Genomic DNA, 56,855 nt, shown 5'->3' on the forward strand with positions numbered 1-56,855 from the left:
CCAGCGGCTTGAAGAGCCTGGTCGGTGACACCGTGGAGCGGGTGGTCTCCAGCAAGGCCTTCGACGCCGTCTGGGTGGACGCGAACCGCCGGGCCCACGCCGCCCTGGACAAGGCCCTGACGGGCGAGTCCGGAGGCGCGGTGTCCGTCGAGAACGGCCAGGTCGCCATCGACGTGGCGCCCCTCGTGAAGCAGGTGAAGGACCGGCTGGTCAGCGCCGGTCTGCAGCCGGCCGCCCTGATCCCGGCCGTGCACACGGACTTCGTGGTGTTCGCGTCGAAGGACATCGGCAGGGTCAGGACGTATCTGAGGGTGCTGGAGATCATCGGCAACTGGGTGCCGGTCGTCGCCGTGCTGATCGCCGCCCTGGGGGTGTACCTGGCCGTCAACCGCCGCCGGGCCCTCATCGGGGCCGCCCTCGGGGTGCTCGCCGCCATGGTGGTGCTCGGTGTCGCGCTCACGGTCATGCGGGCGATCTACCTCGACCATCTGCCCGTGGGGGCGTCGGAGGCCGCCGCCGCCGCTGTGTTCGACGCGCTGGTCAGGTTCCTGCGGGCGAGCGTACGGGCGGTCGGCGCGCTCGCTCTGGTGACGGCCGCCGGTGCCTTCCTCGTCGGTCCGTCCCCCGTGGCCGTCCGCGTCCGTACGGGCTGCGGCCGGGGGATCGGGGCCGTCCGCGACGTCGCCGAGTCGGCGGGACTCCCACTGGGCGCGGTCGGCCGGTTCGTGCACCGCTTCAAGCGGTGGATCGGCGCCGTGATCCTGGCGGTCGCCGCGATCGTCCTGTTCACCTGGAGCTACCCGACCACGGCGGTCGTGGTGTGGACACTGGTGATCGTGCTGGCGGCCTTCGCGATCCGCGAGTTCCTCGACACCGTTCCCGTCTCCACCCCGTCCGCCGGCCCCCACCTCCATTGACACGGTGACCACGGGGCCCGGCAACTCGGCGTGCCGGACTCCGGCAGCTGTCGGATGGTGGGGACATGCGGACGTCCGACGAGCTCAGCGAGGCCGAATTCCGGTCGCTCCACCGACACCTGCGCGCCGTCGCCCCCGGCGCCTCCACACCCCGGGGCGCACTGGACACGATCACCGAGGAGCAGGTACTGGCGGCGGTCGCCGAGGTGCGGTCGGGACGTACCGTCTCGCTCGCCGCCCCCGTGGAGACCCGTACCGAACCCGACGACGCCGATCCGGCCGAGCACCGGCTCACCGCTCCGCCCGACGGCAAACCGGCGCCGAGCGGCCTGGACTTCGCGCGCGACCGCTTCGCCATGAACGTCCACGGCGATGTGGACAGCCACCTCGACGCGCTGTGCCACGTCATCTACGACGGCACCCTGCACGGCGGCATACCCGCGACGGACGCGCTGTCGCCGGACGGATCGAGCGCCCTGTCCGTGGAACTGGCCCGCGACGGCATCGTCGGACGCGGTGTGCTGCTGGACATCCCCCGGCTGTACGGCCTCTCCTGGCTCGAACCCGGAGCGAACGTGACCTGCGACGACCTCATCGCCGCCGAGGCACGACAGGGGATACGGGTGCGCCGGGGCGACATCGTCCTCGTACGGGTCGGCCACCGCAGGCGCCGTGAGGAGCTGGGCCCGTGGGACGTGGCCCGTGCCCGTGCCGGACTGCACCCGACGGCCCTGGAGTTCCTGGCCTCGCGGCAGGTTGCCGTCCTCGGCAGCGACGGAAACAACGACACCGCCCCCAGCGCGGTCCAGGGGGTCGCGTTCCCGGTGCATGTGCTCGCCGTCCACGCGATGGGGCTGCATCTCCTCGACTATCTGCGGTTCGAGGACCTCGCGCCGATCTGCGCGCGGGAGGGCCGCTGGACGTTCCTCTGCGTGATCGCCCCCCTCCGGCTGCCCGAGGCGACCGGTTCACCCGTCAATCCGCTCGCCATCCTTTGACGGGGCGACCGCGCGCACCTCACCCGTACGGCGCAACGGTGCTCGCGCCGTGGGGACGCCGGACGGCGAGATCGACCACGACGGCAGTGTGAGAACGGCGCGCGACGGGGCGGTGATCGCCCGGGAACCCGCCGTGTCCCGGCACCTCGCCTCACCCGAGTAGCCCAACTCGCCGGGACCATCACCCAGGGATACCTTGGTCGTCGAGGAAGTCGTCGAGGAAGTCGTCGAGGAACGTGTCGGGTAATCCTCCCCTCTCGAGCCGCCCGGCAGGACCGGACCATGTTCCGAGGACGGTGGCCTGCATGACCGATACGCACTACGACGTCATTGTTGTCGGAACCGGCGCGGGCGGAGGCACCCTCGCCCACCGATTGGCGCCCACCGGGAAAAGCATCCTCCTTCTCGAAAGGGGCGGCTATCTTCCCCGCGAACGCGACAACTGGAATTCCACCGCGGTCTTCGTCAAAGGGAAATACCGGGCTCCGGAGTTCTGGTTCGACAAACACGGGGACCCGTTCCCGCCCGAGGTCAACTACTACGTGGGCGGCAACACCAAGTTCTTCGGCGCCGCTCTCTTCCGGCTGCGCCCCGAGGACTTCGGAGAACTCCGCCACCACGACGGCATCTCGCCCGCCTGGCCCCTGCGCTACGACGAGCTCGAGCCGTACTACACCCAGGCGGAACACCTCTATCGCGTGCACGGCCGGCACGGCGAGGACCCCACGGAGGGCCCGGCCGGCGCCCAGTACGCGTACCCGCCCGTCCAGCACGAGCCGCGGATCCAGCGGCTCAGCGACGACCTGGAGAAGCAGGGACTGCACCCCTTCCACCTCCCCATCGGGGTCGACCTCACCCAGGACGAACGGGGCGGCGCCGCGCACGGCAGCGCATGTATCCGCTGCGACCGGGTCGACGGATTTCCCTGCCTGCTCGGCGCGAAGTCCGACGCGCAGGTCATCTGCGTCGATCCCGCCCTCGCCCACGCCAACGTCGAGCTGGTCACCCACGCGGACGTGCGGCGCCTCGAGACCGACCCCGGCGGCCGGAGCGTCACCAAGGTCGTCACGGCGATGGGTGACGGATCCACCGCGGAGTTCAGCGCCGACATCGTGGTCGTCGCCTGCGGGGCGGTCAACTCGGCCGTTCTGCTGTTGCGTTCGGCCGGGGACCGGCATCCGCGGGGCCTGGCCAACAGCTCCGACGTGGTCGGCCGGCACTACATGCGGCACAACAACCTGGCCCTGATGGCCATATCCAGGGAACCGAACGACACCACGTTCCAGAAGACCCTGGCGCTGAACGACTGGTACCTGGGATCCGACGACTGGGACCACCCGCTCGGCGGCATCCAGATGCTCGGCAAGTCCGACTCCGCGCAGATCCACGGCGAGGCACCCCGCTGGGCCGGTGCCGTCACCCCCGACATGCCGTTCGAGGTGATCGCGCATCACTCCGTCGACTTCTGGTTGTGCGGCGAGGACCTGCCCACCGCCGCCAACCGCGTCACCCTGGACCGGGACGGCGGCATCCACCTCGCCCTCGACGAGAAGAACAACATCGCGGGGCTCCAGCGGCTGCGGCACAAACTCCAGGGCATGCTGGGTCACCTGGGCATGTACGAGCACCACCTGCTGTCCCACAGCATCTACCTGCACAAGGGCATGCCCATCGGTGCCACCGCGCACCAGGCGGGCACCGTCCGCTTCGGCACCGACCCCCGCGCCTCGGCCCTCGACGTGCACTGCAAGGCCCACGACCTCGACAACCTCTACGTCGTCGACACGAGCTTCTTCCCGAGCATCGGAGCGGTCAATCCCTCACTGACCGCCATCGCCAACGCCCTGCGCGTCGGCGACCACATCGCGGAGCGACTGCGGTGAATTCCCGTTTCACGGCCGACAGCGGCACCCGGCACCGCACACCGCGGGAACGAGCGGCACTCGGCAAGGACGCCCGCTCCCGCGTGCCCCGCTCCAGCCACGCGGAGTTCGCGCCCACGGCGAAGCGGCCCGACCCCGTGGACGTCATCGAGGCCCAGTCGGCGACGAGGGTGCCCGAGCTCGTACCGATCCGCTACGGCAGGATGACCGAGTCGCCGTTCCGCTTCTACCGGGGGGCGGCCGCCGTCATGGCAGGGGACCTCGCCGACACCCCCCGGACCGGGATCAGAACCCAACTCTGCGGCGACGCACACCTGTTGAACTTCCGACTGCTGGCCTCGCCCGAGCGCCGCCTGATGTTCGACATCAACGACTTCGACGAGACGCTGCCCGGCCCCTGGGAATGGGACGTCAAAAGACTCTCGGCCAGCTTCGTCATCGCCGGCCGGGCCAACGGCTTCAGCGCCAAGGAACGGGCCGGCATCGTACGGTCGACGGTGCGGTCCTACCGCGAGTGGATGCGGCACTTCGCCGAGATGGGCAATCTCCCCGTCTGGTATGCCCAGTTCGACGAGAACTGGGTGTGGACGCACTTCATCCAGGACGTGGGCGCACGAGCCCGCGACCGCTGGGCGCGGTCGGTGGCCAAGGCCCGCACCCGTGACAGCCTCCAGGCCTTCGGCAAACTCACCCACCTCGTCGACGGGAAAACGCGCATAGCCGCCGGCCCGCCGCTGATCACACCGTTCGAGGACCTGCTCGCGGACGTGGAACGCGGCGCGCTGGAGAAGCAGATCCGCCGGATGATCGAACGGTACGGCCACAGCCTCCAGTCGGACCGGCGGTTCCTGATGGAGCAGTACCGCCTCGTCGACATGGCCCGCAAGGTGGTCGGGGTCGGCAGCGTGGGCACCCGCTGCTGGATCGTGCTCCTGCTCGGCCGTGACGACAGGGATCCGCTGCTCCTGCAGGCCAAGGAGGCGGGCGAGTCCGTCCTCGCGCCCTTCGTCGGCGCCGGCGGCCACCGGACGCAGGGTGAGCGCGTGATCTCCGGCCAGCGGCTGATGCAGGCCACCAGCGACATCTTCCTCGGCTGGGAACGGACCGAGGGCGTCGACGGCAGCCGACGGGACTTCTACATAAGGCAGTTGCGTGACTGGAAGGGCATCGCCGAGCCCGGGACGATGGTGCCGGCCGGGATGCGTGCCTTCGGTGAACTGTGCGGCGCCACGCTGGCCCGCGCGCACGCGAGGTCGGGCGACCGGATCGCCATCGCCGCGTATCTGGGCGCGGGCGACGTCTTCGACCGGGCGCTGGTGACGTTCGCCGAGCGGTACGCCGACCAGAACGAGAGGGACCACCAGGCACTCGTGGACGCCGTCCGTACGGGGCGGGTGACGGCCGAAGCGGCCTGACAAGGAGACCAGCATGGATCGTTACCCGCCCATCGCCGACCACGGGCTCATCGGGGACCTCCAGACCGCGGCGCTGGTGTCCTCCCACGGTGTGATCGACTGGTTCGCGGCGCCGCGCTTCGACTCGCCCAGCGTCTTCGCGGCCCTGCTGGACCACGACGACGGCGGTCACTTCCTGCTCGCCCCCGAGAGCCCCGAGGGGACCTGGAAGCAGCTCTACTACCCGGACAGCGCCGTCGTGGTGACCCGCTTCATGTCACCCGACGGGGTCGGCGAGATCATCGACCACATGCCGGTCCTGCCGGGCCCGACACCGACCGACCGGCACAGTATCGTCCGCGTCGTCCGCGCGGTGCGCGGCACCGTGCGCTTCACCCTCGAATGCCGGCCGCGGTTCGACTACGCGCGGCTTCGGCACGAACTCGACCTGACCGCCGACAGGGCGACGTTCCGCGCCCCGGGCGTGACCGCCCATCTGCAGGCCACCGTGCCGCTCGAACGGGACGGCCACGACGTCCGCGGCGGCGTCACCCTCAGCGACGGGGAGACGGCGGCCGTGGTGTTCAGCACGTGCGACCCCGGCGGGGAGGCGCCGCCGCCCCCGACCGACGAGGGGATCACCGAAGGACTGTGGGAGAACGTCGACTTCTGGCAGAAATGGGTGCGCACCTCGCGCTACCGCGGCCGCTGGACGGAGATGGTCCACCGTTCCGCGATCACTCTCAAGCTCCTCACGTACGCCCCCACGGGCGCGCCGGTCGCCGCCGCCACCATGGGACTGCCCGAACAGATCGGCGGGGAGCGCAACTGGGACTACCGGTACACCTGGGTACGGGACGGTTCCCTGTCGGTGCGGGCCCTGCTCGACCTCGGCTTCGTGGAGGAGGCGACCCACTTCACCCGCTGGCTCGGTGACCGGCTGGGCGCCTGGGAAGGACCGGACGGCGAACCCCTCCAGATCATGTACCGGGTCGACGGCGACCCCCGCCTGACGGAGGAGATCCTGGGACACTTCGAGGGCTACCGCGGCTCCTACCCGGTCCGGGCCGGCAACGCGGCCTGCGGTCAACTGCAGCTCGACATCTACGGCGAGGCCCTGTACGCGCTGGCCGAGAGCCGCTCGGTCGGCGAACAGGCCGGGTACCACGGGTGGAAGGGTCTGGCCCGCACCCTGGACTGGCTGGCCGACTCCTGGGACCGGCCCGACGAGGGAATCTGGGAGACCCGCGGCGGACGCAAGGACTTCACCTACAGCCGGGTGATGTGCTGGGCCGCCTTCGACCGCGGTCTGAAACTGGCGGCCGAGTTCAGCAGGCCGGCCGACACCGTCCGCTGGACCCGGGCCCGGGACGAGATCCTCGAACAGGTCATGGAGCGCGGCTGGAACGAGAGGGAACAGGCCCTGGTCCAGCACTACGGCGGCGACGTCCTGGACGCCTCACTGCTGCTCGCCCCCCGCGTCGGGTTCCTGGCCCCGCGCAGTCCCGCCTGGCTCAACACGCTCGACGCCATGGACCGCGTCCTCGTCTCCGACAGCCTCGTCTACCGCTACGACCCCGAGGCATCCCCGGACGGACTGCGCGGCTGCGAGGGGACGTTCAGCCTGTGCACGTTCCTGTACGTCGACGCCCTCGTCCGCGCGGGACGCCTCCCCCAGGCCCGCTACGCCTTCGAGAAGATGCTGACGTACGCCAACCACGTCGGCCTGTTCGCCGAGGAGATCGGCCCCAGCGGGGAGCAACTCGGCAACTTCCCCCAGGCCTTCACCCACCTCTCGCTCATCATGGCCGCGACGACGCTGGACGAGGCGCTCGACGCCCTCCACCTCAGCCGCTGAAGGGTCCGGGCACGCCGCGGGCCACGGCCGCGGCGATGCCGTCGTGACCGGCGTTGTCAGTGGTCGCCAGTAGGTTCGTCCGTGTCCCCGCCGTGGTGGCGCGGACGTCCCCCTGGCACAGAGGAGATGGTGAGTTGTCGGACTGGGAGAGGTCGAGCACGGCCCGGGTGACGGCACCCGCGCGGCCGCGCAAGCTCGCCAAGGTCCCGTTCGTCGAGCTGGCCGACGGACGCCTGCAGGGTGTGGTGTCCAGCGGCTCCGACATCGAACGGGTCTATGTCTCGTCGGTCGCGGCGGGCACGTACACGTTCGCCTGCAGCACCAACAACAACCGGCCCTGCGGCGGGGCGCGCGGCGGGTTCTGCAACCACATCAAGGCCCTGATCGGCGAGGCGGTGCTGCAGTACGGGCCCGAGCGCGTCGCCCGCTACCTGCGGGCCGAGAGCGCGGACGGGGAACCGACCGCGCAGACCATCACCGACGGCATGAGCGCCACCCGCCCCGCGCAGGGGGACACCAAGGCCGCCGCGCCCGTCTTCAGCCGGTTCCTGCGTCACCTGGCGTATCTCGAACTCGCGCCGACCACCGCGCCGTTGCCGGAGATGCAGTGGTTCCCGCCGACCAGGACGGTGGCGTGATGCGTGCCGACCTGCTCGCCGAAACCGTCGCCGGGCTCGACGAGGTCCTGACGGCCGTCGACGCCTTCGACCGGGCGCTCGCCGGCGGCCTGCTGCGCCCCCGGCCCGCCCAGGCCGCGGGCCTGACGGAACTCGCGGACGCCGTCGCGGGAACTCCCCTCGCCACCAGGGCCGCCGAGGCGGCCGGCAGGGCGGCGGCCGGAGCCGCGAGCGAGGACGACCTCGTCGCCCTGGCCGCCGCCCGCGTCGCCCTGCTCGGCTCCGTCCACGACGCCCTCATGAGCCGTATCGACGAGGCGACGGGCCGCGGCCGCGGCCGGGAGACGGCCCCGCCGGCCGCCGACCGGCAGCCCGCGAACCTCTCCGCCGCCGCCCGGTCCTGGCTCTCCGACCTGGCACGCTGCGGGTGGCAGGGCATCGACCACGAGGTGGTGTCCGGGGCGGCGCCCGTCGTCTCCGCGATGCTTCCGGACCCGGCGCTGCGCCGGCAGGCGACGCTCCTCGACGGCTTCGCCGCCGAACTCGCCGCGTCCTGTCCGGGCGCGTCCCTGGAGCGTGTCCCGGTACGCCGCTGGGGCGACCTGTGGTCACGCGCGATGCTGCTGACGGTGCCCGGCGCCGCGATGGCGCCGCCGACCGGCACGGCCACCGGCCGCCTGCTGCCCCTCGGCGTCGACGTGCAGGAACACGCGACCGCCGTGCAGGCGCAGGTGCACGCGGTCCTCGAGCCCGCGGACGGCACCGCGCCCCGGCTGGTGCGGGCCGCCGTGTCCGTGCCCAAGCCGGACACGGTCGTCGGAGCGGGCCTGTGGCAGTTGCTCCGCCCGCACATGTCGCTGCTGACGGCCGTCGGCGAAGGCCGCGCGATGAACCTCGCCGAGATGCCGGTGACCGCCGAGGGCGACCTGCTCTGGAGCGACGCGCGGGCACGTCCGGGCGAGCCCGCCGACGCGTTCGCCACCGCCCGGGTCGTCCTGCCCACCGCGACCGACGCGGCGACCGCACCACTGGACCGGCATCCGGCGCGTATCGCCGTGCCCGTGTTCCTGGAGGGCTATACGGTGCGGAAGGCCGACGACATGCTGCCGTTCACCGTCGCCGGGCACCCCCTCACCGTCGACACCGACCGCGTCCTCGCCGCCGGGCCGCTCACCCCCGAGGCCGTCGCGTCGTCCGGGGCGTGCGTCGGGCTGCTGCGCTGGGACGCCGGGACGTTCGGTGTCCAGCCGCTGGCGGTCGAGACGACCGTCCGGAAGAAGGCCGTCGCGATCCACGCGGGGGGATGGGCCGCAGGCACCACCGACAAGGCCGGCGTCCGGGCCGAGAAGGCCGCCACCGATGCCGTGGCGGTGCTGCGGGAGCGCGCGGGAAGGCTGCTGCGGAAGTGACCGAGCACATGACCGGGCACATGACCGAGCACAACGTGACCGGGCGCACGGCCGACCACATGACGGATCAGCCGGCCGGCCGGACGGCCGAATCGGGGATCACGGGCGGCACCCCGCCCGGAGCGGACCCTCACGACAACCGCCGTCAGGTTCTGTACTGGCGGCTCCTCGCCCGGCTCTTCGACCACGAGGAGCACGCCGCGCTCGAATCGGCGAGCCTCGCCGTCGTCGAGGACATCGGTCTTCCGCCCGCGCTGCTGGACCCGCAGGTCTCCGTCGACTCGATCGTGCAGCGCCACCCGGAGCTGGCCGCCGAGTTCGACGGTCTGATGACACCCGAGTCAGGATCCGGCACCGGGTCCGGACCGGGTTCGGAGGACGACGACCCTCAAGCCGCCCCTCAAGCCGAAGCCGCCCCTCAAGCCGAAGCCGCCCCTCAAGCCGAAGCCGAAGCCGAAGCCGAAGCCGAAGCCGAAGGTGACGGCGAAGGTGACGGCGACCGCGACCGGGCCGCCGAAGTACGCCGTGCCGCGCTGGTGTCGAAGGTGCTCCTGAACGTCTTCGCCTCCGGGTCCGGCACGGTCACGGCCGGGCAGCTGGCGCGCTGGCAGTCCGACGCGGGCTGGCTGGAGCGAGCGCTCGGCTGCAGGCCGGGGGACCTGCGCGGCGGCCGCGCGGCCGGTGGCGCCGGGACGGTCGCCGCCGGGCCCGGTGTCGGCCCGACCGGCACCGGCGGCCGCGGCACGACGCCCGACCTCAGCCGGCTGATCCCGGCGATCGGCCCCGAACTCGGTGCCATCGAGGCCGACCTCGTCAAGCGGATGCGTCTGCGCGAGGTACTGGCAGACCCCCGGCTCGCCGCGCGACTGACCCCGAGCATGTCGCTGATCGAGCAGCTGCTGCGGGACAAGGACAATCTCTCGGGCGTGGCCCTGGCCAATGCCAAGGCCCTGATCCGCCGCTTCGTCGACGAGGTCGCCCAAGTACTGCGCACCCAGGTCGAGAAGACCTCGGTCGGCGCCCTGGACCGCTCCGTCCCGCCCAAGCGGGTGTTCCGCAACCTCGACCTCGACCGCACCATCTGGAAGAACCTCACCAACTGGAGCCCGGAGGAGGAGCGGTTGTACGTCGACCGCCTCTACTACCGACACACCGCCCGCAGGACGACACCCCAGCGGCTGATCGTCGTCGTGGACCAGTCGGGTTCGATGGTCGACTCGATGGTGAACTGCACCATCCTGGCGTCGATCTTCGCCGGGCTGCCGAAGGTCGACGTCCACCTGATCGCGTACGACACCCAGGCGCTCGACCTCACCCCGTGGGTGCACGACCCCTTCGAGACCCTGCTGCGCACCAACCTCGGGGGCGGCACCGACGGCACGGCCGCCATGACACTGGCCCAGCCGAAGATCGCCGAACCGCGCAACACCGTCGTCGTGTGGATCTCCGACTTCTACGAGTGGCGGACCGAGGAGTTGTTCCAGAGCATGGCCGCCGTGCACCGCTCGGGTGCCAGGTTCATCCCGGTCGGCTCCGTGACCAGCTCCGGGCGCGGCAGCGTCAACCCGTGGTTCCGGGAGCGCTTCAAGGACCTCGGCACGCCGGTGCTCTCCGGACACATCCGCAAGCTCGTCCACGAACTCAAGACGTTCTTCTCCTAGTGCCGCGGCACTGGTCACCTGCTCAGCAGACTTTGAGAAAGGCCCTCACATGTCCGACCTGTTGCGCGCACCCGCCGAGATCAAGTACGCCGAGGAACTCGACTGGCTGGAGTCCGTCGACGACAACCCCAAGCCCTTCTCCTGGCGGCTGTCCCCGAAGATGGTCCGCCTGTTCGTCCTGGGCTCCGAGCGTTCCGACGGGCTGGACCGGGAGATCTCCCCGAAGTGGTTCGGCGACCGCAGCTTCGTCGAGCGCTCGATCGTCACCCTGGCCTCCGACCGCGGACTGCTGCTCATCGGCGACCCCGGCACCGGCAAGAGCTGGCTGGCCGAGCTGCTGTCCGCCGCGATATGCCGCAGCTCCACCCTGGTCGTCCAGGGAACGGCCGGCACCACAGAGGACCACATCAAGTACTCCTGGAACGTGTCCATGGTCATCGCCAAGGGCCAGTCACGGGAGTCGATGATCCCCTCACCGATCATGACCGCGATGGAGACCGGCGCGATCGGCCGTTTCGAGGAACTCACCCGCTCCACCAGCGACGTCCAGGACGCGTTGATCTCCATCCTGTCCGAGAAGTACATCTCGGTGCCCGAACTCGACAGCGACGGCATCGTCTTCGCCAAGCCCGGCTTCTCGATCATCGCGACCGCCAACAGCCGTGACCGGGGCGTCAACGACCTGTCCTCGGCCCTCAAGCGCCGCTTCAACTTCGTCCGCATCCCGGTGGTGACCAACAAGAAGAGCGAGGCGGAGATCGTGCGCTTCCGCACCGAGGAGCTGCTGCGCCGCCACCGGATCGAACTGGACGTGCCGCCCACGCTGCTCGACGTGCTGCTGCAGAGCTTCGCCGACCTGCGCGCCTCGGCGGCCGCGGCCGGCAGCGACGACGAGAAACTGGAGTCCGCGCTGTCCACCGCCGAACAGATCGGCGTGCTGGAGGACGCGATCCTGCACGGCAATTTCTTCGGCGAACGCTCCCTGACCGCGCACACGCTGGCCTCCTCGCTCGTCGGGTCGCTGGCCCGGCGCGAGCCCGAGGACCTGGCCATCCTCAACAAGTACCTGCACGGCGTCGTCGAGCCGCGCAGTAGGGAAGAGGGCGGATCCTGGCCGGAGTTCCTGGAGGGCGGCCGCGAAGCGATCGCCACCCTGTCATGACGGGCACCACCGAGGGCACCTTCACGGCCCTGCGCACCCAACTGCGGGAGGCCGCCGCGATGTTCGCCGGCGGCCCCGACGCCCTGGAGGGCATCCTCCTCGGCCTCGTCGACGACGTCGACCGCGCGGTGCGCGAACCACTGGAGATCTTCCCCGTCTGCCACCACTCGCCGGCCTCGGCGATCGCGATGGCACGCCGCCTGCGGGAGAAGCAGCCGAAGGTCGTGTACCTGGAGCTGTGCGAGGACATGGCACCGCTGCTGACCGAACTGCGCAACTGCCGACTCCCCGTGGCGGTGCAGGCGTTCGCGACCGAGGTCGACGGCTTCCCGGCCGAGTGGTCCCCGCTGTCGGTGGTCGCGCCGATCACCGAGGCCTCCGCCGAGTACCAGGCGATCGCCTACGCCCTGGACACGCCGGGCGTCGAACTGGTCCTCGTCGACCGCTCCTCGGACCACGTCTTCCAGTGGGACGAGCGCGGCACACAGGACGCGGAGCCCGCCGACCCGGACGCACCGGCCGCCGAGGAAGAGGCCGCGCTGCACGGCGACGCGGTCGGCGTGGAGCTGGGTGACCTGCGCCCGCGCTTCGCCGAACTGGAGGAACACCTGCTGCGCCACGGCAGGGTGCGGCACTGGTCCGAGTGGTGGCACCAGTACGTCGAACTGCCGCTCGGCGACAGCGACCACGACACCTACCGCCAGGTCATGCTCCTGATCGGCAGCCTTTTCCGGCGGCTCGCCCCTGGTGACTCCCACCGGGTCCGCGTGGACGAGGACCGGGAACGCCACATGTGGACGAGGATGCGCGCACACCTCGCCGCGACCGGCACCGACCCGGCGGACTGCCTCTACGTCTGCGGCGCCTTCCACGCGGCCAGCAGGGTTGAGGAGTTCGGCCTCCACGGCACCGACACCTTCGAGATCGGCCCGCGCACCGCCACCAAGTGGCGGCACGGCCTGATCCCGTCCAGTCACGCGGCGATCGAGGCACAGTTCGGCCTCGCCGCCGGTTCGGTGTCGATCGCCGCGACGCTCTGGGCGAAGAACGTCGGACGCACCCGCGTTCAGCCGTACCGGCTGGCCGGACAGTCCGGGGCCGGCGCACCGCGGGCCAGGAGGACCGGCGCGGTGACGGCTCCCGTACCGGCGCTCCCGCCCGAGGACAGACTGACCGGATTCCTGCGCCGACCGCCCGTCCTGGACGCGCTGGACGAGGCCGAGCTGCTCGGCTGGTCGGTGGAGGTCGTCCGCGCCGCGCGCCGCAACGGCTACCTCGCCTCCACCGCCGACGCCATCGCGGTGTTCGAGACGTCGATCCTGCTGGCCGGGATGCGCGACCGGGCCAAGCCGACGCCGTACGACTTCCAGGACGCGGCCGTCACCTGCATCGAGAAGGACACCGTGCCCGGCCGCCGGGACGTACGCCGCATCGTGGCGATCATGATGGGCGGCGACCGGGTCGGCCAGGTCGGCTACGACGCGCTGCCGCCCCTGGCCCGCGACGTGCACGACCGGCTCGCGCCCCTGAACCTGGGGCTCCAGCAGCGCGGTGTGCGGCGGGCGTTGCTGGACATGAGTGGCCGGCCCGAACTGGAGCGGTGCTCCGACGTGCTGTGGATGCTGCGCCGTCTGCTGCCGCAGGGCGCCGCACGGCCGATCATGGGCGAGCGGAGACTGGGGGAGCGGTCGATCCAGGAGTCGTGGGACCTGGCGCTCGGCACCCATCAGCGGGCGCTCATCGAGCTCGGCTACGAGGGCGTCAGCATCGAGCAGGTCCTCGAACAGCGGCTGCGCCGCACGGCGTACGCTCCGCGGGCCACCACGGCGACCGTCCTGGAGGCCGTCGAGGACGCGACGCTGTATCTGCGCGGCCGCCGGCTCCCCGACGAGCTGGGCACCCGCGCCCTGGAGGTGCTCTCGGCCGAACGCACCGTGGACGGCGCCCCGGAGGTGCTGCGTCGGGTGCGGCGGCTGCTGGCGTACTACCGCACCGGTGAGCCCGTGCTGCCGCCGTGGATCGAGTCGTTCGTCAAGGCCGGATACGCGCACTACTGCACCCTGTTGCCGACGGCGTTCACCGACGAGGACGCCACCGTGCGGCAGGTGGCGGCGATGCTGGGCTTCCTGTTCAGCATGGAGGGCCTGGCGCTGTCGCTGGGCTGCGACCGGACCCAGCTGGAACTGGCGGTCGCCCAGTCGCACCCGCGTGATCCGTCGAGGACGGCGCTGCTGTGGGCGGCCCGGACGCAGCTCGGGCACCTCTCGAGGGCGGACCTGCGCGCGAAGTGCGACGAACTGCTCGGCAATCCCTTGGTGGTGCCCGCCTATCCGCGGTACCTCAGCGGCTTCGTGCACGCCCTGGAGCCCGTCCCGGGCCTCACCGATTTCGTCGTGGAGGCGGTGTCGAACGCGTTCGGACGGCTTCCGGACCCGGTGCTCCTGCCATGGCTGCCGACCCTGATCAGCACCCTGCGCGCGGGCGGCGCCGAACTGGCCCCGCTGCTGATCCGTGAGGCCGGGCGGATCTTCCCCGGGCGGCTCGCCGCCCTGGACGAATGGGTACCGCCGTGGAAGGCCCAGCCGGAGCCCATGGCCGCGCGTACGGCGCGGCGTCCGGCCGCCGGTGGATACGCCCTGCTCGCCGCCCACCCCGCGACGTGCGACGCGGTGGCCACGCTGCTGGGGTGCGAGGGGACGTGGCGGACGGCGGGCCCCGGCCCCTCGGGCGCCGTGCCGGCGGCACGTCATCCGGACACGGCGGTGGCGCTGGAGGCGCTGCTGACGGGCGGCTGACGCGGAGGCAGGAGCGGGCGGAGGGGCGGTTCCGCGACCGGGACGCCTCTCCGCCGCTCGCGCACGGCCGACAGCCGCCGGGGTGCGGGCAGGACGGCGGGAGGCACCGTGAAAGCACGGTGGCGGCCGCCCCGCGTTCAGGGTGTGGGGAGGCCCGCCGGTCGGGCCGGGCGGCCGAGCCGGACCGGGACACCGGGGGAGTACAGGACGCTCACCGGTTCTCCCTGCGGCGCGGGTACGCCCGCGGCTTCCAGAAGGTTCTCCTCGCAGCTGAGCAGCCGGGCGCGGTGCAGGGGCCAGCGTGGGTGGTCGTTGGGCAGGTATCCGACCTTGCCGAAGAAGGCGTTGTGCATGCCCCAGCGGGCGGTCAGGAAGTGCTCCAGCCCGGTGGGTTCCCGGATCGGTTCGCCCCTGCGCAGGACGATCCGGCTGTGCGCGCCGCGCGGTCCCGGCCAGCGCCGTGCGCTGGTGTAGGTGATGACGTCGTCCTCGGCACGGACGCTCATACGGGACCACAGGTACGGGAGCCGGAAGGCGGTCCGTCCCATCAGTACGGGTACCAGCCGGGCGGCGTCCATGGACCGGAAGACCACGCCGCGCCGCCCGTGCGCGTCCACCGAGTACAGGCGCACGTTCGTCTCGGGGAACGTCCCCAGGTACGGGACTCCGGGGGAGCGGAGCCAGCCGACGCGGTGCATCCGGAACGCGACCAGGCCGACGTAGGTGACGTCGTCGAACACGTCGGGGACGGTTCCCTCGGGCAGCAGACCGGCGACGGTGTCGGGGGCGACCGCCCAGTGGACGAAGGCGAGGTCGAGCCACCGCTGGGTGAGCAGCGGCCTCGGCAGGGCCTTGGGCGCGTACGGGGTGACGGGCTCCGGCAACCGCGGCGTGGTCGGCACGGGGTCAGCATCCCAGACGGGCGCGGGCGGGCCCGGCACACGGTGGTGCCGGGCGTCAGGGCGCCGAGTTCTTCCTGCCGACGGCTGCCGCGTACGCCTGGGACGGGGTCATGGCGACGCCGTTGAGGCTGACCGTCCTGTACCTGCTCACCTTGGCGCAGGACTTCGACTCGTCGGCGGTCTGGGAGTGGGCGTCGGCGGTGGCGGCCTTGGTGTCGGCCGGGGCCCCGGAGGCGCCTCCGGGGAAGGCGGTGCCGCTGGTCCAGTCCGTACCGATCACCAGGGTCAGTCCGCCGGCGGTGCCCTGTTCGAGGTGGGATGAGGAGAGCCCCAGCGCGCGGGCGGCGGTCTGGGCCTCGGCCTTCTTTCCGGTGCCGTACGTGAGCGTGGTCCTGGCCGCGCCGCCGGGGGCGTTGCCGGTGGTCGTACGCGAGCTGAAGCCCCGGTCGATCAGGGCGCCGGCGACGGCCGAGGCGCGGCCGCTGATGCCCGTGCCGTTCTCCACCGTCACCGCGATCCGTGCGACGGGCACCGGGGAGGCCGTGGCGGTCGCGGTGGCCCCGGCGGACGGCCTGCCGGAGGCGCCCGTCAGGGACTGGTCGTCCGCGATGGTGGCGAACAGGCTCCGGGCGGCCGGGGCGGCCACGACCCGGTCGCTGTTGTTCGGGTCGGGCGTCGTCTGCATGGTGGCGAAGGTGATGTGCTGGGCGGGGACCTTGTCCAGGTCGGTGGCGAGCCCGACGAGTTTCTTGACGCTGCCCAGGCCGGTGTCCACGGTGAGGGCCTTGGTGGCGGCGTCGGCCAGCTTGTAGACGGCCGCGGGGTTGGTGAGGGTGCCGGCGCTCTTGAACTTGCGGATCATGGAGCTGAGGAAGATGTGCTGGGCGTAGGTGCGCCCCAGGTCGCTGCCGTCGCCGAATCCGTGGCGTGAGCGGACGAACTCCAGCGCGGCGACACCCTTGAGGGTGTGGGTGCCCTTGGCGAGCTTCAGGTGCGAGTAGGTGTCGTAGACGTTGGCGTCGACACACGCGGACACCCCGCCCACCGCGTCCGACATCTTCACCACGCCCGCGAAGTCGAGCTGGACGAAGTGGTCGATGGGGATGCCGGTGAGCTGGTGCACGGTGGCCACCTGGCACGCGGGACCGTACTGCAGAGCGCTGTTGACCATGCCGGTGTAGCCGGCGGTGGACGTACCCGTCGCGCTGTTCTTGCAGGCGGGGACGCTGGTCACGGTGTCGCGGGGGATGCTCATCACCGTGGCGTTGGACCGGTCGGCGGAGATGTGCAGCACCATCTCCACGTCCGCGTTGCCGCTTCCCGACTGCACGCCCGTCTGCGAACAGCCGCCGCCGAGTTTGCAGTCGCTCGCGCTGGTGCGGCCGTCGCTGCCCATCACCAGGATGTTGATCGGTGTCCGGCCGAAGGAGTCGGCCTTCTCCTTGCCCGCGCTGTCGCTCGCCGTGCCGTCGGTCAGCGGGACGCTGTGGAGGTTGCCGTTGAGGTGCTCGTAGAACCACCATCCGGCGCCCGCGGTGACCATGAGGAGGAGCGACAGGGATATCGCGGCCGTCCGCAGGATCCGTCTGCCGCGCCGGGCGGGCCGGGCGCGACGGCGGGACGCGCCGCGGCGCGCCCGACCGTGTGCCGCGGACCCGGCACGTGTCGCGGAGCCGGAGGCGGCCCGGCCATCCGTCCCGGGAGCGGCGGGTTCCTCGCCCGCACGCTGCCGGGGCACCGCCGGCGCACGCCGGCGCGTGGCCCGTCCGACGGGGCCGTCCCCTGGGTCAGTCATCTCGCACTCCCACGAAACGGTCGGGCCGCTCAGGCCGTCGGTGCTGTGGCGAAGGGGGATTCCGGGGGATTCCCACTTGCTTGCGTGGTTGCGCAATATAGCAATCGCATATGACAACCCTCGGGGCGCCCGGCTTCTCCACGGTGAACGGCCGTGCTCCACCCCCCTCGGCGGCCGATCCAAGCACTGATTCCTGTGGGGACGCCGGGAGGGGTGGTGCGGGTGGGCGGTTGGCCGAGAGAGCGAGGACCCCGGGTGCGGGGCCGGTGCGAGGGGGCGGAGTCCGCCGGTTCCGGAACCGGCGGACTCCGCCGTTCCTAGAACGGTTCCGGGAGGGGTTCGGGGAGGGGCCCGGGAACGGACAGGGACACCCGGGCCGACCCGCCGCGGACCCGCTCGACGAGTCCGGCGTACGCGGCGATCATGCGGGTACGGCTGAACCGTTCGCGGCTGAGGGCGAGGGCCTGGGCGAACTCGGCACCGCGCTCCACCGCCTCGGACCATGCCTGCGCGACCGCCTCGGCGTCGAGCGGGGTGAGGAAGCCGTGCCCGGCGACGATCGAGGCGCAGTCGCCGACATCGGTGGCGACCGGGACGGCGCCGCACATCATGCCCTCGATCAGCGACAGGGGTGCCGCCTCGCCGCTGGAGGAGGTCAGGGACACCACGTCGGAGGCGGCGTAGACGATCTCCATGTCGTCGCGTACACCGAGCAGCGATATGCGGTCGGTGAGCGGGGTCTCGTCACCGAAGGCGGCGAGCATGTCCTCGCGCAGGCCGGCGTTGGCGCTCGTCATCCCGGCGCCGCACATCAGAACGCGGCCTTCGGGCTGCCGGCGCAGCCAGGAGCGGGCCGCGCGCAGGAACAGCGGCACGTTCTTCATCCCGGCGTAGCGGGCCGCGAAGACGATCACGGGCGCGTCCGCCGGCACCCCCAGCGACGTCCGCAGCAGAGCGCGTCCGAAGGGGTCGGGGCGGTAACGCAGCAGGTCCACGCCGTTCGGAATGACGTGCAGCAACTCCGCCGGGATCCCGACGGCCGCGTACGCCGCCCGGGTCGACTCGGCGCAGCAGATCGCGGCGGCGATCCGGCCGTCGGCGACCGCGGTCCTCAGTTCGTCCAGGGCCGCTCCCTGGTTCTCCGGATCGGAGCGGTGCAGGCACACCACGACGGGCCGTCGGGGCAGTCCCGCCTGGTTGAGGAGGCCGAGCGGCTGCTCCTTGAGCGACAGGATGACGTCCGCGCCCGCCATGGCGCGGGCGGTGGCGGCCAGTTCCGGCCCGGTGAAGGCGTCCGGGCCGCCGGGCGCCCCGTGGCTGCGGCCCAGGGAGGTGACCGGAACGCCGGCGCCGGTCAGCGACCGGAAGCAGACGTCGTCCTCCATCCGCTGCCGGGTCGCCTCCCGATACATCTCGCCATTCACGCTCAGCACCGAGTGGCGCTGACCGCCCTCATGGAGCCCCATCACCACATCGCTGTGCAGGATCCGGGCCCCGCCCGAAAAGAATCCTTCGTAGATCGACAGCACACGCAGTTCGTCCATCACGCGCACCTCACGGCCCGTCTCGCAGAAAGGGAGGAAACCTTTTCAACCCCTGTGATCTGCGGGTTAGCCGCTATGGACACAAGAGAAACTTGCGCGCTCGTGAACTCGCCGTTTCGAATTCGGACACGTTCGGTTACGTCGCACCGTAGGGCCGGGCGAGGGGGAAATGGCCGGGAGGCGCCGGGGGGTGTGCCATCCGCACACGCGCTCGGTGGTAAAGAACAGGCCAGAATTTTTCGGGACCGGGAGGCCGCTCAGCGCTCCGCGACGTTGGCGGTGAGCAGGCGCAGGAGGTGCTTGGCCGTGGCGTCCTGCTCGGGGGTCAGACCCATGGCGTCACCGATGGCGAGGGCCCCGCGCTCGTCGTCACCGGCGAGGCCGACGTCCTGCGCGACGAGGGCGAGGCCTACGCCGACAAGCTCCGCGAAGCCGGCGTCCCCGTCACCGCGGTCCGCTATCAGGGCATCATCCACGACTTCGTGATGCTCAACGCCCTGCGTGGAACACACGCCGCCGAAGCCGCCATCGGCCAGGCGATCACCACCCTGCGGGCGGCCCTCGGTACGGTCTGACTCCGTCAGGGCCCTGGGTCCCGGACTCCCGGTAACTGACTCCGGATCACTGATTCCGGATCACCGACCCTGGAACACCGACCCTGGAACACCGATCCCGGATCACCGATCCCGGATCACCGATCCCGGATCACCGATCCCGGATCACCGACCCCGGATCACCGACCCCGGCTCCCGCGACAAGGGTCTCCGGGGTCGGCCGCGTCGCCGGACGCTCAGGAGTGATTCCCGTCGGCCCGGAACAGTCGCGAGAGCAGGTTGTCGAGGGTGGCCCGCTCGTCGTCGCTCAGCGCGCCCAGTGCCTGGTGGGTGGCGTGCATCCCGTCCCGGACGCGCGCCACGACGGCCGCGCCCTCCTCCGAGAGGATGACGTTCTTCACGCGGCGGTCGGTGGGGCTGGCCTCGCGGTGGACGAGACCGCGGGCCTCCAGGCGGTCGATGATCCCGGTGATGTTCGACGCGTCGCAGCGGAGCGTGTCCGCGAGGGACCGCATGGGGGCGGGACCCTGGCGCAGCACGTTGAGCGCCTTGGCCTGGCTGTAGGTGAGACCGTGCGCGGCGGCGGCGGTGGTGAGATCCGCGTAGAGGCTGACCATGGACGCCCAGAGGGTGTCGAGCAGCACGGCATGGGTGACGCCGGGGTGCCCGCCGTCCGGCGCCTCGGTGGCGCGGCTCGTTCCAGATGTCGCGGACATGGGATCAGCGTACCTGAAACTTGACTACCTCAACCTTCGATGCTTACCTCTGTCCGGTTACTTGAAGACCTCAATCTTCAACAGCTTGCAGCTTTGTATGGCTCCCAAGAATTTGCTCCGAAGGAAGAACGCCGTGACACCCTCCGATCGCGTGGCGCCCGGACGCCGCGCAGGCGACCTCTCGCTGGTCCTGGTCCTCGGCCTCGCGGCCATGATCGTCTCGATGATGCAGACCCTCGTCGTACCGATCCTGAGCATCATCCAGAGCGATCTCGGTACCAGTACCGCGAACGTCAGCTGGGTCACCACCGCGACCCTGCTGTCCGCCGCGGTCTTCACCCCGCTGCTCGGCCGCTTCGGCGACATGCACGGCAAGAAGCCCACGCTGATCGGCGTGCTGCTGCTGATGATCGCCGGTTCGGTGCTGGCCGCGACCACCACGTCGCTGCTGTGGCTGATCGTCGGCCGGGTGCTCCAGGGCGCGGCCACCGCGATCTTCCCGCTCGCCCTCTCGGTGCTGCGGGAGGAGATGCCTCCGGCGAAGCTGCACGGCGCGATGGCGATGGTCAGCGGAACGCTCGCCGTCGGCAGCGGATTCGCCCTGGTGGCGGCCGGACTGCTCACCCGGGGCGCGGATCCCGACTACCACCGGGTGTTCTGGCTCGCCGTGGCCCTCGCCGTCGTGGCCCTCGTCGGCGTCATCCTGCGCGTTCCCGCCTCGCGCTCGACGACCGGCGGCCGTACCGACTGGCTCGGCGCGGTGACGCTCGCCGCGCTGCTCGTCCTGCTCCTGCTGCCGATCTCGCAGGGACACGAGTGGGGCTGGTCCTCCGCGCGCACCATCGGTCTGTTCGTCGCGGCCGTGGTCATGGCGGCCGTCTGGGTGTTCGTGGAGCGGACGGTCCGCGGGCCGATGGTGGACATGCGGATGTTCGCCCATCGGCCGGTGCTCTTCACGAACCTCGCCGGTCTGTTCCTCGGGTTCGCGATGTTCTCCCAGTTCATCGGCGTGGCCTATCTGGCGCAGATGCCGAAGGGGCTCACGGGGTACGGGTTCGGCGCCTCGGTGCTGCGCGCCTCCGTCGAGTACCTGCTGCCCACCACGGTCGTCTCGCTGCTCGCCGCGCAGTTCGGCGGGATCCTGGTCGGACGGATCGGGGCGCGGTTCACGCTGGCCATCGGCGCCGTGTTCGGTGTCGCCGGATTCGCGTGGCTGACCGCCGCGCACGACACCTCCGCCTCGGTCATCCTCGCGGGCCTGCTGATCGGCGTGGCCATCAGCTTCGGGTACGCGGCCATGCCCGCCCTCATCGTGGCGAGCGTTCCGCACCACCAGACCGGCATCGCCAACGGCCTCAACTCCATCTCCCGTTCCGTCGGCAGCGCGATCGCCAGCGCGGTGATCACCTCCCTGCTGGCGTCCAGGACGATCGCGCACCTGCCGGCCGGGGTGCCCGCGCTGCCTGCCGAGAGCCAGTTCACCCTGAGCTTCGCGATCGCCGGTGCCGCGTTCGTGCTGATCGTGGTGGTCGCGCTGGTCGGCCTGACCCGGGGCGCGACGCCGGTGCGCGTGACCGACCACGAGGCCGCGCCGGCGGGGCCGGTGACCGGAGAGGCCGCCGGAGCCGTGGCCGGACCCGCCGTCGCGGGGGCCACCGAAGAGGTCACCGGACCCGCGGGGGAGAGGGCCGAGGAGAAGGCGGACGCCGCGACGACCTGACCGGGGGACGCCTCCCTCGCCTTTCCGGTCATCCCCGGTGGACCGGGCACGGCCGGGAACGCCTCGCACCGCCCGTCGGCGGCCGCGAGCCGTTCCCGGCCGTCGTCGTGTCCGCGGGGGAGCGGACCACGCGGCCGTGTTCGGCTTGCCCTTGGAAACCGATCGGTTTACTCTGGCCCGGATAGGTAAACCGATCGGTTTCTCATTTTCGGGAGTTCTCATGACATCCATCGAAGGTTCCGTCGCCCTGGTCACCGGCGGCAGCCGGGGCATCGGCCGGGCACTCGTCCAGGGCCTCTACGAGCGCGGCGCCAAGAAGGTGTACGCCACCGCACGCGACCCGCGGACCGTCACCCACCCCGACGCGGTGCCGCTGGCCCTGGAGGTGACCGACCCCGCGTCCGTCGCCGCGGCCGCCGAGCAGGCGCAGGACGTCACCCTCCTGATCAACAACGCCGGCGCCTCCCTGAACGCGAACTTCCTCGAGTCCCCCGTCGAGGACGTCCGCCGCGAGTTCGAGACGAACTTCTACGGGCCGCTCCTCGTCACCCGCGCGCTCGTCCCGGTCATCGAGCGCAACGGCGGCGGCCACATCCTCAACGTCCACTCGGTGCTCTCCTGGATCGGCCTCTTGGGCTCCTACAGCGCGTCCAAGGCCGCCTTCTGGTCGCAGACCAACTCCCTGCGCCTGGACCTGAAGCCGCGCGGCATCGAGGTCACCGGACTGCACGTCGGCTACGTCGACACGGACATGGCCGCGCACGTCGACGCGCCGAAGTCGTCCCCCGAGGCCGTCGCGGCGCAGGCCCTCGACGGCATCGCGTCCGGCGCCTTCGAGGTGCTCGCCGACGACCTCACCCGGCAGGTCAAGGCCCAGCTCTCCGCGGACGTCGCCGTCATGTACCCGCAGCTCCTGGCCTGAGCGGGCGGACGCGGCCCGGACCGCCGCTCAGACCGGCAGCAGGCGGCCGATCAGGTCGCCGAGCTGCCGGGCGTTGCGGCACTCGTGCATCTCGACGAGTCCTGCGTACTCGGGCGCCGCGGAGTCGCCCGTGCCCCACTGGGACCGGGGCTCGGGGTTCAGCCAGTGGACGCGCCGGGCCCGTTCGCACAGGCGCCGTACGGCCGGCAGGTTCGGGTCGCCCATGTTCGTACGGGCGTCACCGAGGACGAACACGGTCGAGCGCGTACCCACCGCGTCGGCGTACCGCTCGGTGAACTCGCCGAACGCGACGCCGTAGTCGCTGCTGCCGTGCCAGCCCGTCAGCGTGGCCTCCGCCCGGATCCGGGCACCCAGCCCCTCCGGGTCGGCCGCCCCGTGCACGAGCAGCCCCGTCACCTCGTCGGTCCGGTTGACGAAGGCGAACACCCGTACCTTGCTGAACTGGTCGTGCAGCGCCTGCACCAGCAGCATCGTGAAGTCCGAGAAGCCCGACACCGACCCCGACACGTCGCACAGCAGCACCAGTTCGGGGCGGACGGGCCGCCGCCTGCGCAGCACGGGCCGCATCGGCACCCCACCGGTCGACAACGACGCGCGCAGTGTCCGCCGCAGGTCGATGGTGCCCCGGGCGGCACGCCGGCGGCGGGCGGCGAGCCGGGTGGCCAGCTTGCGCGCGAGCGGCTGAACCACCGCGCGCAGCTCGGCGAGCCGTTCCCGGCCCGCGAACAGGAAGTCCACCCGGTCGACCGTCGGGGCCACCGCGCGCCGGGCGGTCTCGTCCCGGCCGCGCCGCTCGGCGACCCGGCGCCTCGCCTCCGTGGCGACCAGGGCGCGGAAGACCTCGATGCGCCGCCGGATCTCGTCCTCCAGCAGCCGGTCGGTGAACCCGGCCGCACCGGTCCGTGCCCGGACGTCGTCACGGGCGCGCGCCATCAGGGTCTGCGGCCGCAGCCGGTCGAGCGTCTGGTACGAGGACCAGCCGTCCGACCCCGGCGAGGAACCGTATCCGCCGAAGCCGTCCACCGCCTCCACCGCGAGCCGGGCCAGCAGGGCCGTGTCGTTGTCGGCGAGCGCGGCCGCGAGGCGGTCCCGCAGCTCCGCCCGGTCGGCGGCGGGCGGACCGGCGCCCGCCGCGCCGGATTCCGGCACCCCGACGATCCGCGGGAAGTACAGGTCGAAGGCCGGATCGAAGACCCGGCGCTGCGCCGTGCTGTGCAGCAACGCGGCGGCGAGACCCTCGCGCAGCCGTTCCCGGTCCGTCAGGCCGAGCGCCTCCATGGCGTGGGCGGCGTCCACCGTCTCGCCGGTGCCGATCCGTACGCCGTGCGAGCGCAGCGCGCCTACGAGTTCCGTCAGCCGTCGCGTCACTCCGGCCGGCGCGTTCACATGGCGTCCAGATCGAGTTTGGCGGCCGCCTTGAGCATGTCGTCCTGGTGCTTGAGGAGCACGCCGAGGCTGTCGCGTACGACGGACTCGTCGAGGGTGCCGGCGCCGAGCGCGAGCAGGGTGCGCGCCCAGTCGATGGTCTCGGCGACCGACGGGACCTTCCGCAGGTCCATCTCGCGCAGCGCTCCGACCACCCGGACCACCGACCGTGTCAGCGCCTCGTCGAGGCCCGGCACCTTCAGCCGTACGATGCGGCGCTCCAACTCCTCCTCCGGGAAGCCGATGTGGAGGAAGAGACAGCGGCGGCGAAGTGCCTCGGACAGCTCGCGGCTCGCGTTCGAGGTGAGCACCACGAAGGGCCGGCTGGTCGCGGTGATCGTGCCCAGCTCGGGGACGGTGACCTGGAAGTCGCTGAGCACCTCGAGCAGCAGACCCTCCACCTCGACGTCTGCCTTGTCGGTCTCGTCGATCAGCAGCACCTTGGGGCCGTCGCCGCGGATGGCGGTCAGCAGCGGCCGGGGCAGCAGGAACTCCTCGCTGAAGATGTCCGTGCGGGCCTCGTCCCACGTCTCGTCGCGGCCCGCGCTGATGCGCAGCAGCTGCTTGGCGTGGTTCCACTCGTACAGCGCCCGGGACTCGTCGACCCCTTCGTAGCACTGCAACCGGATCAGCCGGGCCCCGGCTACCTGGGCGACGGCCTTGGCGAGCTCCGTCTTGCCGACCCCGGCGGGGCCCTCCACCAGCAGGGGCTTGCCGAGGCGGTCGGCGAGGAAGACGGTGGTGGCGACCGCGGGCGACGCCAGATAGCCGGTCTCGGCGAGGCGCGCGGAGACATCGTCGACGGACGTGAACAGCAACGGGGCCTCCAGTGCGGTGCGGGCGAGGGCGGGCGCACTCTGCGAACATGACTATCCAAGCGCTTGCTCAGTCATCTGTCACCTGTGCCCCGGCGCATGTGACGACGCCCACTCACCCACGGTAGACCGATCGGTTTCCCCGCTGTGTTCCCGCGCGGTAGCCTTCCCGTATGGCCACTACAGACAAGGCGTCCACGAGGGACCGGCTGCTGGACGCCGCGGCCGACCTCTTCTACAGCGAGGGCGTCTCCGTGGGTATCGAGGCGCTCTGCAGGACGGCCGGTGTCTCGAAGCGGTCGATGTACCAGCTTTTCGCCGGCAAGGACGAGGTCCTGGCGGCGAGTCTCGAACGCCGGATCCCCCTCCACGAGGAGCAGCTGTCGCCCCCCTCGGCGGTCGACGGAACACCCCGCGAGCGGATCCTGCGCGTCTTCGAGCGGATGGAGCACCTGTCCACGCGCCCCGAGTACCGCGGCTGCCCCTTCCTGGCCGCGCTGGTCGAGCTGAAGGACCCCGAGCACCCGGCGAGCGTGGTCGCCGGAACGGCCAAGGGCCGCCTCCAGGAGATGTTCCGCGCCGAGGCCGAGCTGGGGGGCGCGCGTGACGCGGCGTTCCTCGCCCGGCAGTTGATGCTGGTCTTCGACGGCGCGAGCGCCCGTGCCGGGTCCCGTATCGAGACCCTGGACGACGGCCTGGCCACGACGACCGTGACACTGCTGCTGGACGCGGCGGGCGTCGGCTGACCACGACGACGGGCCGCCCGCGGCGACGGAGCTGTCGGCCGGGCGGACGCCCCCCCGGTGCCCCGGCGGTTCAGACGACGCCGTCGGCCCGCAGGGCGGCGATGTCGGCCGCGCTGCGCCCCAGCGCGGCAAGGATCCTCTCGGTGTGCTCGCCGAGGGCGGGTACCGCGTCCATACGGGGATCGACGCCCTCGAGGTCCACGGGCGGCAGGAGCGCGGGCACCACGGCTCCGGGCACCTGTACGTCGCGCCAGCGGCCGCGTTCCCGGAGAACCGGGTGGGCGAGGAACTCCTCGACGGAGTTGACGCCGGCGTTGGCGATGCCCGCCGCGTCCAGCAGCTCGCGCGCCGCCCGGCCGTCCAGCGCGCGGAACCGCTCGGCCACGATCGCGTCGATCGCGTCGCGGTGGGCCACCCGGTCCGGACCGGTGGCGAAACGCGGGTCGGCGACGAGGTCCGGGCGTTCCAGGAACCGCTCGCACAGCGCGGCCCACTCACGCTCGTTCTGGATGGAGAGGAGCACGTCCTCGCCGTCGGCCGCCCCGAACGTGCCGTAGGGGGCGATGGTGGCGTGCCGGGTTCCGATCCGCGGCGGCTGGGTGCCGCCGTGGGCCGTGTAGAGGGCGGGCTGGCTCATCCACTCGGCGAGCGCTTCGAAGAGGGAGACCTCCACCGCGCGGGCGACGCCCCGGGTGGCGCGGGTGAACAGGGCGGTGAGGACGCCCGAGTAGGCGTACATGCCCGCGGCGATGTCGGCGACCGACACCCCGGCGCGGGCGGCACCGTGTTCGTTCCCCGTCAGGGAGACCAGGCCCGTCTGGCACTGCACGAGCAGGTCGTACGCCTTGCGCTCCGCCCATGGCCCCTCGGAGCCGTAACCGGTGATGGTGCACGGGATCAGCGACGGATGCCGCTCCCGCAGCGACGCGGCGTCGAGGCCGAGCCGGGCGGCCGCTCCGGGCGCCAGGTTCTGTACGAACACGTCGGCGCCGGCGAGCAGTTGCTCCAGGACGTCGCGCCCCCGGGCCGACTTCAGGTCCAGGGTCAGTGACTCCTTGGAACGGTTGAGCCAGACGAAGTAACTGGACTCACCGTGCACGGTGGTGTCGTAACGGCGGGCGAAGTCGCCCTCTCCCGGGCGTTCCACCTTGATCACCCGCGCGCCGAGGTCGGCCAGTTGACGGGTCGCGAAGGGCGCCGCCACCGCCTGCTCGACACTGACGACGGTGATGCCGGCGAGCGGAAGCTCGGTCATCGGACGGACCTCCGGGGAGCGGGCAGGGGAACGAGGCGACGCGGGTCATGCTGCCATCCTGGGTACGCGCACGGTGCCTGGCGCGGACACCGGGACGCGACGACCTGACACCGACGCCGACACGGCGGCCACGCCCCAGGGGCCCCGGCCGCGGCCCGCCCGGGTATCCCGGACAGGGTGTGGTCCACCGGTGCCGTGGAGTCCAATACTCGGGGCATGGACGGAAAACGACAGCTCGGTGAGTTCCTGCGGGCCCGCCGTTCCCAGGTGCGGCCCGAGGACGTCGACCTGGTGACCTACGGCGACCCACGCCGTGTCCCCGGGCTGCGGCGCGAGGAACTGGCCCGGCTGGCGGGGGTCAGCCAGTCGTACTACGCGCGGCTGGAGCAGGGACAGTCCAACGCCTCCCCGGAGGTCCTGGAGGCGATCGCCCAGGCGCTGCGGCTGGGCGAGGCCGAACGCCGGCACCTGCTCGAACTGGCCGCGGGCGCGCGGCGACGGCCCCGCACACGCCGGCCCGCGCCGGAACGGGTGTCACCGGCGCTCGCGCAGCTGACGGCCGCACTGGACGACGTACCCGTGGTGGTGCTGGGGCGGCGCGGCGACGTCCTGGCCTGGAACCGCGCCGGTCACGCGCTGTACGCCGGTCACCTCGATCCGGCCGCACCGGACCGGCCGGGGGAGCGGCCGAACATGGCGCGCCTGGTGTTCCTGGACGCCCACACCCGTGATCTCTACGTGGACTGGCCGGCCAAGGCCAGAGCCGTTGTGGGCGCCCTGCGGCTGACGTCCGGGCGGTTTCCCGACGACCCGGCGCTCGCCTCGCTCGTCGGTGAACTGACGCTCGGCAGCCCGGAGTTCGCCTCGATGTGGGCGGACCACCGGGTCAAGTCCGGTGCGGCCGTCGGCTACGGGATGCGGCATCCGCTGGTGGGCGCCATGGACGTCGTCCAGCAGACGCTGCACGCCGAGGACGGACTGACCGTCGTCGTCGCGACCACCGAGGCGGACTCGCCGTCACGGGCCGCCATGACGCTCCTCGTGCACAGCGCCAGGGCCGACCGGCAGAGGACCCGCCCCGTCCGGTCCCCGGGGCACGCCCCGGCGTAGATCGCGCCGTCCCTCCCTCACTTCCTCCCTTCCGGGAAACCGGACGTCCGCGGTTCCCGGCGCCCGGCAGTCCGGACACATCCACCTTCCGTCCGTCCACCCGTACCGCGCACGCGATGCCGTGCGCCCGAAAACCGTTGCGAAGGAATCCGAAGGACATGAGAGACAAACTCGCCGTACTGGCCTGTGCCGTCACCCTCGCCGCGACGACCGCGGTCGCCGCCCTCACCCAGATCTCGGCCGCGGCCGCGACGGGACCGGCCGGGACAGCGCCGGTCGCGGCACCCCGTATCGCCGCGCACTTCGACCTGGCACGGGGGCAGATGCCGGAGAACATCGCGCTGGAGCCCGACGGCACGGCCGACGTCACCTTCGCGGCCGCCCGTCAGGTGGCCGCCGTCAGCCCGACCGGCGGGATCCGCGTCCTGGCCACCCTGCCGGCACCGGCCGACGGCGGCGTCCACACCCCGGCCCTCGGCTTCGCCCTGACCACGGGCATCGTCCGGGCCCACGACGGCACGCTGTACTTCCTCTACGCGAGCGGCACCCCGGACCTGACCGGCGTGTGGCGGCTGCGTCCGGGCGGCACCCCGCACCGCGTCGCGGCGCTCCCCGCCGACGGCCTGCCCAACGGACTGGCACTGGACGAGCACCACCACCGGCTCTACATCGCCGACTCCGTACGGGGAGAGATTCGCACCGTGCCCACCGCGGGCGGTGCCCCCGTCACCTGGTCCGCCGCACCCGAACTCGCCGCGGCCGGCTTCCTCGGCGTCAACGGCCTGAAGATCCACCGCGGCGCGCTGTGGGCGACCGACCTCGACCGGGGGACCGTCCTGCGCATCCCGTTCGGGCCCGGCAACCGGCCCGGACCGGTGCGCACCGCGGCGACGGGTCTGACAGGTATCGACGACTTCGCCTTCACCGGCCGCGGCGACGAGATCCTGGCGGCGCTCGACGGCCCCGGCACGGTCGTGCGCATCCGGCCGGACGGCACCTCCTCGACCGTCCTCACCGCCGCGGACGGACTGCAGAACCCGACCTCGGTCGCGCTGCGCCGCGGCACCCTCTACGTCCTCAGCGCCGCGTACACGACGGCCACCGACCCCAACCTCCTGCTCGCCCCCGTACCCGGACGAGCGGCGGGCACGGGGGACAGGGCCGGCGGCCACCGGTGACGAGGGCGGGGCGCCGGGGCCGGTCGTCCCGGCTCCGGCACGGCCCCTCGGCCGCGGGCGCGCACGAACGCGGCGGCCGTGGCCCTGCCCGGCCCTGATGGTGGTCCTCCCCGGGCCCGCTCAGGCCGGCTGCGGGGTGAGCCGGTGCAGGCCCCTGCGGTCGTAGTAGCGGGTCATCGCCAGTCCGAAGAGCAGGGCGACGGCCGTGCCGATCGCGATCATCAGCCAGGCGCGGGCGAGACCGGCGTCGGCGCGCGCGTCGAAGAAGAGGATGGCGCGGACACCACCGCCGAGCTGGCGCATCGGCTCGAAGACGCTCAGGAAGCGGTAGAAGGCCGGGACGGCCTCCAGGGGGACGGTCGATCCGGAGGAGGGCAGGCCGAGCACGATGAACACGAACATGGACACGAGCTGGCCGATCCCGCCGAAGGCCGCGTTGACGGCCTGGACGCCCAGGCCGACCGCGACGCTCGCGCAGTAGGAGTAGATCCACAGCAGCGGCAGGTGGGAGGCGTCCATGCGGAGGATCGCGAGGGTGGCGACCATCACCAGCGTGGTGGTCAGGACGCAGACACCGGCGGTCATGCCCATCTTCAGCAGCAGTGTCTGGGTACGGCTGACGGGCACGGTGGGGCGGCGGGTGTGCCAGGGACCGATCTCGTTGTCGGCGTAACCGAGCGCGGTGTCCACGCCGTTGTTGATGACGTTCGCCCCCAGGAACCCGGCCAGGACCAGCAGCAGCGTGTAGTAGAACGCGGTCAGGCCCAGGCCGCTGCGCTCACCGATGGGGTGGCCGACCTGGGTGGTGACCGTCACCGGGTCGGCCAGCAGCAGACGGGCCGTGGAGTCGGCCCCCGCGGCGGGGGAGGCCGTGAGCCGCTTGCCGATGGTCAGCGAGGCCTGTCGGGCGGTCTGCTGGGCGATCCGGCTCGCCAGTGAGGAGCCGAGGCTGCCCAGTCCCGGGTTGGTGAGCACCGTCAGCGTCGGCCGGGCCGTCGCGTTCGAGTTGGTGAGCGCGGCGACGGAGGCCGTGAAGTCGGCGGGGACGACCAGGGCGCCGAAGATCTTGCCGGAGGCGAGCCCGTCCTGGAGCTGGGCGCGGGTGAGCCGTTGCCAGCCCGCCCTGCCGGAGGTGTCGGCGACGACCGCGCGGGTGAGCTGCGCTCCCAGGTTCGCCGTCTGTCCGGGCAGCGGTTCGCCCTGGTCGGTGTCGACGATGCCGATGGGCAGGTCGCGCAGGGCTCCGTCCGGATCGACGACGCCGCCCATGTAGAGGAGGGCCAGCAGCAGCGCGAGCAGCCCGCTCAGCACGGTCGGCAACAGCCACAGCCTGGGGCGCCGCAGGAGCGCGGTGGCACGGGCCGGGACAGGGGCTCGGTCGGGAGCGGGCGCGCTGTCGGCGGCCATGGTCCTCCGTAGGTCGGGGCGGCGCGGGAGGGACGGGGCCGGGTGGGAGGCGCCCGTCAGGCCAGGATGCGGGGTGCGGCGACCCCGTGTTCGACGACTCGCCGGGTGCGGGACGGGGGCACGCAGGCTGTGGGGGGAGGGCGCGCACCCCGGCCGTGGTCGCCGGTCGCGTGAGCGTGCGGCCGCTCGGCCGGCCGGCGCGGGGGAGCCCCTGGCCGGCCGGCGCGCGGACGAGCCGCTCGGGATCGACGGACGACGCCGTTGCCCCACCGTCTTCGACGGCGACGGTCCTGGGTACGGTTCCCGCACCATCCCACCCCTCCCGGGAGCCGAAACATGACCGACCGTGCCGACCAGACCATCGCCGCGCTGCGTGCCGGACACGACTACCTGACCTCCGTGGTGCACGGGCTCGCCACCGCCGACCTCACCCGGCGCTCGGGCGCTTCGGAGTGGGACGTCTCCCAGGTCCTCAGCCATCTGGGCAGCGGCGCGGAGATCGGCCGCGCCTCGCTGGAGGGCGCGCTGGACGGCACCGGGCCGCGGGACGGCGACTTCAACAAGTCGGTGTGGGCTCGCTGGGACGCGATGTCCCCGGCCGAGCGCGCCGAGGGCTTCGTCGACGCCGATGAGCGGCTCGTGCGCGGTTACGAGGCGCTCGACCCCCGGGTCCGTGAGGAACTCCGCGTGGAACTCGGCTTCCTGCCGGCACCCGTGGACGTCGCGACGCTGGCGGGCCTTCGGCTCAGCGAGTTCGCCCACCACACCTGGGACGTCGAGGTGGCCTTCGACCCGACGGCGGTGCTGCTGCCGGTGGCGATCGAGCCGCTCCTGGCCCAGGCCGGTCTGCTCATAGGGTTTCTCGGCAAGGCCGACGCCCTGGGCGGTCGCCACGCCCGTGTCGCGGTGCGCACGGTGTCTCCGGTGCGTGCGTTCGGGCTCGAGCTGGGTGACTCGGTCGCGCTCGTCGACGAGCCCGCCGAGCCCGACGCCGTGCTGAGCGCCCCGGCCGAGTGGTGGCTGCGGCTCGTCACCGGCCGTCACGCCCCCGACCACACCCCGGCCGAGGTGAACCTGAAGGGGGACGCACTCACGCTGGACGATCTGCGACGCGTCTTCCCCGGCTTCTGACCTGCGAGGTCGTCGCGGGGCGGTCCCTCAGCCGGCCTTGGGGGCCGTTCCGCTCACGGTCTTCTCGGGCCGCCCCGCTTCACGATCCGTCGCCGGGGGCCTCGGCGGGCGGCAACAAGTCGTGCAGCTGCTCGAACCGCTGCGCGCAGGCCGTTCGGGCGATGGCCTGTGAGACGGCGTCGGCCAGCGGGCGCGAGGATTCGCGCAGCAGTGTGCGCGCTTTCTCCGTGAGCGCCACCTCGATACCCCTCTTGTCCCCGCACGCCGAGCGCCGCGTGATCAGTCCCGCGTGCTGCAGACAGGCCACCTGGTAGGTCAGCCGCGTCTTGGGGCGGCCCAGCAGCTCGGCGATCCGTGTCATGCGGAGGCTGGATCCGGGCTGGTCGGCCAGCAGGCACAGCACCAGGAACTCGTCGTGCGAGACGCCGAGGGCGTCCTTGACGCGAGCGCGCAACTGCTGCTCGATCGCCCCGGCCGCCGCGAGCAGCCGCATCCAGGACCGCAGTTCGGTAGGCAGCAGGCCGTCGTCGCAGCCCGACTCGTGTTCGGGCAGGTCAGCGGGGGCGAGAAAGTCGGCCATGGTGTCAGATTCTACCGGTTGTCCAAATTTGAAGAACGGGCTAGCCTGTGATCGTCCAAATTTGGATGACTTCTGGTTGTCCCACGGCCCGCGCCTCACCTGTAACCGTTAAGCGTCTGGAGAACTCTCATGACCGTCGCCGTCGAAACCGGCCTGTGGCAGCTCGACCCCGCCCGCACCAGCGTCGTCATCCGGCACAAGACGATGTGGGGTCTGGTCACGGTGAAGGGCGTCTTCGCCGCTGTCACCGGGGAGGGCGAGGTACAGGCCGACGGGACCGCCCGCGGCACCGTCACCCTGGACGCGGCGTCTCTCGACACCAAGAACGGCAAGCGTGACAAGCACCTCCGCTCGGCCGACCTCTTCGACGTGGAGCGGCACCCCACGATCACCTTCGCGGTGGACAACGCGGTGGTCGCCCAGAACGACACCGTCGAGGTCACCGGGCAGCTGACCGTGCGCGGCGTCACCCGGCCGCAGCCCGTCGTCGCCCGGGTCACCGCGGCGAGCGCCGAAGACGTCACCCTCGCGACGGAGTTCACCGTCGACCGCGACCAGTTCGACATGGGCTGGAACCAGATGGGCATGCTCCGCGGACTGACCACCGTCGTCGGCACACTCGTGTTCACCCGCGTCAAGGGCTGAGCCGACGGATCACCGCCCGCCGTCGGCGCGGCGGCAGGTGGTGACCCTGCTCCATGGTCCGTCGGACACGGCGGCCGATGTCGTACGGTTCCCGCCGGCGCCTCCTGGCCGGCGGGCCGAGGACGAAACGGCGGACGACCCCCGAGTGGCCGGGGGCTGTCCGCCGCGGCCTTGCCGTGGGCGCGGGCCCGGCCGTCCGGGGAGACGCCCGACGGCCCGTCAGACCCGGCGTACCGCTTGGCGGAAGGCCGGACGGGCGCTCAGCCGGTGGACGTAGTCCCGCAGACGGCCGTAGGGGGAGAGGACGTCCTCCGTGCCGAGGGTGGTGAGGGCCACCCACAGGTCGACGTCGGCGGCCGTCAACTCGTCGCCCAACGCATGCTCGTGGGCGGCGAGTTGCCGATCCAGCGAGTCGAGTGCGGCGGACCGCGCCGTCGACCCGGCGACCGGAGCGAGGTTCCGGTCCAGGAAGACACGGAAGGTGTCGATGTCCGCGGCGAGGAACGGTGGGTGCAGCCGGGGGAGTCCGTTGCCACCGCGGCGGCCCGGAAGCTCACCGAGGTCGCGCAGGATGTCGGGGGTGTGATTGCTGACGACTCGTCCGCTCCAGCGGTCGCACAGCGCCGGCGCGGTGAGCGGACCGTCGTAGTGGTGCCAGGTCGCCTCGTACGCGGCCCGCAGCGCGGCGCGGGCGTCCGGTGTCCCGGAGGGCCCCGTCAGGAGCGTGCTGGTGACCGAGTCGCGCAGCCCCAGCAGCCCGAGGGTGATCGAGACGCGCAGCGAGCGCGGACAGCCCTCGGAGAGGTACAGCTGATAGCGGTGCGGCGCGGGATAGAAGCCGCCGGCCGGACCGACACCGATGCGACTGCGGATGCGGTGTCCACGCGAGGGGGCCGCAACCCGAGGAGGCGCGGCGACGAGCGACCCCGCAGCGGGTGAGGCCGAGGGGCAGGGGTGGGAGGCGGCGGCGGTCGGACTGAGCGAGACTGTCTCGGGCATGACTCTCCAGGGGACGGCGAAGCCCCGCCACCCGGGGGCGGCAGCGGCGGAAACGGAGTGACTGCGCTGACGTACCGTCCGGACCGTGGACTAGTAGGCGCTGGAGACCCGCAGCAGATCGATGTGCAGGCGCCTGGTCAGACCGTTCGTGCCCTTTCCGGTCATTCCCGTCGCTCCCGTGTCCGGGGCTCGCGAGAGGCGAGACCACGCTTGCCCCGCCGCTCCGGCGGGACCCGGTCGTCACCCGGGGCACCCCGTCGCGGTGGAAGGGTTGCCTGTCAGCGGGCCGGGGCCGATCAACCGCTCGGCACGGAAGGAACCGTGCGAAGGGCGCTGACAATCGTGACCGTCCCCGTCAGTCTCGGCCCGCTCCGTGGGCCCGTCAAGAAGGCGCCCGCGCGGTCTCACCACGTGGTCATCCGGGCTGCCGAGCGTTGACATCCGTTCGGGGCCGTGCCTAACTTACGCCGCATCGGACCGGAACAACTCCGGTCGGCACGAGGGCCCACGGGCCGGAACGGTGACGGTGACCGCGATGTACGCAGCCCGGGGGAAGACCGCCTCGCGGTCCCACGGCCGCGACCGCGTGCTCATGAACCGTCGCCCCGCGCGGCACCTCGCCCACGGCGGCGGCGCCCGTACGGCAGGGTGTTGTCCCTCTCCCCGCGCCCGCTGTCTCTGTCAGGGCTGACGCACCCCTTCGCCGGCCGCCGGCCGCTGAACCCCGGTCGCTGAATTCCCGTTCCCTGAACCCCCGGTCCTTGATCCTCGGTGTCCGACCGCGGGGTCTGTGATCTCCGAACCACCGTGTGCCGCCGTCGAACCGGCCGACTTCCGGTGGTCTCCCCCTCCTCGTCCCCGCATCGGGTTCGTTCCCCCGTGCGCGTGCCCGTCATCTCGTCGTACGGGCCGTGCCGGGGGAGTCCGAGCCGCCAGGAGCCCTCCATGAGTGAATCCCTCCGCTCCGCCGTGCCGTTGGGCACGGCGGAACCACCTCCCGCTCCCGTGGCCGAACCGAGGCCGTACGCGGCGCAGCGGGTGCTGCCGCTTCGCCGGCCCGGCCGCTGGTTCGTCTCGGCGGTCGTACTGGTCCTGGTCGCGCAGGTCGTCCACGGCCTGGCCACCAACCCGTTCTTCCAGTGGGACAGGTTCCAGTACTGGTTCCTGCGTCCCACGATCCTCGACGGCCTGCTCATCACCCTCGAAGTGACCTTCTACAGCGCCGTGTCGGGACTGCTCGGCGGCATCCTGCTCGCGCTCGCACGGCTCTCCCGGAGTCCGGTGCTGCGTGCCGTGAGCTGGGTCTACATCTGGTTGTTCCGGTCGGTGCCGCTGATCGTCGTCCTGCTCTTCCTCTACAACTTCTCCGCGCTCTACCGGACGCTGAGCCTCGGCGTGCCGTTCGGCCCCGCCTTCCTCACGTTCGACGAGTCCCGGCTCGCCACCGACATGGCCGTCGCGGTCGTCGGTCTGAGCCTCAACGAAGCGGCGTACGCGGCCGAAGTGGTACGCGGCGGCATCCTCTCCGTCGACCAGGGCCAGCACGAGGCGGCCTCCGCGCTGGGTCTGCCGAAGGGCTACCAGTTCACGAGGATCGTGTTCCCGCAGGCCCTGCGCTCCATCACGCCCAACTACGTCAACCAGTTGATCGGTCTGATCAAGGGCACCTCGCTGGTCTTCTACGTCTCCCTGCTCGACCTGTTCGGCTCGGTGCAGAGCATGGGCAGCACCTATCCCGGCGACATCGTTCCGCTGCTGCTGGTCGCCACCGTCTGGTACCTGATCCTCACGAGCCTGGTGTCGGTCGTCCAGTTCTACGTCGAGCGGTACTACTCGCGGGGCGCGCTGCGCACCCTGCCACCCACCCCGCTGCAGAGGATCCGTACCGGTCTGCGCGACCTGCGGGACCGTGTCCGGAAGGAGGCGGCCCGGTGACCGCCGAGGTGAGGGAGCAGTCCGACGTCCGGCCCGCGGCGGTCGAGGTCCATGACGTGCACAAGTGGTACGGGACCCAACGTGTGCTGGACGGCGTGAAGTTGACCGTACGGCCCGGTGAGGTCACCGTCGTCCTCGGACCGTCCGGCTCCGGCAAGTCCACGCTCCTGAGGGTGATCAACCACCTGGAGAAGCCCGAGATCGGCCATGTCAGTCTCAACGGCGAGCCGATCGGCGTGCGACGGCACGGCGAGAGGCTCAAGGAACTGAGCGAGCGGGCCATCCTCGCCCAGCGCAGCCGGATCGGCTTCGTCTTCCAGAACTTCAACCTGTTCCCGCACCTGACGGTGCTCGACAACGTGGCGGCCGCGCCCGTCGCCACCGGGCGGCTGGGCAGGCCCGAAGCGCGGGAACTGGCGCGCACCCTGCTGGCCCGGGTCGGGCTCGCCGACAGAACCGCCGCCTTTCCTCGACAGTTGTCGGGCGGCCAGCAGCAGAGAGTGGCCATCGCCCGCGCCCTCGCGCTGCGGCCCGGGGTCATCCTCTTCGACGAACCCACCTCCGCCCTCGACCCCGAACTGGTCGGTGAGGTCCTCGCCGTCATCAAGGACCTGGCCACCAGTGGCACCACCCTCCTCATCGTCACCCACGAGATCGGCTTCGCCCGCGAGGTCGCCGACCGGGTGGTCTTCATGGACGCCGGGCGGATCGTCGAACAAGGGCCGCCCGCCCAGGTGCTGGACCACCCGGCGCACGAGCGGACGAGGGACTTCCTCAGCAAGGTGCTCTGATCCCGCCCCCGGACACCGCTCACCCGCCCATCCGTACGACGCCCTCACCGCACACCTGACAAGGACGACCATGCGCACCCATGCCGATGCCCGTACCGCTGCCCGAAGTCGCACCCTCCGCACCGGACTCCTCCGCGGCCTGGCCGTGTCCACCGCCGTCGCCACCCTCGCCACCGGGCTCGCCGCGTGCGGGGGCCGGAGCGACGCCGCCACCACGGCCGGCGACGCGGCCCCCGGCACCGTCACCCTGGGCGCGCTGTCCAACGGCGCCGCACAGCGGACCGATCTCAAGGTGCCCGAGGTCAGGTCCATCAGCGCCGAACTGCCCAAGTCGGTGGCCAGGAGCGGCAAGCTGGTCATCGGAGTCGGTGCGCTGCCCGCCGGGTTCCCGCCGCTGGCGTACGTGGGGCAGGACCAGAAGACCCTCACCGGCGCCGAACCCGACCTCGGGCGGCTGGTCGCCGCTGTCCTCGGTCTGAAGCCCGAGGTCAAGAACTCGACCTGGGAGAACCTCTTCGTCGGCATCGACAGCGGCAAGGTCGACATCGCCTTCTCGAACGTCACCGACACCGAGGAACGCAAGAAGAAGTACGAGTTCGCCTCCTACCGGCAGGACAACCTCGCCTTCGAGGTGCGCAAGAAGAGCACTTGGAACTTCGGCGGCGACTACCGGAACCTGGCCGGCCGGACCGTCGCGGTGAGCGCCGGGACCAACCAGGAGAAGATCCTGCTGGAGTGGAAGGCGAAACTGGCGAAGGAGGGCAAGAAGCTCACCGTCAAGTACTACCAGGACAACAACGCCACCGCCCTCGCGCTGTCCAGCGGGAAGATCGACGCTTCCTTCGGGCCCAACCCCGGTATCGCGTACCACATCACCCAGACGGCGAAGTCTCCCGAACCGACGCGCAACGCGGGCACGTTCTCCGGGGCGGGCGCGACGCTCCAGGGGCTGATCGCCGCCACCGCGAAGAAGGACAGCGGGCTGGCCGAGCCGGTCGCCGACGCCATCAACCACCTGATCGAGAACGGCCAGTACGCCAAGTGGCTCGCCGCGTGGAACCTCTCCAACGAGGCCGTCGGCACCTCCCGGGTCAACCCGCCGGGACTGCCGCTCGACAACTCCTGACCCGCCGCTCCCCGCACCGCCACGGAGATACGACACCCTCATGGCATCCCCCGCCCGGCCGGCCCCGTCCCGGGGCCCGGTCCCACCACACCTCCTCGACAACGCCGCGTGGGCCGCGCTGACCGGCCCGCACGCCGCCTTCGCCGAGCGCCTGGGACGCGCCGCCCGCTACCCCGTCGACGTCTCCCCGTTCACCGCCCTCGCGGACCCCGCCGACCCGCGCGCCTGGACGGACCTGGCCGCGCTCGTCGGCCCGGGAACCGTCACCCCCGTCACAGGCGCCGGGTCCGCCCCCGACGGCTGGCGGACCGTCCGCAGCGGTCAAGGGGTCCAACTGGTCGACACCGGGCTGCGCGCCGAACACGCACCCGACGCGGTGCGCCTCGGGCCCGACGACGTGCCGGAGATCCTGGACCTGATCGCCCTGACCGAACCCGGCCCCTTCCTCCCGCGCACCATCGCGCTCGGCACCTACCTCGGCATCCGCCACCGCGGCCGACTGATCGCCATGGCCGGCGAACGCCTTCGCCCGCCCGGCTGGACGGAGATCAGCGCGGTCTGCACCGCCCCCGGCCACCGGGGCAAGGGTCTGGCCACCCGGCTGGTCCGAGCGGTCGCGGCCGGCATCAGGAGGCGCGGGGACACCCCGTTCCTCCACGCCGCCGCCACCAACACCGGCGCGATCCGGCTCTACGAGTCGATCGGCTTCACCCTGCGCCGCCGCACGGACTTCCTCCTGGTCCGAACTCCGGGCGCCGAGCCGGAACAGACTGCGCGGGCGGTCCGTTGTGCTTGAGAGGACACCACGAAGCCGGCGCGCCCCCCGGGCCCGCCGCCAGGGAAGGGCGGAGGTGACGGGCGTGCCGGTCCTGTCCGCACCCCGCGTCATGGTGCTCACCCCGCGCCGCCGTGTCCATCTGTACTCCCGGCCGCACATCGATCTGCAGCGCGTGGCCGGCGCGCTCTGTCGTCCCTGACCTGTCACCCCGCTGCCGCCGCCCTCCGCACGGAGGGCAGGAGCCCTCGTACGGTCGATCAGGAAGGCACCCCTTTCGTGTCCTCGTCATCCCCATCCCCGCTGCCCGCCGCCTCCCCTTCAGCCCCCTCTTCTCCCTCTTCCGCCGACGCCCTGCACCTCGCCGTCGCGCTCGACGGCGCCGGCTGGCATCCGGCCGCCTGGCGCGAGCCGGTGTCCCGCCCCCGTGATCTGCTCACCGCCGCGTACTGGACGGATCTGATCACCGAGGCCGAGCGCGGCCTGCTCGACCTCGTGACCATCGAGGACGCGCTCGGCCTCCAGTCCTCGCAGTTCACCGGCCCCGACGGCCGCACGGACCAGGTGCGCGGACGGCTGGACGCCGTCCTGATCGCCGCCCGCGTCGCCCCGCTCACCAGCCACATAGGACTGGTGCCGACCGTGGTGACCACCCACACGGAGCCGTTCCATATCTCCAAGGCGATCGCCACCCTGGACTATGTGAGCACCGGCCGCGCGGGCGTACGGGTGCAGGTGTCACCGCGTCAGAACGAGGCCGCGCACTTCGGCCGCCGCGAGTTCCCCCCGTTCCGTCTCGAGGACCTGGACAGCCCCGCCCTGCGGGAGGTGGCAGCCGACCTCTTCGACGAGGCCGCCGACCACGTCGAGGCGGTCCGCAGGCTGTGGGACAGCTGGGAGGACGACGCGGAGATCCGTGACGTAGCCACCGGCCGCTTCGTCGACCGCGACAAGCTGCACTACGTCGACTTCGAGGGCCGGCACTTCAGCGTCAAGGGGCCCTCGATCACCCCCCGCCCGCCGCAGGGCCAGCCCCCGGTCAGCGCCCTCGCCCACGAGTCGGTGACCGGCGCGCCCTTCCGACTGCTCGGCCGCTCCGCCGACATCGGATACGTCACTCCTCACGACGCCGAGCAGGCGCGCACGATCGTCGCCGCGGTCCGTGCCGAACAGGACGCGGCCGGGCGCTCCGGCGAACCCCTCCACCTCTTCGGCGACCTGGTGGTGTTCCTGGACGACGACCCCGCAGCCGCGTCGGCCCGCCGTGAACGCCTCGACACCCTCGCCGGCCACCCGTACACCAGTGACGCCCGGATCTTCACCGGCACCCCCGCACAACTCGCCGACCTGCTCCAGGAGTTGCACTCGGCCGGGCTCTCCGGATTCCGGCTGCGCCCGGCCGTCGCCGGCCACGACCTGCCGGCGATCACCAGGGGCCTGGTCCCGGAACTCCAGCGCCGCGGCGCCTTCCGGCAGTCGTACGAGGCCGACACCCTGCGCGGGCTGCTCGGACTCGCCCGCCCCGCCAACCGCTACGCCGCCACCGCCTGAGCCGGAGGGACCCACTCATGAGCACGACACAGGACAAGCCCCTCAAGCAGATCCATCTCGCGGCGCACTTCCCCGGCGTCAACAACACCACCGTCTGGAGCGACCCGGCGGCCGGCAGCCACATCGAGTTCAGCTCGTTCACGCATTTCGCGCGGACCGCCGAGCGCGCCAAGTTCGACTTCCTCTTCCTCGCCGAGGGCCTGCGCCTGCGTGAACAGGGCGGACAGATCTACGACCTGGACGTCGTCGGACGCCCCGACACCTTCACGGTCCTGACCGCGCTCGCCGCCGTCACCGAACACCTGGGCCTGACGGGCACCATCAACTCCACCTTCAACGAGCCCTACGAGGTCGCCCGCCAGTTCGCCAGCCTCGACCACCTCTCCGGCGGACGCGCCGCCTGGAACGTCGTCACCTCCTGGGACGCCTTCACCGGCGAGAACTTCCGCCGCGGCGGGTTCCTCCCGCAGGAGGAGCGCTACTCCCGCGCCAAGGAGTTCCTGGTCACCGCGAACGAACTCTTCGACTCCTGGCACGGGGACGAGATCGTCGCCGACCAGGAGACCGGAACCTTCCTGCGCGACGCCAGGGCCGGAGCCTTCGTGCACCAGGGCCGACACTTCGACATCCAGGGGCGGTTCAACGTCCCGCGCAGCCCACAGGGCCGCCCGGTCGTCTTCCAGGCCGGGGACTCCGAGGAGGGCCGCGAGTTCGCCGCCGCCGACGCCGACGCGATCTTCAGCCGGTACGCCACCCTCGAGGAGGGCCGGGCCTTCTACACGGACGTCAAGCGCCGGCTGGCCCGCCACGGCCGTACGCGCGACCAGTTGCTGATCCTGCCCGCCGCGACCTTCGTCCTCGGGGACACGGACGCCGAGGCGGAGGAACTCTCCCGCGAGGTGCGTCGCCGGCAGGTCAGCGGTGCCACGGCGATCCGGCACCTGGAGTTCGTCTGGAACCGTGACCTGTCCGCGTACGACCCGGACGGACCGCTCCCCGACATCGACCCCGACCTCGGCGAGCACACCGTCGCCCGTGGCCGCGCCCAGGTCCGGATGTACCGGGACCCACTGGCCACCGCCCGGGAGTGGAGGGAGCGGGCCGCCGCCAACAAGTGGTCGATCCGCGACCTGGTCATCGAGACCGGCAACCGGCAGGCGTTCGTCGGCTCCCCGGCCACCGTCGCCGAGACGATCAACGACTTCGTCCAGGCCGACGCCTCCGACGGTTTCATCCTCGTCCCGCACCTCACCCCCGGCGGCCTCGACACCTTCGCCGACAGCGTGGTCCCGCTGCTCCAGGAGCGCGGTGTGTTCCGTGAGGAGTACGAGGGCACCACCCTCCGCGACCACCTGGGCCTCGCCCACCCCGACGCCGAGGAGGCGGCCGACCGGGTGGCCTCATGAGGTTCCCGGCCATCGCGCGGACCGCGCCCACCCCGCACTCCGTGGCCGGGGTGCGGAGGCCGGCGAACGGCCGCGTCGGCCAAGAGGTCTGCGCGGGGGTCAGCTGACGTCGAGGTAGTCCCGGAGAGCCTCGGAGCGTGAGGGGTGGCGCAGCTTGGACATCGTCTTGGACTCGATCTGGCGGATGCGTTCGCGTGTCACCCCGTACACCTGCCCTATCTCCTCCAGCGTCCTGGCCTGTCCGTCCATGAGGCCGTAGCGCAGCGTGATGATCCCGGCCTCGCGCGCGGTCATGTTCGCGAGGACGGCCTGGATGGCGTCCTTGAGGAGCAGGAAGGTGACCATGTCCGCCGGGGAGATGGTCTCGCTGTCCTCCAGTACGTCACCCAGTTCGGTGCCGCCCTCCTCACCGAGGGGGGTGTGGAGGGAGACCGGCTCCTTGGTGTAGTTCTCGATCTCGGTGATCTTCTCCACCGGTACGTCCAGCCTCCTCGCCAGTTCCTCCTGGGTCGGATCGGCTCCCGTGTCCTGGATGATCTCCCGGCGGACCTTGGCCATTCTGTTGATGACCTCCACCATGTGGACGGGAATGCGGATGGTCCGGCTCTGGTCCGCCAGAGCCCGTGAGATCGCCTGCCGGATCCACCAGGTCGCATAGGTCGAGAACTTGAACCCCCTGGCGTAGTCGAACTTCTCCACCGCGCGGATGAGACCCGTGTTGCCCTCCTGCACCAGGTCGAGGAACAGCATCCCGCGCCTGCTGTAGCGCTTGGCGATGGAGACGACGAGGCGCAGGTTCGCCTCGACGAGATGGGACTTCGCCCGGTGTCCGTCCGCGGCCAGGATCTCCAGCTCCCGCCGGAACTCCGCGTCGATACCCGGCTCCTCCAGGAGCCTGCGCTCGGCGAACAGGCCCGCCTCGATCCGCTTCGCCAGATCCACTTCCTGCGCGGCGCCCAGCAGGGGGACCCGGGCTATCTGCTTGAGGTAGTCACGGACCTGATCCACCGAGGCACCGGTGGAGCTGAGCAGGGGCCCGGGGGCGTCGTCGTCCTCCTCCGTGTGCGCGACGGGCCGGGGCGGCTCCTGGTCCCACGCCTGGGAGTCCGTCTCCATGGCCCTCAACTCCTGTCCGGAAGCGGTCGGAGGAACTGCCCGGCGCGGGACTGCGGCTGGGTGGCGTACGTCGTCGTGGTGCAGACCATGGCCGGCTCGTCGAGGACAGGGAGCGTCGTGGCGGGCCGACCGGGTTTCCCGTACCCCGGTCCGACGTGATGGAGCGTCCTGAGGTGTTGGAGGACGATCGCGCGCTCCGCGAAGAGTCCGTGCGAAGGGTCCGGGCGTACCCCGAAGATCGTGGACAGGACGTCGGTGAGGGACTTGCCCTTGAAGTGTACGTCCAGGGCCTCGCGGTTGTACTGCGCTCCGTGACAGACCCGGCACGGTGCGAGGCGCCGGGCGGATCACGCTCGGCGGCGTCCCGCACGCTGTGCGCGCGTCCGTCCGGGGGTGACGCGCTCCGTGGACGCGCTTCGCGCACGCGTTTCGTGGACGTGTCCCGTGGTGCGACAGGTGTCGGTGACCGGGTCCGGCGCTACGTCGGTCCGGTCCGGGCAGGTCCGGTCCGGGCCATCTCGGGCCGGGCCCCGGCTGCGCGGAGGTCGGGTCCGGATGCGGCCGGTTCGCGGCCACGGGACCACAAGTGGGGGACGGACTCCCCTGCGTTCGCCCGCGCGGGCCTGATCGTCCGCCTCGCGCCGGGTCACGTACGACGGCTCACCGCCGTACCGGTTGCGCGGGGACGGCCGCTCGGCCGTCCCGGTCCTTCCGCGTCAGCCCACCTCGGCGAGCTCGCGGACACTCCGCGGCTGCTCCTGCGCGTGGTGGTGGCGGTGGCGGCACAGCCACACGATGTCGCGGCCGAACGACCAGACCAGCAGCACGAGCGCCAGCAGCACGGCGCCCGTGTCCGCCTCCCGGGGCAGGATCCCGGCGCCGGCGACGAGCAGCACGATCCCCTGAAGGGCCGCGACGGTCTTGCGGGCCATGCTGTGCGGCAGTGCCGCGTTCAGCCAGGGAAGGATCCGGGCGGCCGCCACGAACACGTACCTCATGGTGCCTATCAGCAGCACCCAGGGGCCGAGCGACATCGAGACGTACACGCTGAGCACCAGGATCAGGAAGGCGTCGACCTCCATGTCGAAACGGGCGCCGAGGGCGGTCGAGGTGCCGGTGCGGCGGGCGACCTGCCCGTCGACCCCGTCGAGGATCAGGGCGACCGCCGTGAGACCGACGAGCAGGGAGACCGGGGGCGAGCTCTGGAAGGAGTCCGCGACCAGGGCGGTGACGCCACCGACCAGGATCGCGCGGCCGAGAGTCACTCGATTGGCCGGTCCGAAGGAGCGGGGCCGCGAGCGGCGCAGGGCTCGGGTCAGCACCGCCCAGGTGGCGATCGCGAAGGCCAGGCCGGTCAGCCAGCCCGCGGGCCCCATCCCGATCGCGGTCCCCAGCAGAGCCAGCACCAGGAGCTGCACACCCGCTCCCACCGTGGTCTCCTGGGCCAGGAGCCTAGCGTCGTACGTGTTGTTCAGGGCCACCGCACATCCTCCGGCCATATGACAGAGTCGATCAACGCCGCGTACTGTGCGCGGCTTGTCACCGCTCCGTACGTGAAGATCTGCTCGATCGTTCAGGGGGACGCTCATGGAACTCACAGCTCGCGCCTTCTGGCTGGGCTCGCCCGGCCACGGCGAGATACGCGAGGTGGCCCTGTCGGCCCCCGCGGAGGGTGAGGTGCTGGTGCGCACGCTCTACTCCGGAGTCAGCCGGGGCACCGAGTCCCTCGTGTTCCGTGGCGGTGTGCCGGAAAGTCAGCATGCTTCGATGCGTGCACCGTTCCAGGACGGGGATTTCCCCGCACCGGTGAAATACGGCTATCTGAGCGTCGGCCAAGTGGAGGAAGGCCCGGCGGGCCTGCTGGGCAGGACGGTGTTCTGCCTGTATCCGCACCAGACCCGCTACGTCGTCCCGGCGAGCGCCGTGACCGTCGTACCGGACGCGGTGCCCGCGGCCCGCGCCGTCCTCGCCGGGACGGTGGAGACCGCGGTGAACGCCCTGTGGGACGCCGCTCCGCTCGTCGGCGACCGGATCGCGGTGGTGGGCGGCGGCATGGTCGGCTGCTCCGTCGCCGCGCTCCTGGCCCGCTTCCCGGGCGTAAGGGTGCAGCTCGTCGACGCCGATCCCGCGCGCGCCGCCATCGCCCGGGACCTGGGCGTCGACTTCGCACTGCCCGCGGAGGCCGCCGGTGAGTGCGACCTCGTCGTGCACGCCAGCGCCACCGAGGCCGGACTCACCCGGGCGCTGGAACTCCTCGCCCGCGAGGGGACCGTCCTCGAGATGAGCTGGTACGGCGACCGGCGGGTCAGCCTGCCGCTGGGGGAGGCCTTCCACTCGCGGCGCCTGGTCGTACGCAGCAGCCAGGTGGGTTCCGTTTCACCGGCGGCCCGGCCCGGCCGGACGTACGCCGACCGCCTCGCGCTCGCCCTCGAACTGCTCGCCGAGCCCGCCTTCGACGCTCTCGTCACCGGGGAGTGCGACTTCGCGGAACTGCCCGGCGTGATGGCGAAACTCGCCTCCGGATCGATACCCGGGTTGTGTCATCGCGTCGTCTACGACGGAGTTTGAGCACCGGGCGACCGGTCTGACCTCCGAAGACTGCGAAGAAAGGGGAACAGGCGACTGAACAAGGAGAACGGGGCAGCCGTACTACACGGCATGGTCCCGGCAGGGGATCAGACGTGCCGCACCTGGAGGGTCGTCCGTTGTTCAGCATCACCGTCCGCGATCACCTGATGATCGCCCACAGCTTCCGTGGCGAGGTCTTCGGCCCCGCGCAGCGCCTGCACGGAGCGACGTTCCTGGTGGACGCCACGTTTCGCCGCGCCGAACTCGACGAGGACAACATCGTCGTCGACATCGGCCTGGCCACCCAGGAACTCGGCGCCGTCGTGAGCGCGTTGAACTACCGCAACCTCGACAACGAGCCGGACTTCAAGAACACGAACACCTCGACGGAGTTCCTGGCCAAGGTCGTCGCCGACCGCCTCGCCGAGCGTGTGCACGCCGGGGCACTGGGCGAAGGCGCCCACGGCCTCTCCGGCATCACGGTCACCCTGCACGAATCACACATCGCGTGGGCGAGTTACGAGCGTGCCCTGTGACCGACACGACCATCGGCCGGCCGGCCGCGGACAGCGACCAGTCGCGCCTGAACTACGTGCCCGTCCAGCACACCGCTCTCAAGAATGCGGCGATCATTCCCATGTCCCTGCGCTCTGTGCACTTCGTGATGCCGGGCGGCGTCGACGACGCGTCCGCGCCCAGCGGCGGCAACGCCTACGACCGGCGACTGTGCCTGGACCTTCCCGGCTTCGGCTGGCAGGTCCACCGGCACGCCGTCCCGGGAGAGTGGCCGCGGCCCGCGACCGCGGCCCGTACGGAACTCGCCCGCACCCTGGCCGAACTGGAGGACGACACGATCGTCCTCATCGACGGCATCGTCGCCTGCGGCGTCCCCGAGATCATCGTCCCCGAGGCCGAACGGCTGCGCCTCGTCGTCCTGGTGCACCTGCCGCTCGGCGACGAGACCGGCCTCGCACCGGCCGTGGCCGCGGACCTGGACGCACGGGAACGCACGACCCTGCGGGCCGTGTCGGCGGTCGTCGCCACCAGCGACTGGGCGGTCCGCCGGCTCGTCGCCCACCACGGACTCGCCCCCGACCGCGTGCATGTCGCCGCCCCCGGCGCCGACATCGCGCCGCTCGCCTCCGGCACCGACGGCGTCTCGCGGCTGCTGTGCGTCGCGGCGGTCACCCCGCGCAAGGGCCAGCACCGGTTGATCGAGGCCCTCGCCACCGTCACCGACCTGCCCTGGAGCTGCGTCTGCGTCGGCGGACTCACCCAGGATCCGGCGTACGTCGCCCAACTGCGCGGCCTGATCGAGAAGTACGGCCTCGGCGACCGGCTGCACCTCGCCGGACCGCAGGCGGGAGCGGAACTCGACGCCAGCTACGCCGCGGCCGACCTCATGGTCCTCACCTCGTACGCCGAGACGTACGGCATGGCCGTCACCGAGGCGCTCGCCCGGGGCATTCCCGTGCTGGCGACGGATGTCGGCGGCCTGCCCGAAGCGGTCGGGCGCGCGCCCGACGGCGGGGTGCCCGGCATCCTCGTCCCCCCGGAGAACCCGGCCGCCCTGGCCGTGGAGCTGCGCGGCTGGTTCGGCGAGGCAGATGTGCGCCGCCGGCTGAAGGCGGCCGCCCGCGGCCGGCGCGCGGCTCTGGACGGCTGGGCCGCCACGGCCCGCAGTCTGGCGGGCGTACTGGCACGGCTTCCGCAGGAACCCCGGAGGGCGGCATGAGTATGACGGCGACCGGGTCGGACGCTCCCGGGCAGGGGGCGCCGCGTGCGGCCGGGACCGGCACGGCGGGCCAGGACGGGACGCGGTCCGGGACCGGAGCCGTCGGCCAGGACGGCAATCGGGTCGTTCCCGGGGCCGGCCCCACCACGAGCGGTTCGGGCGCTCCGGGGCGGCGCGCGGACACGCCCGACGACGACATGCCCCGTTACGCCCCCCAGTGGCTCCAGTTGCGGGAGGGCGCCGACGCCGCGGCACGGGCGGCCGACCTGCTCGACCCGCTGCGCATCCGGCTGGCCAACCTGCCCCGGCGCGGCGGCGACCTGGTGATTCACGACCTCGGCTGCGGCACCGGCTCCATGGGCCGCTGGCTCGCCCCGCGTCTCGACGGCGCCCAGCACTGGGTCCTGCACGACCGGGACCCGTATCTGCTGCACTTCGCGACGGTGGGCTCGCCCAGCGCGGCCGCCGACGGCAGCCGGGTCACGGTCACCACCCAGCGCGGCGACATCAGCCGGCTGACCGCCGACGCCCTGACCGGGGCCTCTTTGGTGACGGCGTCCGCCCTGCTGGACGTGCTCACCCGCGAGGAGATCGACCGGCTCGCGGCGGCCTGCGCGGACGCCGGGGTCCCGGCGCTGCTGACACTCTCCGTCGCGGGCCGCGTCGAGTTCGCGCCCGGCGACCCGCTGGACGCCGAGTTCGCCGAGGCGTTCAACGCCCACCAGCGGCGCGGGGACCTGCTCGGCCCGGACGCGATCACGGCGGCCTGCGAGGCCTTCGACCGGCACGGCGCGACCGTGCGGGTGCATCCGAGTCCCTGGCGGCTCGGGCCCGACGAGGCCGCGCTCACCGAGGAATGGCTGCGCGGCTGGGTCGGTGCGGCCGTCGAGCAGCGGCCCGAACTGGCGGAGCGTGCGGAATCGTACCTGCGGTCCCGGCTGGCGGCCTGCGCGGCCGGTGAGCTGAGTGTGGTCGTGCACCACAGCGACGTCCTGGCGCTGCCACGGTCGACGGGCGGTGCGAAGTGAGTACGGGCGTGGAAGCGGTCGGCGCGGACGCGGGCCCGGTCCCCGCCCTCGGCAGGCGCCTCGCCCTGCGCATCCGGGGCGGCTCCGCCCCGGCCCGGCCGCGCCCCGGCACGGACGCGCCCGGGGCCCGGGGGACGACGGACACGCTGCGCACCGAGGCCGAGGCGGGCGGGGCAGTCTCCACCGCCGTCGCCGTCCCGACCCCCACGGCGGACACCGCGCCTCCGCGCGCCGTCGACGCCCCGGTGCACCACCCGCCCGCCGCCGAAACGATCGTGCGCCCGCGTGCCGCCGAGGCCACCTCAGGCCCGCCCGCCGACCACGCCACCGCGCCGCCGTCCACGACGGGCGCGGCAGGCGACCCGACGCCGCCCGGCCTCGGTGCCGACCGCGCGCACGGGCAGGGCGACCCGGCCGCGACGACCGACGGCCGGCGCCCGGCGGGCGCCCTGCGCGCGCTGCTCGACTCCCGCCGCCTGCGCACCCATTTCGGCACCGTCGCCGGCACCGCCATCCTCGGCGTACTGCTCTGGCGACTCGGCACCGGCGTCTTCCTGGACGGGCTGCGGCGGATCGACTCCACGACCCTGCTGGCGGGGGTCGGCCTGGGCCTGCTCACCACGGTGTTCAGTGCCTGGCGCTGGTGCCTGGTGGCCCGGGGGCTGCGGATCCGGCTGCCGCTGGCCGGCGCCGTCGCGGACTACTACCGCGCGCTGTTCCTGAACGCGGCGCTGCCCGGTGGTGTCCTCGGTGACGTGCACCGCGCCGTACGGCACGGTCAGAGCACGGGGGACATCGGGCGCGGTGTGCGCGCGGTGGTCCTCGAACGGACCGCCGGACAGGCGGTGCTGGTCGCCGTGGGGGCCGCGGTCCTGCTCACCCAGCCGTCACCGGTCCTCACGGACGCCCGTCGCCTGGCTCTCGTCCTGGCGGTCGTCCCGGTGTGCTCGGCGGTGGCGCTGATCGTGGTCCGCAGGGCCAGGCCGGCCGCCCCTTCGCGACGGTACGGAGCCGTCCGCGCCGCGCTCACCGAGGCGCGCGGCGCACTGCTGGCGCGCGGCAACTGGCCGGGTGTGCTCATCTCGTCGGTCGTGGTGCTGGCCGGACACCTGGCCATGTTCCTGATCGCCGCCCGGGTCGCCGGATGCACCGCGTCCGTGGCCGAGTTGCTGCCGCTGGCCCTGCTCGCCCTGCTCGCCATGGGCCTGCCGCTCAACGTCGGCGGCTGGGGTCCCAGGGAAGGCGTCATGGCGTGGGCCTTCGGTGCCGCCGGACTGGGCGCCGGCATGGGCCTGAGCGTCGCCGTGATCTACGGGGTGCTCAGCTTCGCCGCCGCCCTGCCCGGTGTCGTTGTCCTGTTCGTCCGCTGGTTCGCGGCGCTGCGACGCCCGCGGGAGGAGAACACAGGAGGGCAGGATCAATGCCGGGATTCAGCGACCGCCGAGGGACCCGTTCCCGCCGACGGAGGTGCCTTCTCCGTCAGCAGCGAGAAGTACGCCCCGAAGGCCTCGGTCAGCCCCGCCAGGAGCTCCTCGCCCTTCTCTGCGGAGGCCCTCGACGGGCGGCCGATGACGCCGGACCCGGTATAGCCGGACATACCGAGGGTGAGCAGATGACGCCGGTCGTCCGCGACGAAGTCGGAGGTCTCGTAACCGGGCCGGATCAATTCCGGGTGCGTGTGCAGAAGAATGGAGGTCTCGATTTCTCCCGCGTGCATATCGGTGAGCAACGAGGTCTCCACACCGGCCCGTTCGAGCGCGGCCTCCCAGTCCTCGGCGCCCGGGAAAAGCGCCATACGCGTACCGCTGCCCGCGGATTCCTGGACGGCATTGCCCAGCACGTAATTCCCACCGTGTCCGTTGACGAGTACCAGGGTGTCCACCCCCGAGCGGCGGAGGGATTCGGCTATGTCCCGCACCACCGCGTAGAGCGTGACGGCGGAAATACTGACGGTCCCGGGCCACGCGGCGTGCTCGTGCGAGCAGGAGATCGTCAACGGAGGAAGGAGATGGACCGGATGGGCGGCGGCGATCTCATGGGCGATGGCGCAGGCGACCAGCGTGTCCGTCGCCAACGGAAGGAACGCCCCGTGCTGTTCGAAGCTCCCCACGGGCAGTACCGCGATCTGACGGGCGACACCGGCCCCCCGCTCGCGCACATCCTCCGTGGTGTCCGCCGGCAACAGGCCGGATACCGTCGAGCGCGTTCCCGAACCACTCATGTTTCACGGCCTTTCGACTCTTCTTTCGACTCTGCTTAGGAACCAGATCATGACAGATGACTTCGCAGTACTTGCCGGGACCGCGCGCCGCTCTGGTGTCGAACGAGTCGTGATTGCCCCTCTGCCCACGGTGTACGGCGTTTTCCAGGCGGTCGGCTACCTGGACCACGACCGTGGAGAGGAGCAAGTGGCCCTGGTCCACGGGGAAGTCGGTGATCTCGCCGGCGGTGGAGAGGATGCTACGAAGGAAGGCGTCCTCACCCGGCTCCATTCGGAGTGCCTCACCGGGGACGCCTTCGGCTCCACGCACTGCGAGTGCGGCGACCAGCTCGCCGCGGCGCTGCGCGCCATCGCCGCCGAGGGACGCGGCATCCTCGTCTACCTCCGCGGCCACGAGGGCCGCGGCATCGGCCTGCTCGCCAAGCTGCAGGCGATGAAGCTCCAGTCGGAGGGCCTCGACACCGTGGAGGCGAACGTCGCCCTCGGTCTGCCGGTCGACGCCCGCGACTACCGGGTGGCCGCGGACATCCTGCACGACCTCGGCGTACGGTCGGTGCGTCTGCTCTCGAACAACCCGCGCAAGCGTGAGTCGCTGCAGCGCAACGGCATCAAGGTCGCCGAGCAGGTTCCGCTGCTGATACCGCCGTGCGAGGAGAACCTCGGCTACCTGCTCACCAAGCGGGAGCGCCTCGACCACTTCCTCCCTCACCTGGACGGCGGCGACTGGGCGAAGACGATCTTTTGCGGAACGGCGAAGGCGGCTATCACTGAGGAATGACACAAGACGACGCCGGACCGCTGTACCTGTCCCGTGAGCAGGTCGTGGAGCTGCTGGACACGGACACGGCGATCGCCTCGCAGCGCGCGGCGTTCACCGCGCTCGGTGACGGCACCGCCGAGCTCCCCGGCAAGATCATGCACCCCAGCCGCTTCGACGACAGCGTCGTCTTCGCCTACCTGGCGCGGCTGTCCGCGGACACCGGGGCCGTCGCCAAGTTCGGCAGCGTCAACCCGGGCAACGCGGCGGCCGGGCTGCCGACCGTGCACGCCGTGATCAACGCGCTCGATCCGGTGACCGGCCGGCTCGCCGCGGTCATGGACGGCACGGCGGTCACCACCCTGCGCACCGCCGCCGCCAGCGCCGTCGCCCTCGACGCGCTCGCCACCGCGGACAGCGCGGAGCTCGGTCTGCTGGGCTCCGGCACCCAGGCGCTCGCCCACGCGCGGGCCGTGGCCCGGGTACGGGAACTGCGGTCCGTACGGGTGTGGAGTCCGCATCCCGGCCGACGGGCGGACGCGGCCCAGCGGCTGGCCGCCGAACTCGGCGTCGCCGTCGAGGCGGCCGGCACCGCGCGGGAGGCGGTCGCCGGGGCGTCGATGGTCGCGGCCTGTACGCTCAGCAGCACACCCGTCGTACGGGGCGAGTGGCTGGCACCGGGGTGCACGGTCGTCAGCGTGGGGTCATTCGAGCCCACCCGCAGCGAGGTCGACGCCGAGGTGGTCCGGCGGGCCGCGGCGGTGGTCGTCGACGATCCGGTGACGGCGGCGGAGCACGCCGGCCCGGTCGTCGAGGCGCTGGCCAGGGGAATCCTCGCGCCGGACGACCTGATCCCGCTCGGCGGCGTCCTGACCGGGGTCCGCGGGGCCCGAACCGGCCCGGACGACATCGTCCTCTACATCAGTGTGGGGCTCGGCATCCAGGACGCCGCGGCAGCCTGGGCCGTGATCGACGCGGCCCGTGCCCGGCGGGCCGGGCGGTGAAGGGGGCGCTCAGGTCGTGGTCATCGGCGCCGGCGTGGACGGCACGAGCGTCGCCTGCCACCTGGCCCGCGTGGGCGGACGGGATCGTCCTGGCCGAGTGTGACGAACCGGCCTGTGGCCCCACCGGGCGGGGCGTGGGCGGCGTCCGGGCGCAGTTCTCCGTCGAGCTCGGCATCCGGCCGGGCGCCCGCAGTCCGGAGGGGTTCGCCCGTCGGGGCGGAACCCGGCCGGCATCAGCCCCGGGCGTCGCGTTCCGCGGACCGGGTGAGCCGGGTCAGTCCCGCACGGCCTCGTGCACGAGCCGCTTCAGCTCGGGGAAGTGCGCGTGGGACCCCGCCGGGCGGACCTGGGTGAAGAACTGCACGGTCATGTCCCGGTGCGGGTCGACCCAGAAGGTCGTACCGGCCACGCCGCTCCAGCCGAACGCGCCCTCGCTGGAGGGGGACCGGGTGATCTCCGGGTCCACCACGACGGAGACGCCGAGGCCGAAGCCGAGGCCCGCGTTGCCGGGCTCGCGGTGCAGCGGGCTGCCGAAGGTGCGGCGGTCGACGCCTCCCGGGAGGTGGTTGGACGCCATCGTGTCCACCGTCTCCGGCTTCAGCAGCCGGACGCCGTCGAGTTCGCCGCGCCGGCGGAGCATCTCCATGAAGCGGTGGTGGTCGTGGGCGGTGGCCACCATGCCGCCGCTCCCGGACAGGAAGCGCGGGCGGCCCTGCAGCGGCAGCCCGGCGATCGGGGTGACCCGTCCCTCGGAGTCCTCCCCGTAGAGCTCGGCGAGCCGCTCGGACTGCTCCTCGGTGACACAGAAGCCGGCGTCCGTCATCCCGAGCGGGCGGAAGATCCGCTCGGCGAGGAAGACGTCGAGGTCCTGGCCGGACACCACCTCGACGAGACGACCCAGGACGTTGGTGGAGACCGAGTAGTTCCACTCGGTGCCCGGCTCGAACTGGAGCGGCAGACCGGCGTACACCTCGCAGGTTCCGGCCAGGTCCGTGCCCGGCGCCACCGAGGACTCCAGACCGGCGTCGCGGTAGAGCGCGTCGACCGGATGGGAGTGGTAGAAACCGAACGTCAGGCCGGAGGTGTGGGTCAACAGGTGCCGGATCGTGAGGGGTTGACGGGCCGGACGGGTCCGTGTGCCGGCCCCCGACCCGTCGACGTACACCCGGGGTTCGGCGAAGGCGGGCAGGAAACGGGCGATGGGATCGTCCAGTTGGAAGTGTCCCTCTTCCAGGAGCATCAGCGCGGCCACCGAGGTGACCGGCTTCGTCATCGAGTAGATCCGCCACAGCGTGTCCGTCTCGACCGGGAGCCCGGCCGCGCGGTCGCGCCATCCGTGTGCCGCGAGGTGCGCGACCGTGCCGTGCCGGGACACGGCCACCAGGCAACCGGGCAGCCGGTGGTCGTCGACCAGGTGGGCGAAGTACTGGTCCAGCCGGGCCAGCGCCTTCGGATCGAGGCCGACCTCATGTGGCTCGACCTCTTGTCGCAGGTGTCCCATCGTTCTCCTCCGCACTGCGGGTCATGGACTGCCTCGTGTTCATCGTCCCGTACGGAGTTCCCGCGTTCGCCCCGGGGCAGTCCGGCCGGCGGGTCGGCGCCCCGTCGCGTCCCGGCAGCCGCAGCCCGAGCGGCAACCCGGCCACGGCCACGGCCGCGAGAACCGTCAGAGCGGGACCCGTCCGGACACCACCCGCGGCGGGCATCAGCACGGTCGCCGCGGCAACTCCCAGTGTGGGCCCGACGTTCATGGCCGTCTGCTGGAGACCGCCCGCCACCCCCGCCGACTCCGCGCGGACATGCCGCACGACGACCGTCGTCGCGGTGACCATCACCCCCGCGAAGCCGGCTCCCAGCAGGAGGAAACCGGCACCGATGATCAACGCCGTGGACTCCCGGTCGAGCCGCGACAGCAGCAGGACCCCGGCCGCGAGGACGCACAGCGCGGCCAGGGCCGTCCGGCGTGCCCCGAACCGGCGCATGTGGACGGCCGACACGGGCGCGCCCAGCACCATCATGACGGCCGCCGGCAGGGCCCGCAGGCCGGTCTGCAACGGGTCGAGACCCAGTACCTCCTGCAGGAAGCAACTGCCCGCGAACAGCGTGCCGAACATCGCCGCGGAGGCCACCACCAGAATGCCCAGCGCCGCGCCGACGGTCGCGGAACCCAGTGACGCGGGCGGCAGCAGCGGGTTCGCGGCACGGCGTTCGTGGCGTACGAAAACGGCCGCCACGACCACCGCCACCACCAGCCCCGCCGTGCTCCCGGCCGTCCAGCCGGTCCCCGGGACCCCGACCAGTGTGCGGACCAGACAGGCCAGGGCCACCGCGAGCAGGCAGGCCCCGGACAGGTCGAGCCGGACCGTCGGCCCGGGGGAGCGCGCCGGTTCCCGGACGGCGAGCGCCGACCCGCCAAGGGCCAGCGCGGGCACGACGTTGAGGAAGAAGACGGCCCGCCAGCCGAACTGGCCGACCAGCGCCCCGCCGAGGACCGGACCGGCGGCGGCCGCGAGACCGATGGCACTGGTCCGCAGTGCGATGGGCCGGCCGATCCGGTCGGGCGGGTAGACGGCACGCAGCATTCCGAGGGTGGCGGGCTGCAGCAGCGCGCCGAAGACCCCCTGGGCGACCCGCAGCCCGATCACCCATCCGATGCCGGGGGCGAGGCCGATCCCCGCCGACGTCACGCCGAAGCCGAGGGAGCCCACGGCGAAGACCCGCCGGTGACCGAAGCGGTCCCCGAGCCGCCCCGCGAACACCAGTAGGCAGGCCACCGCGATGAGGTAGCCGGTACTGGTCCACTGGACCTGCACGAGAGAGGCGCCGAGATCCCGTCGCAGGGTGGGCTGCGCCACGGTCAGCACGGTGCCGTCCAGGGCGACGATCACGGCTCCGACGATGCTGTTCGTGAGCGTGAGGCGGTGGCGGACCGTCGGGCCTGGCCGCTTCACGCCTCCTCCGGTCCGAGATGCGCGTCCAGTGCGGCCCGCAGCAGAAGTGCGAAGTCGGATGCTCCGGTGCCGAGTTGGAGGCTTCCCCAGCTCCACAGTTGGGCGATGCCGTGCAGGTTCGCCCACAGGGCCCCCGCGGTGATCCGCGCCTCGGTCGCGGGTCTCACCCGGCCCACCAGGTCTATCAGTACCCCGAACAGCGGCAGGCTCGTCTCCCGGAGCCCCAGCCGGTCGCTCGCCAGCAGGTCGTGACGGAACATCAGCTCGTACATACCGCGTCGCGACAGCGCGAAGTCCAGGTAGACCCGCCCGAGGGCGGTGAGCTGTGCGCGGGGGCTCGCCGCGCCGTCGCCGACCGCCTCGGTCACCCGGGCTCCGAGGTCCGCGAAACCTCGCCGTGCGATGGCCGACAGCAGGTCCAGATGGGTCGGGAAGTAGCGGCGCGGCGCCCCGTGCGAGACCCCCGCCCTGCGGGCGATCTCCCGCAGGGTCAGCGCCTGTGCCCCCTCCTCGGCCACCAGATCGACGCCGACGTCGACCAGCCGGGCCTTCAGTCCTGTCTCCCGTTCGTCCATGGACGCTGTCTACCAGTACCCAGTAGACAGTGTCTACCGCGTGCGCGTGCCGGTCGGGGAATGACGGTCCGATCCGAAGGGTTGATCCCCGTATGACCCAGGACGCGACGCAGGACGCACTGCTCAAGCTGCTCTCCGAGTACAAGGGCGGGGTTCTCGCCACCCTCAAGAGGGACGGCCGCCCCCAGCTGTCGAACGTGGTCCATGCCTACAGTCCCGACGAGAACGTCATCCGGGTGTCCCTCACGGACGACCGGGCCAAGACACGGAACCTGCGCCGGGATCCGCGAGCTTCGTACCACGTGACCAGCGACGACCGCTGGGCGTACACGGTCGCCGAAGGCACCGCCGAGCTGACGCCGGTGGCCGCGGACCCGCACGACGAGACCGTCGAGGAGCTCGTCCGGCTCTACCGCGATCTGATGGGCGAGCACCCCGACTGGGACGACTACCGGGCCGCCATGGTCCGCGACCGGCGGCTCGTGCTGCGGCTGCACGTCGAGCGCGCGTACGGCGCGCCGCGCGCACGCTGACACCGGCCGCCGTCCGGGACCCGCGCGGAGCTCCCCGGGCCGTTCGTGTGACGAGGGCCGGCGGGAGCTCCGCGCATCCCGGCCGCCCCTGAATCCGGCCGGGGTGCGCGGAGCGGCTGCGTGCGGCCCGCGCCGTCGCGTCGCGCGCTGTTCCGGCCGGTGTCCCCGCCGTGTCGTGCGCTCGGCCCCGGCCCGATGTTCTGGCCGTCCGACGTCGGCTGTCAACCAAGTCCCGGCGTGACATTCGCCGGGGAATGCCCAAGTCCCGTGCGTCGAGGGGCTGTCGGGGTCCTGGACGGGAGGGGGAGGGCTGTGCCGTCACGGCCTGCCGCCGCGCCGTCGCGGCCTGCGCGGGAGGTCACCGCCCCTCCGCGCCTCATCCGGCGGATATTACCCACGAGTTGACATTGAAACGCCAAAGACCACCGCTATCATCACACCACCTGCGGAACACCTCCTGCGGAGCTACCGTCGGCCGACAACAGTGGCCGTCGTGCAACCGAAGCAGCACATCCATGAACGACGACAGGGGCAGAGGACTCTCCCATCCGGAGTCCTCGGTTCGTCCGACACGGTGGTGACGGCGGTCGAGCGGTCCTTTCTTCACGAGGGTCTCCCCACCGA

General features: G+C 72.0%; 48 protein-coding genes, 2 pseudogenes and 1 riboswitch (1 of these 51 cut by a window edge). Of the genes and pseudogenes, 33 read left to right on the forward strand and 17 right to left on the reverse strand.

Features of this window, described 5'->3' with window-relative positions; all coding sequences use genetic code 11:
* From ACFVTC_RS17555 to ACFVTC_RS17600, 10 genes are all read left to right on the forward strand, one after another.
* Positions 1 to 917, forward strand: the 3' portion of a protein-coding gene (locus ACFVTC_RS17555; RefSeq protein WP_390127773.1) for a hypothetical protein. Its footprint begins 460 nt before the window's first position; the window shows 917 of its 1,377 coding nt (coding positions 461-1,377); the start codon falls outside the window, past its left edge; it ends in the stop codon at positions 915 to 917.
* Positions 918 to 982: 65 nt separating this feature from the next.
* Positions 983 to 1,915: a cyclase family protein gene (locus ACFVTC_RS17560; RefSeq protein WP_390127775.1), complete on the forward strand. Its 933-nt coding sequence runs from the start codon at positions 983 to 985 to the stop codon at positions 1,913 to 1,915.
* A gap of 305 nt (positions 1,916 to 2,220) precedes the next feature.
* On the forward strand, positions 2,221 to 3,798 hold the full coding sequence (locus ACFVTC_RS17565; RefSeq protein ID WP_390127777.1) for a GMC oxidoreductase: 1,578 nt from the start codon (positions 2,221 to 2,223) through the stop codon (positions 3,796 to 3,798).
* Positions 3,795 to 5,213 (forward strand): DUF2252 domain-containing protein, encoded by a 1,419-nt coding sequence (locus ACFVTC_RS17570; RefSeq protein ID WP_390127778.1) that lies wholly within the window; start codon positions 3,795 to 3,797, stop codon positions 5,211 to 5,213. The genes ACFVTC_RS17565 and ACFVTC_RS17570 overlap by 4 nt, the downstream gene beginning before the upstream one ends.
* Before the next feature lie 13 nt (positions 5,214 to 5,226).
* Positions 5,227 to 7,050 carry a glycoside hydrolase family 15 protein gene (locus ACFVTC_RS17575; protein WP_390127781.1) on the forward strand — a complete coding sequence of 608 codons (1,824 nt, stop codon included), beginning with the start codon at positions 5,227 to 5,229 and terminating at the stop codon, positions 7,048 to 7,050.
* Between the two features lie 134 nt (positions 7,051 to 7,184).
* The gene (locus ACFVTC_RS17580; RefSeq protein ID WP_390127783.1) at positions 7,185 to 7,688 is read left to right on the forward strand and encodes a hypothetical protein; all 504 of its coding nucleotides are present in this window, start codon (positions 7,185 to 7,187) and stop codon (positions 7,686 to 7,688) included.
* Positions 7,688 to 9,076, forward strand: a complete 1,389-nt coding sequence (locus ACFVTC_RS17585) for a hypothetical protein (RefSeq protein WP_390127786.1) — start codon at positions 7,688 to 7,690, stop codon at positions 9,074 to 9,076. The genes ACFVTC_RS17580 and ACFVTC_RS17585 overlap by 1 nt, the downstream gene beginning before the upstream one ends.
* Before the next feature lie 59 nt (positions 9,077 to 9,135).
* The gene (locus ACFVTC_RS17590; RefSeq protein ID WP_390127897.1) at positions 9,136 to 10,737 is read left to right on the forward strand and encodes a VWA domain-containing protein; all 1,602 of its coding nucleotides are present in this window, start codon (positions 9,136 to 9,138) and stop codon (positions 10,735 to 10,737) included.
* A gap of 49 nt (positions 10,738 to 10,786) precedes the next feature.
* Complete coding sequence (locus ACFVTC_RS17595; protein ID WP_381922221.1) at positions 10,787 to 11,899, forward strand: AAA family ATPase; 1,113 nt, start codon at positions 10,787 to 10,789, stop codon at positions 11,897 to 11,899.
* Positions 11,896 to 14,694 (forward strand): hypothetical protein, encoded by a 2,799-nt coding sequence (locus ACFVTC_RS17600; protein WP_390127788.1) that lies wholly within the window; start codon positions 11,896 to 11,898, stop codon positions 14,692 to 14,694. The genes ACFVTC_RS17595 and ACFVTC_RS17600 overlap by 4 nt, the downstream gene beginning before the upstream one ends.
* A 137-nt stretch (positions 14,695 to 14,831) precedes the next feature.
* Here the strand turns inward: ACFVTC_RS17600 and ACFVTC_RS17605 are convergent, their stop codons facing one another.
* The 3 genes from ACFVTC_RS17605 to ACFVTC_RS17615 form a co-directional block, all read right to left on the reverse strand.
* On the reverse strand, positions 14,832 to 15,596 hold the full coding sequence (locus ACFVTC_RS17605; protein ID WP_390127790.1) for a YqjF family protein: 765 nt from the start codon (positions 15,594 to 15,596) through the stop codon (positions 14,832 to 14,834).
* A gap of 55 nt (positions 15,597 to 15,651) precedes the next feature.
* Positions 15,652 to 17,391 (reverse strand): LCP family protein, encoded by a 1,740-nt coding sequence (locus ACFVTC_RS17610; RefSeq protein ID WP_390127791.1) that lies wholly within the window; start codon positions 17,389 to 17,391, stop codon positions 15,652 to 15,654.
* 317 nt (positions 17,392 to 17,708) lie between these two features.
* Entirely contained in the window at positions 17,709 to 18,935 is a 1,227-nt protein-coding gene (locus ACFVTC_RS17615; RefSeq protein ID WP_390127794.1) for a glycosyltransferase, read from the reverse strand.
* 347 nt (positions 18,936 to 19,282) lie between these two features.
* On the opposite strand from ACFVTC_RS17615, the pseudogene ACFVTC_RS17620 reads away from it, so the two are divergent.
* A pseudogene (locus ACFVTC_RS17620) lies at positions 19,283 to 19,510 on the forward strand (alpha/beta hydrolase); the annotation flags it as partial.
* Positions 19,511 to 19,725: 215 nt separating this feature from the next.
* On the opposite strand, the gene ACFVTC_RS17625 reads toward ACFVTC_RS17620, so the two are convergent.
* On the reverse strand, positions 19,726 to 20,205 hold the full coding sequence (locus ACFVTC_RS17625) for a MarR family winged helix-turn-helix transcriptional regulator (RefSeq protein WP_390127796.1): 480 nt from the start codon (positions 20,203 to 20,205) through the stop codon (positions 19,726 to 19,728).
* Between the two features lie 133 nt (positions 20,206 to 20,338).
* Between ACFVTC_RS17625 and ACFVTC_RS17630 the strand changes: the two genes are divergently transcribed.
* Both ACFVTC_RS17630 and ACFVTC_RS17635 read left to right on the forward strand, forming a co-directional pair.
* Positions 20,339 to 21,925 (forward strand): MFS transporter, encoded by a 1,587-nt coding sequence (locus tag ACFVTC_RS17630; RefSeq protein ID WP_390127798.1) that lies wholly within the window; start codon positions 20,339 to 20,341, stop codon positions 21,923 to 21,925.
* Positions 21,926 to 22,145: 220 nt separating this feature from the next.
* Positions 22,146 to 22,847 (forward strand): SDR family oxidoreductase, encoded by a 702-nt coding sequence (locus ACFVTC_RS17635; RefSeq protein WP_390127800.1) that lies wholly within the window; start codon positions 22,146 to 22,148, stop codon positions 22,845 to 22,847.
* A gap of 27 nt (positions 22,848 to 22,874) precedes the next feature.
* On the opposite strand, the gene ACFVTC_RS17640 is transcribed toward ACFVTC_RS17635, so the two are convergent.
* Positions 22,875 to 24,254, reverse strand: a complete 1,380-nt coding sequence (locus ACFVTC_RS17640) for a VWA domain-containing protein (protein WP_390127802.1) — start codon at positions 24,252 to 24,254, stop codon at positions 22,875 to 22,877.
* Positions 24,251 to 25,108 (reverse strand): MoxR family ATPase, encoded by an 858-nt coding sequence (locus ACFVTC_RS17645; protein WP_168534241.1) that lies wholly within the window; start codon positions 25,106 to 25,108, stop codon positions 24,251 to 24,253. The genes ACFVTC_RS17640 and ACFVTC_RS17645 overlap by 4 nt, the downstream gene beginning before the upstream one ends.
* A gap of 173 nt (positions 25,109 to 25,281) precedes the next feature.
* Between ACFVTC_RS17645 and ACFVTC_RS17650 the strand changes: the two genes are divergently transcribed.
* On the forward strand, positions 25,282 to 25,854 hold the full coding sequence (locus tag ACFVTC_RS17650) for a TetR/AcrR family transcriptional regulator (RefSeq protein WP_390127805.1): 573 nt from the start codon (positions 25,282 to 25,284) through the stop codon (positions 25,852 to 25,854).
* A 70-nt stretch (positions 25,855 to 25,924) separates the two neighbouring features.
* Here the strand turns inward: ACFVTC_RS17650 and ACFVTC_RS17655 are convergent, their stop codons facing one another.
* Positions 25,925 to 27,109, reverse strand: coding sequence for a CaiB/BaiF CoA transferase family protein (locus tag ACFVTC_RS17655; RefSeq protein ID WP_390127808.1), 1,185 nt, complete (start codon positions 27,107 to 27,109; stop codon positions 25,925 to 25,927).
* A gap of 216 nt (positions 27,110 to 27,325) precedes the next feature.
* Here ACFVTC_RS17655 and ACFVTC_RS17660 point away from each other — a divergent pair, with 216 nt between their 5' ends.
* Together ACFVTC_RS17660 and ACFVTC_RS17665 are read left to right on the forward strand one after the other, a co-directional pair.
* Entirely contained in the window at positions 27,326 to 28,219 is an 894-nt protein-coding gene (locus tag ACFVTC_RS17660) for a helix-turn-helix domain-containing protein (RefSeq protein ID WP_390127810.1), read from the forward strand.
* 158 nt (positions 28,220 to 28,377) lie between these two features.
* The gene (locus tag ACFVTC_RS17665) at positions 28,378 to 29,397 is read left to right on the forward strand and encodes a hypothetical protein (protein ID WP_390127813.1); all 1,020 of its coding nucleotides are present in this window, start codon (positions 28,378 to 28,380) and stop codon (positions 29,395 to 29,397) included.
* Between the two features lie 120 nt (positions 29,398 to 29,517).
* Here the strand turns inward: ACFVTC_RS17665 and ACFVTC_RS17670 are convergent, their stop codons facing one another.
* Positions 29,518 to 30,804, reverse strand: coding sequence for a YhgE/Pip domain-containing protein (locus ACFVTC_RS17670; RefSeq protein WP_390127815.1), 1,287 nt, complete (start codon positions 30,802 to 30,804; stop codon positions 29,518 to 29,520).
* A gap of 336 nt (positions 30,805 to 31,140) precedes the next feature.
* Between ACFVTC_RS17670 and ACFVTC_RS17675 the strand changes: the two genes are divergently transcribed.
* Entirely contained in the window at positions 31,141 to 31,935 is a 795-nt protein-coding gene (locus ACFVTC_RS17675) for a maleylpyruvate isomerase N-terminal domain-containing protein (protein WP_390127818.1), read from the forward strand.
* A 79-nt stretch (positions 31,936 to 32,014) separates the two neighbouring features.
* Here ACFVTC_RS17675 and ACFVTC_RS17680 read toward each other — a convergent pair whose 3' ends face one another.
* Positions 32,015 to 32,515, reverse strand: coding sequence for a MarR family winged helix-turn-helix transcriptional regulator (locus tag ACFVTC_RS17680; protein WP_390127820.1), 501 nt, complete (start codon positions 32,513 to 32,515; stop codon positions 32,015 to 32,017).
* A gap of 129 nt (positions 32,516 to 32,644) precedes the next feature.
* Between ACFVTC_RS17680 and ACFVTC_RS17685 the strand changes: the two genes are divergently transcribed.
* Positions 32,645 to 33,160 (forward strand): YceI family protein, encoded by a 516-nt coding sequence (locus tag ACFVTC_RS17685; protein WP_390127822.1) that lies wholly within the window; start codon positions 32,645 to 32,647, stop codon positions 33,158 to 33,160.
* A 219-nt stretch (positions 33,161 to 33,379) separates the two neighbouring features.
* On the opposite strand, the gene ACFVTC_RS17690 is transcribed toward ACFVTC_RS17685, so the two are convergent.
* Positions 33,380 to 34,159, reverse strand: a complete 780-nt coding sequence (locus ACFVTC_RS17690) for a cell envelope biogenesis protein OmpA (RefSeq protein WP_390127824.1) — start codon at positions 34,157 to 34,159, stop codon at positions 33,380 to 33,382.
* A 90-nt stretch (positions 34,160 to 34,249) separates the two neighbouring features.
* Entirely contained in the window at positions 34,250 to 34,324 is a 75-nt protein-coding gene (locus ACFVTC_RS17695; RefSeq protein ID WP_356014130.1) for a putative leader peptide, read from the reverse strand.
* 36 nt (positions 34,325 to 34,360) lie between these two features.
* A riboswitch (SAM riboswitch) is annotated at positions 34,361 to 34,507 on the reverse strand.
* A 597-nt stretch (positions 34,508 to 35,104) separates the two neighbouring features.
* Here ACFVTC_RS17695 and ACFVTC_RS17700 point away from each other — a divergent pair.
* The 7 genes from ACFVTC_RS17700 to ACFVTC_RS17730 all read left to right on the forward strand — a co-directional run bounded on the left by ACFVTC_RS17700 (position 35,105) and on the right by ACFVTC_RS17730 (position 41,743).
* Positions 35,105 to 36,094: an amino acid ABC transporter permease gene (locus tag ACFVTC_RS17700; RefSeq protein WP_390127826.1), complete on the forward strand. Its 990-nt coding sequence runs from the start codon at positions 35,105 to 35,107 to the stop codon at positions 36,092 to 36,094.
* Positions 36,091 to 36,885, forward strand: coding sequence for an amino acid ABC transporter ATP-binding protein (locus ACFVTC_RS17705; protein WP_390127828.1), 795 nt, complete (start codon positions 36,091 to 36,093; stop codon positions 36,883 to 36,885). Before ACFVTC_RS17700 ends, ACFVTC_RS17705 begins: the two co-directional genes overlap by 4 nt.
* Before the next feature lie 70 nt (positions 36,886 to 36,955).
* The gene (locus ACFVTC_RS17710; RefSeq protein WP_390127830.1) at positions 36,956 to 38,011 is read left to right on the forward strand and encodes an ABC transporter substrate-binding protein; all 1,056 of its coding nucleotides are present in this window, start codon (positions 36,956 to 36,958) and stop codon (positions 38,009 to 38,011) included.
* Positions 38,012 to 38,051: 40 nt separating this feature from the next.
* Entirely contained in the window at positions 38,052 to 38,807 is a 756-nt protein-coding gene (locus ACFVTC_RS17715) for a GNAT family N-acetyltransferase (RefSeq protein WP_390127831.1), read from the forward strand.
* Between the two features lie 64 nt (positions 38,808 to 38,871).
* The gene (locus ACFVTC_RS17720) at positions 38,872 to 38,988 is read left to right on the forward strand and encodes a putative leader peptide (RefSeq protein ID WP_390127833.1); all 117 of its coding nucleotides are present in this window, start codon (positions 38,872 to 38,874) and stop codon (positions 38,986 to 38,988) included.
* A 77-nt stretch (positions 38,989 to 39,065) separates the two neighbouring features.
* Entirely contained in the window at positions 39,066 to 40,337 is a 1,272-nt protein-coding gene (locus ACFVTC_RS17725; RefSeq protein WP_390127835.1) for an LLM class flavin-dependent oxidoreductase, read from the forward strand.
* 17 nt (positions 40,338 to 40,354) lie between these two features.
* The gene (locus ACFVTC_RS17730; protein WP_390127837.1) at positions 40,355 to 41,743 is read left to right on the forward strand and encodes an NtaA/DmoA family FMN-dependent monooxygenase; all 1,389 of its coding nucleotides are present in this window, start codon (positions 40,355 to 40,357) and stop codon (positions 41,741 to 41,743) included.
* A 99-nt stretch (positions 41,744 to 41,842) separates the two neighbouring features.
* Here the strand turns inward: ACFVTC_RS17730 and ACFVTC_RS17735 are convergent, their stop codons facing one another.
* The gene (locus ACFVTC_RS17735; RefSeq protein WP_390127838.1) at positions 41,843 to 42,859 is read right to left on the reverse strand and encodes an RNA polymerase sigma factor; all 1,017 of its coding nucleotides are present in this window, start codon (positions 42,857 to 42,859) and stop codon (positions 41,843 to 41,845) included.
* A 716-nt stretch (positions 42,860 to 43,575) separates the two neighbouring features.
* Positions 43,576 to 44,340, reverse strand: coding sequence for a CDP-alcohol phosphatidyltransferase family protein (locus tag ACFVTC_RS17740; protein ID WP_390127840.1), 765 nt, complete (start codon positions 44,338 to 44,340; stop codon positions 43,576 to 43,578).
* Between the two features lie 106 nt (positions 44,341 to 44,446).
* Between ACFVTC_RS17740 and ACFVTC_RS17745 the strand changes: the two genes are divergently transcribed.
* From ACFVTC_RS17745 to ACFVTC_RS17765, 5 genes and pseudogenes are all read left to right on the forward strand, one after another.
* Positions 44,447 to 45,427 carry a zinc-binding alcohol dehydrogenase gene (locus ACFVTC_RS17745; protein WP_390127843.1) on the forward strand — a complete coding sequence of 327 codons (981 nt, stop codon included), beginning with the start codon at positions 44,447 to 44,449 and terminating at the stop codon, positions 45,425 to 45,427.
* A gap of 137 nt (positions 45,428 to 45,564) precedes the next feature.
* Entirely contained in the window at positions 45,565 to 45,963 is a 399-nt protein-coding gene (locus tag ACFVTC_RS17750) for a 6-carboxytetrahydropterin synthase (RefSeq protein ID WP_356281307.1), read from the forward strand.
* Positions 45,960 to 47,162 carry a glycosyltransferase family 4 protein gene (locus ACFVTC_RS17755; RefSeq protein ID WP_390127845.1) on the forward strand — a complete coding sequence of 401 codons (1,203 nt, stop codon included), beginning with the start codon at positions 45,960 to 45,962 and terminating at the stop codon, positions 47,160 to 47,162. Before ACFVTC_RS17750 ends, ACFVTC_RS17755 begins: the two co-directional genes overlap by 4 nt.
* Entirely contained in the window at positions 47,159 to 48,190 is a 1,032-nt protein-coding gene (locus ACFVTC_RS17760; RefSeq protein ID WP_390127847.1) for a class I SAM-dependent methyltransferase, read from the forward strand. The genes ACFVTC_RS17755 and ACFVTC_RS17760 overlap by 4 nt, the downstream gene beginning before the upstream one ends.
* Positions 48,191 to 48,465: 275 nt before the next feature.
* Positions 48,466 to 49,470 (forward strand): annotated as a pseudogene (locus ACFVTC_RS17765) (lysylphosphatidylglycerol synthase transmembrane domain-containing protein); the annotation flags it as partial.
* 137 nt (positions 49,471 to 49,607) lie between these two features.
* On the opposite strand, the gene ACFVTC_RS17770 reads toward ACFVTC_RS17765, so the two are convergent.
* Entirely contained in the window at positions 49,608 to 50,411 is an 804-nt protein-coding gene (locus ACFVTC_RS17770; RefSeq protein ID WP_390127849.1) for a creatininase family protein, read from the reverse strand.
* 49 nt (positions 50,412 to 50,460) lie between these two features.
* On the opposite strand from ACFVTC_RS17770, the gene ribA reads away from it, so the two are divergent.
* Entirely contained in the window at positions 50,461 to 51,189 is a 729-nt protein-coding gene (gene ribA / locus ACFVTC_RS17775; protein WP_390127851.1) for a GTP cyclohydrolase II, read from the forward strand.
* On the forward strand, positions 51,186 to 52,172 hold the full coding sequence (locus ACFVTC_RS17780) for an ornithine cyclodeaminase family protein (protein ID WP_390127853.1): 987 nt from the start codon (positions 51,186 to 51,188) through the stop codon (positions 52,170 to 52,172). The genes ribA and ACFVTC_RS17780 overlap by 4 nt, the downstream gene beginning before the upstream one ends.
* A gap of 274 nt (positions 52,173 to 52,446) precedes the next feature.
* Here ACFVTC_RS17780 and ACFVTC_RS17785 read toward each other — a convergent pair whose 3' ends face one another.
* Genes ACFVTC_RS17785 through ACFVTC_RS17795 form a run of 3 tightly spaced genes read right to left on the reverse strand, consistent with a single transcriptional unit; the run spans position 52,447 to position 55,698 of the window.
* Positions 52,447 to 53,673: a serine hydrolase domain-containing protein gene (locus ACFVTC_RS17785; RefSeq protein ID WP_390127855.1), complete on the reverse strand. Its 1,227-nt coding sequence runs from the start codon at positions 53,671 to 53,673 to the stop codon at positions 52,447 to 52,449.
* On the reverse strand, positions 53,639 to 55,123 hold the full coding sequence (locus ACFVTC_RS17790) for an MFS transporter (RefSeq protein ID WP_390127857.1): 1,485 nt from the start codon (positions 55,121 to 55,123) through the stop codon (positions 53,639 to 53,641). Before ACFVTC_RS17790 ends, ACFVTC_RS17785 begins: the two co-directional genes overlap by 35 nt.
* Complete coding sequence (locus tag ACFVTC_RS17795; protein WP_390127859.1) at positions 55,120 to 55,698, reverse strand: TetR/AcrR family transcriptional regulator; 579 nt, start codon at positions 55,696 to 55,698, stop codon at positions 55,120 to 55,122. The genes ACFVTC_RS17790 and ACFVTC_RS17795 overlap by 4 nt, the downstream gene beginning before the upstream one ends.
* 92 nt (positions 55,699 to 55,790) lie before the next feature.
* Between ACFVTC_RS17795 and ACFVTC_RS17800 the strand changes: the two genes are divergently transcribed.
* Positions 55,791 to 56,231, forward strand: a complete 441-nt coding sequence (locus tag ACFVTC_RS17800) for a PPOX class F420-dependent oxidoreductase (protein ID WP_381234959.1) — start codon at positions 55,791 to 55,793, stop codon at positions 56,229 to 56,231.
* Positions 56,232 to 56,855: the final 624 nt, after the last annotated feature.

The organism is Streptomyces sp. NPDC057950, from assembly GCF_042887295.1.
Lineage (GTDB): Bacteria > Actinomycetota > Actinomycetes > Streptomycetales > Streptomycetaceae > Streptomyces > Streptomyces kaempferi.

Excerpts from the sequence above, each read along its gene's own strand:
- ACFVTC_RS17690 (WP_390127824.1), bottom strand. The coding sequence starts at position 34,159 with ATGCCCGAGACAGTCTCGCTCAGTCCGACCGCCGCCGCCTCCCACCCC.
- ACFVTC_RS17610 (WP_390127791.1), bottom strand. The coding sequence starts at position 17,391 with ATGACTGACCCAGGGGACGGCCCCGTCGGACGGGCCACGCGCCGGCGT.
- ACFVTC_RS17585 (WP_390127786.1), top strand. The coding sequence starts at position 7,688 with ATGCGTGCCGACCTGCTCGCCGAAACCGTCGCCGGGCTCGACGAGGTC.
- ACFVTC_RS17745 (WP_390127843.1), top strand. The coding sequence starts at position 44,447 with ATGGAACTCACAGCTCGCGCCTTCTGGCTGGGCTCGCCCGGCCACGGC.
- ACFVTC_RS17665 (WP_390127813.1), top strand. The coding sequence starts at position 28,378 with ATGAGAGACAAACTCGCCGTACTGGCCTGTGCCGTCACCCTCGCCGCG.
- ACFVTC_RS17575 (WP_390127781.1), top strand. The coding sequence starts at position 5,227 with ATGGATCGTTACCCGCCCATCGCCGACCACGGGCTCATCGGGGACCTC.
- ACFVTC_RS17685 (WP_390127822.1), top strand. The coding sequence starts at position 32,645 with ATGACCGTCGCCGTCGAAACCGGCCTGTGGCAGCTCGACCCCGCCCGC.
- ACFVTC_RS17730 (WP_390127837.1), top strand. The coding sequence starts at position 40,355 with ATGAGCACGACACAGGACAAGCCCCTCAAGCAGATCCATCTCGCGGCG.
- ACFVTC_RS17700 (WP_390127826.1), top strand. The coding sequence starts at position 35,105 with ATGAGTGAATCCCTCCGCTCCGCCGTGCCGTTGGGCACGGCGGAACCA.
- ACFVTC_RS17635 (WP_390127800.1), top strand. The coding sequence starts at position 22,146 with ATGACATCCATCGAAGGTTCCGTCGCCCTGGTCACCGGCGGCAGCCGG.
- ACFVTC_RS17670 (WP_390127815.1), bottom strand. The coding sequence starts at position 30,804 with ATGGCCGCCGACAGCGCGCCCGCTCCCGACCGAGCCCCTGTCCCGGCC.
- ACFVTC_RS17785 (WP_390127855.1), bottom strand. The coding sequence starts at position 53,673 with ATGGGACACCTGCGACAAGAGGTCGAGCCACATGAGGTCGGCCTCGAT.
- ACFVTC_RS17655 (WP_390127808.1), bottom strand. The coding sequence starts at position 27,109 with ATGACCGAGCTTCCGCTCGCCGGCATCACCGTCGTCAGTGTCGAGCAG.
- ACFVTC_RS17800 (WP_381234959.1), top strand. The coding sequence starts at position 55,791 with ATGACCCAGGACGCGACGCAGGACGCACTGCTCAAGCTGCTCTCCGAG.
- ACFVTC_RS17560 (WP_390127775.1), top strand. The coding sequence starts at position 983 with ATGCGGACGTCCGACGAGCTCAGCGAGGCCGAATTCCGGTCGCTCCAC.
- ACFVTC_RS17675 (WP_390127818.1), top strand. The coding sequence starts at position 31,141 with ATGACCGACCGTGCCGACCAGACCATCGCCGCGCTGCGTGCCGGACAC.
- ACFVTC_RS17615 (WP_390127794.1), bottom strand. The coding sequence starts at position 18,935 with ATGGACGAACTGCGTGTGCTGTCGATCTACGAAGGATTCTTTTCGGGC.
- ACFVTC_RS17600 (WP_390127788.1), top strand. The coding sequence starts at position 11,896 with ATGACGGGCACCACCGAGGGCACCTTCACGGCCCTGCGCACCCAACTG.
- ACFVTC_RS17680 (WP_390127820.1), bottom strand. The coding sequence starts at position 32,515 with ATGGCCGACTTTCTCGCCCCCGCTGACCTGCCCGAACACGAGTCGGGC.
- ACFVTC_RS17625 (WP_390127796.1), bottom strand. The coding sequence starts at position 20,205 with ATGTCCGCGACATCTGGAACGAGCCGCGCCACCGAGGCGCCGGACGGC.
- ACFVTC_RS17595 (WP_381922221.1), top strand. The coding sequence starts at position 10,787 with ATGTCCGACCTGTTGCGCGCACCCGCCGAGATCAAGTACGCCGAGGAA.
- ACFVTC_RS17715 (WP_390127831.1), top strand. The coding sequence starts at position 38,052 with ATGGCATCCCCCGCCCGGCCGGCCCCGTCCCGGGGCCCGGTCCCACCA.
- ACFVTC_RS17590 (WP_390127897.1), top strand. The coding sequence starts at position 9,136 with ATGACGGATCAGCCGGCCGGCCGGACGGCCGAATCGGGGATCACGGGC.
- ACFVTC_RS17795 (WP_390127859.1), bottom strand. The coding sequence starts at position 55,698 with ATGGACGAACGGGAGACAGGACTGAAGGCCCGGCTGGTCGACGTCGGC.
- ACFVTC_RS17735 (WP_390127838.1), bottom strand. The coding sequence starts at position 42,859 with ATGGAGACGGACTCCCAGGCGTGGGACCAGGAGCCGCCCCGGCCCGTC.
- ACFVTC_RS17780 (WP_390127853.1), top strand. The coding sequence starts at position 51,186 with ATGACACAAGACGACGCCGGACCGCTGTACCTGTCCCGTGAGCAGGTC.
- ACFVTC_RS17710 (WP_390127830.1), top strand. The coding sequence starts at position 36,956 with ATGCGCACCCATGCCGATGCCCGTACCGCTGCCCGAAGTCGCACCCTC.
- ACFVTC_RS17565 (WP_390127777.1), top strand. The coding sequence starts at position 2,221 with ATGACCGATACGCACTACGACGTCATTGTTGTCGGAACCGGCGCGGGC.
- ribA (WP_390127851.1), top strand. The coding sequence starts at position 50,461 with ATGACAGATGACTTCGCAGTACTTGCCGGGACCGCGCGCCGCTCTGGT.
- ACFVTC_RS17650 (WP_390127805.1), top strand. The coding sequence starts at position 25,282 with ATGGCCACTACAGACAAGGCGTCCACGAGGGACCGGCTGCTGGACGCC.
- ACFVTC_RS17660 (WP_390127810.1), top strand. The coding sequence starts at position 27,326 with ATGGACGGAAAACGACAGCTCGGTGAGTTCCTGCGGGCCCGCCGTTCC.
- ACFVTC_RS17760 (WP_390127847.1), top strand. The coding sequence starts at position 47,159 with ATGAGTATGACGGCGACCGGGTCGGACGCTCCCGGGCAGGGGGCGCCG.
- ACFVTC_RS17770 (WP_390127849.1), bottom strand. The coding sequence starts at position 50,411 with ATGAGTGGTTCGGGAACGCGCTCGACGGTATCCGGCCTGTTGCCGGCG.